Below are 57671 nucleotides of genomic sequence, written 5' to 3'. Positions count from 1 at the left end.
TTCCTTCAATTTTTCAAACTGGCAGGTAAAACTCAGCTTTCTATACACGATCGGCATAGCCGCCATCGTATGGCAGGGCAATCGTTACCTGCATTATACCCTCCGAAGCTATTTTGACTGGTACAACAAGCCGCTTCAAAAGATACTCGTATTGCTGTTCAGTATTATATTTTACACCATTCCTGTCAGCGTCTTGTTATTGGTAGGATGGTATAATTTTTTTGGTAATAGCCAAATTGACTGGAACGTAGTAGGACAGTCAACACTGATCATCCTGATTGCGGTTGTTTTTATTACACATGTTTATGAGACTGTTTTCCTCGTAAAGGAAACAGAAAGTGAAATGATAAAAAATGAACAGCTGGAAAGAACGAAAGCTGAGGCGGAACTGGAAGCTTTAAAAAATCAAATTGACCCGCATTTTATTTTTAATTCACTGAATACGCTTAGTCACCTGATAGAAGAAAAACCTGCCAAAGCAAAATTATTCAACGATAACCTGGCCGATGTCTATCGCTATATTTTACAAAACAAAGCCCGTGATCTTGTTTTATTGAAAGAAGAAGTCCTTTTCTTGCAAAATTATTTTTCATTACTAAAGATCCGTTTCGACAACGCGGTTCAAATGAAACTGGGTATTGAAGAAACGGCCATGCAACGTTATCTTGTTCCGCCGATATCATTGCAGGTGTTGGCAGAAAATGCAATTAAACATAACGAGTTTTCAGAAACGCAGCCATTGGTGTTTACTATTCAATTGCGAAATGATGAACTATGTGTAAGCAACCCTGTACGCAAAAAAACCTTACGAAAAACTTCTTCGAAAATTGGCTTGCAAAACCTGCAGGAAAGATATAAGCTCACAACCGGTAAAGAGATTATTGTAAGCGAAGAGGAAAACCTGTTTATCGTTATATTACCGGTATTAAAAATTTTATAACCAACTGAGTAAACAATGAAGGTCATAATCATTGAGGACGAAAAACCGGCTGCAGAAAAATTGATAAAAGCCATTCAAAAGATAGATCCTTCTATTGACGTTGTGGCTGTGCTGAACAGTGTACAGTCTTCTATAACCTGGTTGCAACAGAACCCTCAACCCGAATTGCTTTTTATGGATATTGAATTGGGCGATGGATCATCCTTTAAAATATTTGACGCAGTAAACATCAAAAGTCCGGTTATTTTCTGTACTGCTTATGATGAATACTGGCAGGAGGCGTTTGAACATAACAGCATTGATTATCTCTTAAAACCTGTAAAGCAGGAAAAACTGGAGATTGCCTTAAATAAGTATGATAAACTAAAGCAGCATTTTACTACCAACTTCCAACACCTTCAACAATGGCATCGCCACCCGGCAGATCATGGCTACAAAAAAAGATTTTTAGTAAAACGGGGTATGGATTATGTGAGTATAAAAACAGACGATATTGCTTACTTCTACGCTACGCACAAACTAGTTTGCATGGTGGATAATAAGAACCAGAAATACATACTGGACCAATCACTGTCAGAAATAGAAAAACAGTTGGACCCCACCTGTTTTTATCGCATCAACCGGAAATATTTTGTGAATCAAAATGCGATCAAAAAAATAAAGTCATATCCGAAGAGCAAACTTCAACTGGAGCTGGAACCCGCTATCAGTGACGAAATAATTATCAGCCAGGAAAACGTAGCAGCTTTTAAAGAATGGATGGGACAATAAAAAAGCCCGGGAGCTTTGTTTTACCATTGCACCCGGGCTTAGGAAACTACCATTAACCCTAAAAAAACTATCATTGCCTGTTGCCACCGCGACGCTGCATCATTGAAGGTTCAATTTCTTCTTTCCATTTTTTAAACTGGTCTTCCGACAATATTGCTTTCAACTCTTTGTCCCTTGCCCCGATCATGGGCTGCATTTTTTCCCGCATTGCCTGGAAATCTGGTCTTTCACCGCCACTTCTCATTTCTTCTCTTAACTTATCCTGTTGCCTGTAATAGTTCGCAAATATCGTATCAACTTTTGCCTGCTTGTCCACATCCAATTTAAATACACTGTCCATCTTTTCATGCACTGCTTTTACCCTTTCTTCAACAGTACGACGAAAGCCTCCCTGGGCATTGACTGAGATAGAAGTTGCTATTATAAGAGCCAGTACAAAAACATGTTTAAATTTCATACGTCTATTTTTATTTTTCAAACGAGTTTCGAATTATTTATCCTGTTTTTCTTTTTTATCTGTATCGCCGTGTCGTTGGGGACGACCCATTTTACTAAACATTCTTACGACCATCGAGTCATACTTAGGCTGCTGTTCGGGAGTGCATAAAGTCCGAACCCTTTTAAAATGACTAAACGTCTGCAAATCGAGGGCCTTCTGTCTTTGTGCTATAATATCGGCCGCCTTACTCACCAGGGAGTCGCTGGTTTCAGGATAACTCAATAACCTGAACAAACTGTCTTTAGCCCTGCGCATATCATCGAACATGGGCCTGAGGGTCTCCTTTTGCTTTTCCTTAAACGCTTTGTATTTCGTTATTTGCTCTTCATTAAAACCTACTTCTTTCTGCAGCATTTCCGCTACGCCCGTCCTATTCTTTGCTTGTTCTGCTGGTTTTGACGACTTCTTATCACTTAAAAAGTAAACCAGCATAGCAATATTGGTGATCAATAAAACACCAATAATGATCAGTAAGTTTCTATTGGTGGGTATACTCATGGCTGTAAAAGGGTTTCATAATCAAAACTGCTGCCGCTCGCAATCAATGATTCACTGTCCGTGGGTTGATCAGTTTGGGCGGAAAAAAAAGTCGCCGTATTTTCTTTTTGCTGGTTATTAAAAACCAGGAAAACATTTACCATCAAAATAAAACAAAGGCCCGCAATAGCTATGGCAGGCTTTCCCAAATAGCCGCCTAGTGCACCCCAAACCGATCTATCTTCCTCCTCCGCCAACCGTTTTTTAATTCGGGAAAAAAGCCAGGGTTGAGGCGTAGCCCGCTGAATACCATCCAGGCTGTTCAGCGCCTCTTCCACTCTTTTTTCTATGTCATTTCTTTGCTTCATATCTGTATAATTTGACGTTCATTGGTCAAAAAACCTTTGCTCTAGTTTTTGCTTTTATAATGCTCTTCCAGGCCTTTACGAAGATTGGTTTTGGCCCTGTGCATCAGGGACTCCACGGAGGAAAGGGTCGTTTTCATGATGTCACTCACCTCCTGGTAACTGAGCCCTTCCAGTTTGTGAAGCGTAAAAGCAATCCGCTGGTTTTCCGGAAGACGATTAATCACTTTAAAAAGTGCGGCGGCATCTTCTTTTTTATCCAGCATCACACCCGGGTGATTAAAATCGGGAGGATTAATCACCACCTCGCTGTCTTCCCCAAACAAGCTGCGTACAAATGCAAATCGTTTTTTTCTTTTTTTCCTTCTTTCATGATCCAGCGATTTGGTGACAGCGATCCGGTAAAGCCAGGTCGAAAATTTTGAATCTCCCTTAAAAGAACTGATCGATTGGTACACCTGTACAAAAACTTCCTGGGTTATATCTTCAGCGTCTTCAGCATTTTGAACAATGCCCAAAGCAGTATTATAAACCATACTTTCCCAGGTATCAACAATAATCTTAAAGGCAGCCTCATCCCCTTGTTTTAGCTGTTCTATAAGTGTCCACTCATTCATTACAAAGCCAAGCTATGGTTTACAGCGATATTACGGAAAAAATCCCTCAGGAGGACCACCTCTTCTTTGCATATTCATCCTGGTGCTCCGGCCCTTCCCAAAGTTTTTCAGGCTGTAGGTAAAGGTGAGCATAAAATATTGTTGTAACACCCGGCTTTGCGAATCCTCAATGTAGTTGGCTTCAACTGTTCTGCTGATGCTTTGATTTTGCTTTAACAGATCGAAAACGGACAGTTTCAATTCTGCAGCCCGGTTTTTCAGGAATTTCTTTCCTATACCGGCATTCCATAGCCAGTAGCTCTGATTAAAGCCATCCGACATACCCGTATAGGTTTGATTGCTGAGATCATTCTGTAAAAACCATCCAGTCTTTGTCAGGAAATTGGTTTGAATGCCCGCAGACTGGTTTATATATTTCGTGTTGGTAGAAACAGAACTTTTCGCGTTGTTAAAATTAGCGTTATAGGACAGGTTGAAATCAATATACTCGCTGATATTGCTGGATAAGCCAATACCCGCTGAGTATGTATAATTATCTGTCATCGATTTTACATTATTAATCAAGCCCGGAAGGTTCGAATAAGAGAACCCAGAGCTTAGGTTAAGATTGGATTTGATAAATTTAACCGGCTGACTAAATGTAAAAAAAGATCGGAAACTTTTATATCCGTCCATGTTTACAGGTTTGGTCAGTTGTGCTCCTTTTTTCAGAATACTGCCAGCTTGAATTACTGAATCCTGTTGAGCTATATAAGTGGCGTTGGTGATGTAATCTTGCTGTGCCTGTAAAAAGATGTTGGCGAAAAAGCTTTGACCTTTGATCGTGTTGGTAAAAGTATAACGGCCGGAGAGGAAATGATTGTACGATTGCTTCAGGTCAGGGTTACCTACACTTTTACGAAGCTCGTTAGTGTTATTCACTACATCCTGCAATTGAGTTACGCTGGGAAAATTAGTTCTGGCCCGATAGAAAATGCGGATATTACTTTTAGCTGCGATTTTTTTACTCCACATCAGGTTAGGCAAGATGGTAGTAAAAGATTGATCTACGTTTGTTACTGTTGGAAATATGCGGTCACTCTCCAGTTTGGAATATTGTAAGCTCAATCCCACGGCAAACTGGTTATCGCGGCTGTTTCCCAATCTATACGTTATTCCACCATTATGCGTGGTAGTTGTATTGTCAAACTTATTAGAAAGGGCTTCCTTGAAAGTTGTGTACTTGCCGCCCAGTTGATCATATTCAAAAGTCTGTTGGTCGGCGCTGTTTTTGGAAAATGAAGGTGAATAGTTAAATTGTAATTGACTTTTTGCACTCAATGGCTCCGTATAATTAAGGTTTCCCGAAAGAGTATAACCATTTGTGGGATTGTCGGTGAACTGATTTTGCAAAGAGTCTCTCACCCCTGCATCTTCAAAAAAGCGGTAATGAGCGGTGCTATAAGTTTCACCATCGTTTTTATTAAACGTGGTATTAATGCTGGCAGAAAAAGTTCGTCCCCTTTTCGGAAATGAGTGACGATAAAGAATATTATTCCGCAGGTTATAACCTTCTCGCTGTACACTTCTTTCACTGGTAGAAGTATTAAGCGTGTCATCCAGTCCATACAATGAATTTTCATAGGACGAGGATAACGATTTGTTCTTCTGAAAATTTAAACTCGGCGTAATCATGATAGAATTTGCCGAGTCTATTTTGTACTCCAGCCGCAAATTGATGCGATGGTTATAGTTTTTACTTTGTGATAAAGAGCTTTGGTTATTAAACAAAGACCTTCCATCATCGAGCTTCGTTTCCGTCCGGGTTAAATTATCATTTGCGTTATTGCTATTATTAAAGAAATAACTTCCGCTCACATCTACTTTTTTACCCCATTTGTCAGAATAGTTTAAGCCAATTGCATTGGTTTTACTGATACCGCTTTGCTGACCCACCTGGAAGTTTTCACTGCCCCCAAAACCGCCACCGCCCCGACCGCCGCGATTGCCGCCACCACCACGACCGCCAAAGTTTCCTCCACCACGATTCCCGCCGCCACTGCTTGTTACTCCCAGCAAATCCTGCGAGCCAAAATTTTGCTGATTGACGTTATTAAAATTGCCAACTAATGAAAGCCGGCGGTCGCCGCTAAAAGTGCTTACGTTTCCACCGCCTGCATAGCGGCCATCAGTACCTACACCTGTATACACACGGCCAAACTGGCCATTTTTAATACCCGACTTCGTCACTATATTCAAGGCCTTTACGGAATTACCGTCATCGATACCGGTGAATTGCGCCTGGTCACTGAGCCGGTCAAATACCTGGATTTTGTCCACGATATCAGAAGGCAGGTTACGCAGCGCCGCAGAGGCATCATCGCCAAAAAAATCCTTTCCGTCAATGGTGACTTTTTTTACCTGCTCCCCCTGGGCAGTAACAGTTCCGTCTTTATCAACAGTGATGCCTGGCATTTTTTTAATTAAATCTTCAGTGGTTGCATCAGGGTTCACTTTGAATTGACCGGCACTGAACTGGGTTGTATCTCCTTTTTGAATAACCGGAGCTGCTTTTGCAGTCACCGTAACGCCACCCAGCTGTACGGTTGACTTGGGAACAAAAATGGTTTTAAGATCCATATCACGGATAGAGTCATTGATGGAAACGATTTGTTTGTACTCTTCATAACCGATAAAACTCACATTCAGGAAAAAAGAGTCCAATGAAAGTCCCTGGAAAGCAAATACGCCTGTTGGATCGGAAACGGCTTTTTTCACCTGGCTGGAATCTTTTACAGGCGTCAATGTCAATGTGGCCCCTGCCAGTGGCTTATTGTCCACAAGATCCAGCAGTTTACCTTTAATACTCTGAGAATGAGCCGATGCCGAAAATCCTAATACAATTAATAAGAGTCGAATTTGCTTCATAAATAAATGTTACTCAACATAGGACGTTGAATCAGGTAATAACCTTCGTTTTTCCATTTTCACATTTTCGAACCCGCTTGTTTTAACATTCTCAGTATATTGCGTCTCTTAAAATTATTGGAAGAATTATGGAGTATAGTAAACTTGTAGCAGTAACCGGTTTGCCCGGCTTATATGAATTGGTAAATAGTAAGGCTGATGGGGCTATTGTACGCTCACTGGAAGACAACAGTACCAAATTTGCTTCATCACGCATACACAACTTTTCGCATCTTGAAAGCATCGAAGTTTATACAATACGTGAAAATGTAAACCTGGTAGAAATATTTCAGGCCATGGAAAAAGCAGGCGGTTCACTGCCCGATGGAAAGGATAATGCTGTAGTCAAAAAATATTTCGAGAAAACATATCCCGATCTGGATTTTGAAAGAGTATATGCCAGCGATCTGAAAAAGATGGTAAAATGGTTTGATATTCTGAAGAAAAAAAATGTTGAAATAAAACTGTCAGAAGTGCCGGAAGAGGAACCAGCGGTAGAAGAAGAAGTGGAAGCAGAAAAGCCGGCTAAGAAAGCAGCAAAAAAATCGGCTCCCGCAAAGGCTGAGAAAGAAGCAACAACAGAAACAAAGGAAAAGCCCGTAAAGAAAAAAGCAGCAGCAAAAAAAACCACGGAAGATAGTTCAGCTAAGAGTGCTAAGGAAGAAACTCCCAAAAAGAAGGCTGCTCCTAAGAAGAAATAACAAGTTTTTTTCATTGAGCTACCCTGAGCGATGATTGGGGTAGCTTTTATATTTAAAAAGCCAGGCTATGACTTACAGTGCTGACATAAAAAAAGTTTCCCGCCAGTTTTTACCTGAAAATTTTGTTTTAAAAGATTGGTCATCCATCGAACCGTTTTTTAAAGAATTATCAGAAAGAAATATTGAGACAGCCGATGCCCTGGAACAATGGCTAAAAGACGTGAATGAAGTGGAAGCCGCAGTCAGCGAAGATGCCTGCTGGCGACAAATAAAAATGACCTGTGATACAGAAAACAAAGAACTGGAACAGGCATTTACATTCTTCATGATGGAAATTCAACCGAAGATTCAGCCTTATGCAGATAAACTAAACAGGAAGCTGATTGCATCGCCCTTAACAACTGGCTTGGATCAGAAGAAATTTTTTACCTACCTGCGCAATGTTAAAAAGAATATTGATCTTTTCCGTGAGGCTAATATTCCCCTGCAAGCAGAAATGAATGTGGAAGCACAACGGTTTGGAATGATTGCCGGCAAAATGACGGTGGAGGTGAATGGGCAGGAATATACCTTGCAACAAGCCACCAAATTTTTGGAAGACCCTGACCGGAAAGTTCGTGAAGAGGTATATCGCAAAATCAGCGATAGAAGATTACAGGACAAAAAAGAACTCAACGACCTTTTTTCTACACTGGTTCAGAAAAGAAATCAAATTGCTTTAAATGCAGGTTTTCCGAATTATCGTGACTTCCGTTTTACAGAATTAGGCCGGTTCGATTACAAAAAAGAAGACTGTTACCAGTTTCATGAAGCGGTAAAACTGCATGTCATGCCGCTGGTGAACCAGATCTATGAAACCAAAAAAGAAAAATTGGGTCTTGATACACTCAAACCCTGGGATTTGGAAGCCGAACCAGCAGGCATAGAACCTTTGCGTCCCTTTAAAACTGGTGAAGAGCTTATTCAAAAAACAATAGCTTGTTTCAACCAGCTCCGGCCATTCTTTGGTGACTGCCTGCAAAAGATGAGAGCCATGGGTCATCTTGACCTGGAAAGCCGGAAAGGAAAAGCTCCCGGGGGTTACAACTGTCCGTTAGCAGAAACCGGAGCACCCTTTATTTTTATGAATGCGGCCGGACAGTTTGACGATGTTACTACGATGGTGCATGAAGGCGGACATGCGGTGCATTCATTTTTGTCTCATGACCTCGAGTTGAATGGATTTAAGGAATATCCTACCGAAATAGCCGAAGTAGCGAGCATGAGCATGGAGCTGTTCAGCATGAATCACTGGCAGGTGTATTTTGCTAATAAAGAAGAATTAAATCGTGCTAAAGAACAGCAATTGGAAAGAGTAATTACCATTTTTCCGTGGATAGCTACTATTGATAAATTTCAGCACTGGGTATATGAAAACCCCAATCACACGGACCAGGAGCGGGCCGACAACTGGCTTCGGATACTCAACGAGTTTTCATCGCCCGTGATTGATTTTTCAGGATTGGACGAATACCGAATTTATTCCTGGCAGCGCCAGTTGCACCTTTTCGAAGTGCCGTTCTATTATATTGAATATGGAATTGCCCAGTTAGGCGCTATCGGGATGTGGCAACAGTACAAACAAAATCCTGAGAAAGCCATTGACAATTATATCGCTGCTTTAGACCTGGGAGGAACCCGTACCTTACCGGAATTATTTAAGGCAGCAGGGCTGGAGTTTAATTTTTCGCCCCAGTACATTAGCGGATTGATGGCCTTTGTAAAAGAGGAATTAGATAATATTCAAGGGAAAAATTAAAAAATACCCCAAATGTGGTATGCCGTAAATTCGGAAATATCAAATACTCATATTACATTTGGATTCGAAAAAAGACAAACTCATTATAAAATAGCTACTAATCAGAGCCTTAACCTAAGTCCCCGTGTTTCTACACGGGGGCTTTTTTTAAAGACATATAAAAGCTCAGCAGTTTTTACAAATCCCTTCCACCACTACTTCAATATGTGAGGAAGTATATCCCTTCGGCAGTTTGATATCCGGCGTTACGATATCATCCAGGCAGTAAGTGTTCTTACAATTAGTACATACAAAATGAATATGATGATCATGATGATAACCTTCTGCACAATCATCTTTACACAAGGCGTAGCGAATGGAATTATCCGCAGTAGGAATAGTATGGATGATTCCTTTTTCAACAAAGGTTTGCAAGGTTCGATAAACCGTGACCCTGTCAAATTTTTCTCCTGCTTTCTTTTCAATATCGCCATGCGCCAAAGCTCCTTCCTGTTCCAGGAAAAGGTGGAGAATCTTTTCGCGGCTGGCCGTTACACTCAATTGGCTTCGTTTTAATATTTCTTTGATATTATGAGTCATAGGAAATATTACAGTTTTAAGGTTCTTTCAATCTCTTTTATCATGGCATTGATTTCACTTTGCTTCAGCCCATCGTACACCTTTTTTACTTCGCCATTTTTTACCAATGCCCAAAACTGTGTATGCAAAAAATCATCGTCAATATTCTTCAAATTATTAGCCGGATCATCGATGGTATAGCTAACACGGGCTGTAGTGTAAAGACTGTCTTTGCGGCCTGTCAGGAAAATCCATTTCGACGTGTTTACACCCAAAGAATCTGCATACCTTTTTAAAACCGGCACCGAATCTCTTTCCGGGTCGGATGTATGCGAAAGGATCAGGAAGTCCTTTTGATCTTTAAACTTTTCATACACTTTTTTCATGTTGGTATTCATCTCGGGGCAGATACCCGGGCAGGTTGTAAAAAAATACTCCGCTACATACACTTTTCCTTCCACGTCTTTATCGGTTACCGTTTTCCCATCCTGGTTTACAAATGCAAAAGGTTGAACAACGGAAATAGTATCATTCTTTTTGATCCAGGGCCTTACCACCAGGAAAAAAATAATGATCAATGCAACAAAGAAAATGGAATAACTCAGGGCTTTTTTCGACATATTATTTTAATAAGTTGCAAAGTTACCGATGATAAAATGATTTTTACTCAGCTTCGAAAGTGAGTGAAAGCGAGTGAAAAATTTGGACTTTCTTAATAAATCAATTTTGCAACAACGTTGCCTTTTCCTACTTTTGCCCACTTATGAAACCTGGAATCAATTGGGACGCTATAGGTATCACCATGTCAGTCGCCTGTGCTATTCATTGCGCCATCCTGCCCTTATTCTTCTCTTTTTTGCCTTTGTTCGGTGTTAATATTATACATAATCTGGCATTTGAGGCCGGGATGGTATTATTGGCTTTTGCAATTGGAGCTTATTCATTATACCATGGATTCAAGCGGCATCATCATAGCAAACTACCATTTATATTGTTCAGCGCCGGGATAGTATTATTAGCCCTGAAACTTTTTTTTATCCATTACGAAACATGGTTGCTCATTCCTGCGGTCATTCTCATAGTATCGGCACATCTCTTTAATTATCGTTTTTGCCGGGTGCACAATCATGCTCATGCTGACGATTGCAATCATTAATCCCCTAATAGAAATCTTTTGAACTGACTTAGGCTTCCAAAAATTTCATTCCCTTTTTTAGTTTATTTTCAATACTTATTCATTAAGTATGAAAAGATATTTATTCATTTTTCTTATTCTTCTTACAAATTTTTGTTTAGCTCAGTCAAAGCCTGCACGATCGGCAAATGAGGACGAAATACAAGTCCGCCAATTGTTGGCTGATCAAACCGAAACATGGAACCGTGGCGACATTGACAGTTTTATGAAGACTTATTGGGAAAGCGATTCGCTAATGTTTATTGGGAAAAACGGTGTTACCTATGGCTGGATCAATACGCTCAATAATTATAAGAAAAGCTACCCTGATACCACGGCAATGGGAAAATTGTCCTTTGACATAATTTCTGTAAAACGGCTTTCTTTTCAATATTTTCATGTGATCGGTAAATGGCATTTGCAACGCAGCATCGGTGACTTAAGCGGGCACTATACATTACTGCTGAAAAAAATCAAAGGCCGGTGGCTGATTGTTGCTGATCACAGTAGTTAAGTATCGTGATTGTCCCTCCGTCAAATATTTCTTGTTTTTATTGGGATTCCCGGAATTGCATTTCTATTTTTGAACTCCACCAACCCAACTACTCTTGAAACAATTCGCCACTCTTTTGTTTTCCTTTTCTTTATTGGTCCTGGCAACTTCTTGTCAAAAAGATCCTTCTGCAGACATCAGGCCGGAAGCAGCTTGCAAATTGATTAAAGCTTATTATTTTGATGAAACAGGTGCTATTGGAGATAGTCTTGTTTATACCTACACCGGTAATAAAATCACGAAAGGCGCTAATGCGGATGGTTACGTTACTTTCGATTACACAAATGACAGAATCACGAAAAGAACTATCTATGATGCCGGTTCTCCGGAGCTGGATACCTATGATGTTATTACCTACACCAGTGACGGCAAACTGAAGAACATAAAGAAATACTACAATTTTACCAACCAGACTATTCCAGCCGAACAATATGATTTTATTTATTCAGGAAACAAGTTGGAAAAATTAGACGTAAGTTATTATGACCCTATCATCAGTCAATATGAATTGTATGAAACAACCGCTTTTACTTATACGGGGGAAAATATAACCAGGTCAATAACCACGCAGGCGATTGGAGGCGGTTTAAAAGACACGTTTAGCTATGCACATGATGCCAATAAAAATTATTTTACAAAATCAAATGCATTCCTCCTTGACCTGATATTCTTTGAAGAAATAGCCGGAGAAGCCATTCCGCTATTTATGAGCAGTAATAATGTTATCAATATATTTGAAGGTGGCGATGAGTTTCCGTTAAGCTATAAACCAGATGATAAAGAAAACTTGTTTGAATGGTATTTCGAGGGTAACCTTGCTAGCCGGTATTTGTACGATTGTAAATAACCTCTTTTATAAAATTTGTAACCCTGGATCAATTGAGTTTTAATTCTAAACTATTTTCTCCAGGTTCGATAATAATAGCGCAACAAAAGAAAAAGGCTGGCGGCGAAACCAATATAAAAGAGAATCGAATAAAAGGTATTAGGATGATAAGCCAACCCAAAGTATAATCCTGCCGTTAAAACAGCCATCAGCCAGAAAAGCCCAAGAGCTATGGTATTCATGATTTTCTGGAAATATTTTTTTACTTCCGGGTCCCATCCTTGTTCCATACAAATAGTTTATATCAAATCATACGCTTTGATATCGTTGCTCAAAGCTAAAGTAATGCGTTGCTTTTATGGAATAAGAAGACTACGAAATTCGACCGAATCGCCTTTAAATACATTAAAGTCAACCTTGGAAACAATACCGTTTACACTACCACCATCATTATGTTGCCAAAAATTCCAGTCCCGGGTAATTCGGGGTTGTTGTTGTTCATAATAATGAGCCACCCATAAAGGATATTTATCAAAATCACTCCCAAGATTTTGCTTGTAAAAATCCACATTGGTATAAATCAATGGCCGCACTTTGTAGTAATTTTCGACAACATCCAGCCATTTCTTTACCTCCTTTTGAAGTTGTGCTTTCGAAACGCCATTCCGCTGTTCTACATCCAGCACAGGCGGAAGATCGCCTGGTTGCAATTCCACCCGCTTAATAAAATTTTCGGCCTGCAGTTTCCCATCCTTACTGGCAATGAAAAAATGATAGGCGCCGCGGACAATCTCGTTGTTTTTTGCTTTTCGCCAGTTCCGATGAAATTGCGGATCAACATTGCCAACCCCTTCTGTAGCCTTTATAAAAGCAAAACCCATTTGTATATTATCCACCTTCATTTCTTTTACTTCTTCCCATGCAATCACGTTTTGATATCGGGATACATCAATTCCATGTATAGCATACTCGGTTGGTATGCTAATTCCAAATTCGGGATAACGGGTAAACTTGGCTTTTCTATAGATAAGCCATTGAAACAATAACCAACCCCCTAAAGCAATAATGGCTAAAAAAGTAAGAGTGAGTATCCAATAAGCAAGTTTTGTTTTCTGGCGGGATGACATGGAGGTGCGATAGCTTTGCTAATAGTTAGCAAATATAAAACCTGGCGGCTTGGCAAACTGTTAATTTGTGCTACGAAACGACGCATTTATCAAAAACTGATTTTTGCACCAACTGTCATATAAAACAGCTTTTCTCCTCTTTCTGAAAGGTCGGGCCTGTTTTCAACCTGGATAAGGTTTTGCGGAATAACATACGCCGGTGTGGCCAACAACATTAACTTACCCATACTATAAATCACAGGGGCAGAAAATTCATAAGACAGGATCGAAAACTTTTTTACTTCTTCGGTGACAATGCGATCAGGACCGGGAAATAAAGGTGTATTATCCTTTTGCCTGTAGGTTTCTGTAAATTTTTGCGTGCCGGCATAGAGATATACTGATGGATCGACAATCAATATTCCTTTATTCAGTTCTTTTCTGAAAATATGATCGAGACCAGCTGTAGCGCCAAAGTCAATATTATTACTAAACTTAATATCGCCTCCTAAAGTAACATTCACAACTTTATTCAGCCAGGTATAATTGAAAGCTGTTTGCGCCTTTAATGCCGATTGCACTAACTGGCTATTGTCTTTGTAAATTGGTTTCATTAAATAAAGATGGGCAACCGATTTACCATTGTTGTACAAAAAGCCCGCAGTTGTTACGGCGCCGGCATATTCGAAGCCATTGCTTTTATTGAAAGTAAAAATGGGAGCGGCATTGACATAAAATTTGTTATTCAGCCATAACTCTGCCATAGGGAATACGCCGCTACTCTTAAGACTGTCTGTTCTGCCATAATAGTTGAGATTGCTGTTGTAGTAAGTTCCCATTTTAAAACTCAACTTACCACCGGTAGAGTCAGCCTGGGCATTGACCGTATTGGCACAAACGAAGAATGCTGCTACTACTACTAAAGTGTTTTGAAATAGGGCACGGATCATGGTTATTGATTTTAAGGACGCATGCCCGAAGGGCATGCGTCCTTTTGAAATGTTTAAAGTTTATTTGTTTCCTGCAGCGGCTTTACCTGTTGCACTAGCCTGCGCACTTACTTTTGCTCCTGCATCTGTGTTCTGCGAGGTAGCTGTTTCTTTCACCGTGTTTAATCCGGGTTTAATTTCTGAAGCAGCTTTTCCTTTAACTGATTTTACGGCATCAGCACTTGTCTTAGCTGTTTCGGCGACTGTATTGTCAGCCTTGTCAATCAGTTTTCCCCCTTGCATATTTGCATTGGTACCCGCCTTTACTGAACTGTTGCTATTAATGTAATTATCACTATTACCGGCTTGTACGGCCGTTGAAGAGGAAACATTGGCTTCAGCATTAACGGAACCTGCTTTTTTGGCTTCATTTTTTGCGCCTGTTGCTAAAGTCGCGGTCTGTTGTGTTTTATTGTTAACAGTTGAAGTAGTGTTAGCTCTCACTGTAGCAGCCTTTGAAAGACCTGCATTTACTGTAGTGGAGGTTACCTGGCTGGCAACTGTTGTTGCTTTTGCAGCTGCAGTTGTAGATGCTGTCGCATTGGCTGCAGCCTGTGTAGTTGAATTCAGGCCAAGATTCACTTGTGCAAAAGAAAAAATAGATACACCGGTTGCTACAAATGTTGTCAAAACTGTTTTTACTGTTTTCATGGTATGTTTCTTTTTGTTTTAAAAAAATCTCCCCTGTTCGCAGCAGTAACAATTTTTGCTGCGATCAATCTTTTGATCTTCGATTTTCAGTGGAGGTTATTGTTGTATACAGTTAAAGACCTGTTAAGCGATCACAGGTTTAAAAGGCGGGGAAAACAAAAAGAAAAAAATTAATTGCGGATGTACTTTACAAAGAAATGGCTATTGAAGCTTTCTGCTGCGGCCAATTGTTGTTCTACTGTGGGGAGTTTGGTAACATTTACCAGGCCCTTCATTCCCGCATAATCTCTTGCAGAGCTATAAGGATAATCCACAGCGGTGTCGACAAAACGGTCTCTTACAGGGTTGTCATGGATAAATGAAAACTGTTCAAGGAGTGTATCCATTTTCCTGCAATCAAAAAAAACAGGATTGCTGGAACTTTGCCATACATGGAATTTCTTCAACAGCCCCAGCATATTTCCGAAGTTTTCAAATCGCTTCAGCATCCAGTCTTTTCTTGCTGTTGGCTCAGTATCGATGGCTTCCAGGATCTTGGTTGTGGTAAAAGACTTAAATTCTTTCTCGATTTCCGCCACTACGTAGCCTTCTTTGGCTTGTACAAGCAGGTGAAGATGATTGGTCATGAGGCACCAGGCGTGAACCACCAGTCCTTTGTTATCAATAAAATGATTGAGGGTATGCACTATCACTTGCTTGTATACCGGGCGGATAAAAACATCTACCCAATCCACGGTATTAAAAGTGATAAAATAGCAGGCATGTTTGCCTTGTGTGTGCTCGGTACCCATGTTTCACATTTTATAGCTTCTCACCTGAAACTTTTCGGCTTTCATCTACCAAATGCTGTTCCAAATATTTAAAAATGTGTATAACTAGGCGATTTTAAACCTCATCCAGCTGGTTTTTACTTGATTTTTCCTTTTGTCGACGATTGAGAATACGTTTTAGGGGTTATTTCTTTCGTCTGCTTAAATTATCTGGTCTACCTGCGAAGAGGACAATTCAGTCTAAAATCAAAATTATCAGGCTATAGCGAGGGTAGCTTTACATCAGGCAAACATCATTAACCAACACCCTTTTCCTGATGTCAGTTGGCTTATTTGCCCAGGTAAACACCGCCAAAAAACAAAGGCAAACCCAAAGCTCCCGCCTGGATATCAGAAATGGGTCATTGGGTAGTGGAACTAATCTCAACTCACCCAGGAATCATGTGATAAGTTTTTATATCAATGATAATATCCTGATGTACAAGGAAACGTTGAAAGATGTAAAGCTAAGCTCCGAAAAAAGAGCCGTGAAAATGAAATTGAAAAAGCGCTGGAGTCATCCGTAACCACCGGTATCAAAAAATAAAAATTCTTTTGATAGCAGTGATCAGTCATTTGTAAAAGCAGTTCTTTTGTTTTCTAAGCTAGCCCCGTTCCTGGTTAATGAAGATGTTGGGACAAAAAATAGAACACGGATCCTTCGACTAGTTCGGGACACAGATTGGAAAGATTTACAACGATACTATCTGTGTAAATCCCTTTGATCCGTGAAATCCGTGTTCTTCTCTAAAGGCTTTATGAAATTGCTGTGATCAGTCCTCTGATAATAGCTCCCGTTTTTACAGCTTCAAATACCTTTGATTCACTGCTGCCATGTTGTAACACCGACTGCTCATGTGATGATACGCACATTTCACAACCATTGATAGAAGAAATGACCAGGCTGGCCAGTTCAAAAAACTCCTTGCCTGTCACCGGGTTCATCATAATACTCATTTTAATTCCCGCCGGCTGGTTGTTATAAAAATCTTTGCCCAGGAAATGACGGAAGCGGTAAAATACATTGTTCGTATTCATCAGCGAGGTGCAAGCGACCATCTCTGCGATCTCAGCTTCGGTAGCTCCCTCTTCTTTTGCCAGGCTGGTAAAGCTTTTTTGTAACAGTTTTGATTTTTCGTTGACCGCCACTGCCAGCGACAGCAAAAGAGCTTCTTTACGACTAAGGTGCTGTGTATTGTTTATGGCATTACTGACATTGATCTTTAAATCTTTTATAAAACGGGATTCTGCATGCAACAGTGCCTGCATATTTGCAGAAGGAGCATAATCCTGTATCTGCAGGTCTTCCAGCAGATTGGCAAATGTTTCATTTTGTATTAATGTATCACTCATGATCTTACATTTAAAGCAAAGGCAGGTCAATTCCTGCCTTTAGTTTCTATATTGAAAAAATCAATTAAGGCTTAATTGCGTACTCAGTGTTTCCTCGCCCTTTTTCCAATTGCAGGGGCATAGCTCATCTGTTTGAAGAGCGTCCAGTACACGAATCACTTCCTGTACATTGCGTCCCACGCTCAGGTCATTGATGCTTACCCAGCGTACGATTCCGTGTGGATCGATAATATAAGTGGCCCGGTAAGCGATTTTTTCTTCGTTGTCCAGGATGCCCAGCTCTTCTGCCAGAGATTTAGATGTGTCAGCTAACATCGGGAATTTTAAATTCCGCAAATCATCATGATTCTTTCTCCATGCTGCATGTACAAATTCTGAATCGGTAGAAGCGCCAATCAAAACGGCATCACGATCAGAAAATTCCCCGGCTTTTTTATTGAATTCAGCAATTTCGGTTGGGCAGACAAACGTAAAGTCTTTTGGCCACCAGAACATCACCATCCACTTACCCTCTTTTGTTGCATACTCATTGGTAAGATCAATAAACTCCTTTCCTTTTTCGATGGAGACCACTGCCTTCTTCTTAAATGCAGGAAACTGGCTTCCCACGGATAATACCCTGTTGCTCATAAATTATAATTGTTTTTAAATAAATAATCGTTTGGGGGCAATGCAGACCGTAACGGCCTTCGTTAGAAGGGTGCAAATATAGGATTGAGAGAATATAGAGAATGATAATATTAATCTATGACCGATAGATTTTCTCTATATCATAATTGGCGATAATACAATTATATTTTTAGGAAAAATGTCCTATTCCACGATTCTCAATTTCGCATAGTTCAGCATAATTTTCTTTTCCCCATTATGCTCAAACTTAACCGTGGCAATCGGGTTATGCGCGGCTCCTTCCATTTTAATGACTTCACCAAAACCAAATTTTTGATGCTCTACTTTTTGACCCACCTGCAAATTAGAAGTATCACTGGCCACAAAATCCAAAGAAGGTTTATGCTCCACCACTTTTTGATAAGCCGATTTAGGTCCCAGGTAAGCCGGTGTTTCTTCTTTTCGCTTCGCAGGTGGGGGGCCATATCTTTTTTCAGCTTGCTGGGCAGGTGAAACACCCCAGCCATTATTCATTCTTTCGTACCCGCTCGCCGTACCCCATTTGCTACCACCCTGGTTTTTTACACCGCCTCCGGCAAAGCTGCGATCAAGATATTTTTCCGGCAACTCATCAATAAAACGGCTGGGCTCATTTTGTACCAATGAGCCAAATTTATATCGTGTATTGGCGTAGGTAATCCACAGCCGGCTTTTAGCCCTTGTAATTACTACATAAAATAATCGTCTTTCTTCCTCCAGCTCCTCCCTTGTATTTATACTCATGGCATTGGGAAAAAGCATTTCCTCCAGGCCTGCCGCAAATACACAACTAAACTCAAGGCCTTTGGCGGCATGAATGGTCATAAGTTTCACCGTATCTGCATCCGGGTCTTTATTGTCTGCATCGGTTAATAAAGTGATTTGTTGCAAATAAGCGGCAAGACCTTTATCGACCAACTCACCTTCTTCATTGTCTGGGCTCTCGGTCCATTCTTTAATACTATTCAATAATTCCTGGATATGTTCATATCGCTGCACCCCCTCGGTGCTTTTATCATTGAAAAGTTCTTTAACAATATTCGTTTGCTTGCCAACATGAAATGCTACTTCATAGGCATTTTTGGTTTGCAACATGCTGGTAAAGCTTTTTATCATGGTTACAAACTCTTCTATGGATTCCAGTGTGCCTGACCTGAAGCCAAACTTCGCTGCATTGTCCAACACGTCCCACATGGAAATATTATTTTCATTGGCTAGCAAAATCGCCTTATCAACGGTTGTTTTGCCAATGCCTCTTGCCGGATAGTTGATAATTCTCTTAAGTGCTTCTTCATCTTTTGTATTCACCAGCAACCGCAGGTAAGCCACCATATCTTTTATTTCCTTACGCTGGTAAAAACTAAGACCCCCGTAAATGGTATACGCAATACCCATCCGGCGAAGACTTTCTTCAAAAGAGCGGCTCTGGGCGTTGGTACGGTAAAGCACCGCAAAGTCTTTATTGCTGTAATGATTGCGAAGCTTTTGTTCCTGGATTGTATCGGCTACAAACTTTCCCTCTTCATTATCTGTTGCCGTACGAACTAATTTTATTTTTTCACCTTCTTTATTTTCGGTGAATAAGACCTTTTCAATCTGGCTCTTGTTATTACTGATCACTTCGTTGGCGACATGTAAAATACTTTGTGTACTTCGATAGTTCTGTTCCAACTTCACCACTTTCACTTCATCATAATCTTTTTGAAACTGAAGAATATTCTGGATCGTAGCACCGCGGAAACTATAAATGCTTTGCGCATCATCACCCACCACGCAGACATTTTCATGCATAGCGCCTAATAATTTCACCACTTCATACTGCGCCGGATTAGTATCCTGGTATTCATCAATAAGTATGTATTTGAACTTGTGCTGGTATTTACTAAGGCTGTCAGGAAAATTTTTAAGCAACTCATAAAACTTCAGCAACAGATCGTCAAAATCCATGGCGCCGTTTTTAAAACAGCGTTTTACATAAGCTGCATAGATCTGAGCGATGGCAGGACGATTGCCACGCATATCTTCCTGTTGTAAATAATAATCAGTAGCATACTCAGCCGGACCTACCAATGCATTTTTAGCAGCAGAAATCCGGTTATAAACTGTAGCAGGTTTATAATGTTTATCGTCGAGGTTCAGCTCATTGATTACCGTCTTTACCACACTCTTGGCATCATCCGTATCGTAAATGGTAAAGCTATTGGGATAACCCAGCCGATGAGCTTCACTACGCAATATCCTGGCAAATACACTGTGAAAGGTGCCGATGTATAGATTTCTCGCTTCGTTATTACCAAGAATTTTTTCAACCCTTTCTTTCATTTCCTTAGCGGCCTTGTTGGTAAAGGTCAGCGCCAGGATATTGAAAGCATCTACATGGTGCTGCGCCATAAGGTGGGCAATGCGGGTGGTCAATACTTTTGTTTTTCCACTGCCGGCACCCGCTATGATCATAATTGGGCCGTCTTTATGTAGTACGGCTTCTTTCTGCCGCTCGTTCAATCCTTTTAGATAATCTTGCATAATATTATAATACACCCCGAGGCTCACCTGCGGGTTGCATGGGCGCAATTTACGACGCTATGATGGGAGGGAGGGGCTTGTTTGTAAATAAATATTCCTTCTCGATTATTGCTGCCTATAAGCCATTAGCTTTTAACCCTTCTTTTACTTTGCAGGTATTTGTTGTGAATGATTTCACTCATGGGCTTTGCATACACTTTACTTTCTACCCATGAAATAATATCGAGATAAGCAAAGGCCCTTGTTTCAAAACGGCTTTTTTCAAGGTGTTTGATCTTTTGTAAAAACACCTCCAGCTCGGGTTTTAATTTTTTGGCAGGTATATTATGAAATGAATGACGCAGGAAGCGAAACATTTCTTCCTCCACTACCGTCAGGTTCTGCATTTTTGCCATAAACCGATACACGGATTTCGTCAAAGACTCCATGATCTCGTAGTTGCCCAATTCATAATGCGCTAATAAATGTTGCAGCCGTGCGTAGCATTGCAAATCGGTCCGAAGTTCGCCTGTTTCATAAATGATTTTTTGGAGATAATCGATACAAGTGCTGTAATCACCACTTCCGAAATATAAAGTCGCTATTTTATAATTCAACACCATGATACGATGACGATCCAGGAAAAGCGCATTTTCTTCCAGCTTTTCTTCGATATCCGGCACCGCTTTCAAGCCTTCTTTAAAAGTGCCCATCATAAAGTGCTGATTGATTTTGGCGGTGCTGATATACACAAAGGCCTGTATCCTGAAGTTGTCATGTTCCTTCACCCGGTCGGTTTCAGCAAAAGCTTCAAACTCTTTTAAAACAACATCGAATTGCTTGTAGTTACGAAGGTCAAAATGCGCATTTAATAAGTAATGCAGGCCCTTGATATAATGACTTGTTTCAACCCTTATCATCAAAGGCTGGGAACGGAACAGGTCCACCCATTTTTGTGCATAGCGATAGTATTGTAAAAAATCCTGTCGAATAAATGCATACCAGCAATAGCATTGAAATAAATACAGCTTTTCATAAAATCCGTCGAGCCGTTCTATGCCAGGGGGCAGATTTTCCTGCATGAATTTTTTTACGCCGGCTTCATCCCTTTCATTACGAGCATGGCCATGCAATGTAAACCAGCTCAGCAGTTGTAATGACAGGTTGCTCAGCCGTGCCATAACATCGATATGCCGGCTGACTTCGTTAGCTTCCTTTGCCAGCACCTCAGCCCTGCTTTTTATACTGTGTGTAATATGCAGGTTCTCTATTCTTTTTTCAAGTGCTACCGCCTGTGCAAGAAAATAGAATTTTTGATTTGTTTTAGCCAGTTCTTTAGCTCTCTCCAGTATTTTCAGGCTTTGCTGAAACAGGCCTTTTTTATAAAGAATATGAGCATAGTCGAACTGTTCATTTAATTGCAAATCAATGCTATCAGCGCTTTTTAATAGTCGAAGACTGGCGAGTATTTCCTTATAAAGATGGGTTTTGAGATTATATAACTGCCTTTTCTCAGTTCCGGGTAGTCTTTTCAATAACACTTTCTCGTCATATGCCTCCAATTTGTCGATGGCATCAAAGAGACGGACGATTTTTAGGTCTTCGTTTGCGGAGCTGCGCTTGATATAGAGCTTAAAATGTCTCTTTTCTGCCTTTTCAAGAGACTTTATTAATTGAAATAATATATCGTGGGAACGGTTGGACATCGGGCAGAAATTTTCATGGAATAAGCCATCAGTAAGGTTTTGATTACTTTTTGAGCCCGTTTGACATGAGCAAAACTGCGTTAACTTGTTTTGAACGGTCGCAAAAGCCGGGCTACATTTGTGTTGTTGTTACAGGATTCATACAGCAAGCAGTCGTTAGAGAGGCAAAAGTTCGTTAGAGGTCAAAATTAGGAAGCAGAACCTGTAAAAACAAACCGCTACAAGGCGGCTACAAAGATCTACTTCGAAAATTTTTCATATGGCAAGCAATCGTTAGAGGTCAGTCCGTTTCTACGGAAGGGCCTTTTTTGTTTTAAAGGCCCGCTAAAATAGGTGATTATTGGATTGCGTGTTAAAATTTCTTAAACTTTTTTTGATCTTTTTGGTTTTCAGCCTGTTTTGCTACACTGGTTACTGGATTTCGCCAAGTCCATACATCTTTATCTTTGCATTTTCAACCCCACGTGCAGCATATCGAGTTTTTTCATATCGATCATTTTGATGACAACTATCACCGCATTCCCCCGCCTGCTGGTTTGTCGCATTTTATCGATTTTTTTTGGGAAACCCGTTTTGATGGATTGTGGGATCAATATCCCGGAGGCTTTTCTGACGCCCAGTTTCCCAATCTTGGCTACACCTATATCATCAACCTGGGAACCCCTTTTGTAATGCAGGTGGGCGAAAAAAAAATTCCCATGAAAACACATGGTTTTCTGCCCAGATATAATGCAATCGAATGTTTTCATAAGCCCGGGAATCATCTGTTCGGTATCAAGTTTAGAATATCACCGGTGATCTTTCAGAAAAAGGTCGACTTTTCCGAATACAAGGATTATATCTTTCCCCTGAGTTACTTATTGGATCAATCAATCATCGACCAGGTAAAAAAAGCAGGATCGTTTGATGATCGGATTAATATTCTCTCCAAATACTTTCTTTCCTTATTGGCAGATCATGAAGGTTCATTGCACCCCGTTGCTATTGTAAGCAAAATTTTAAATGAGTGTTTTCAAACCAACCAGTTTACGATCTCAATAGAAAAGCTGGCAGAAAAACACAGAATATCGACCCGTACATTACAACGTTATTTTGAAATCTGCACCGGCATTAGTGGCAAACAAGCGCTGCAGGTGATGCGAATAAGAAAAGCAACAGCACATTTGGCTAATTCACCAGCAACCTTTCATTATTCCTTGTATGGATATTACGACCACAGCCATTTCTTTAAACACCTGAGACAGTTTTTGCAGGAAAACACATTAAAAAACAAGGAGCCTCACCTTCAACTATTGGAAAACCTGCATAAAAAAGAGGGCCGGTAAGAATACCAGCCCGAACATTAACATGAGAAAACTAAAAAATTTATATTTCGGTTCATGTACTGTCAACTTTATTGAATTCTAGTTTCCAGCTCTTTGCCTTTCTTCTTCTGATCCGGTAGTTCTTCTGCGTGCCGCCTGGATTTTGTTACTACCAAACCGGTAAGTAAAACTTAGTGTTGCTACACGACTCTCACGGTAAGCATGCCATTTTTCAATATATACGCCCGGATAAGTAATAGTAGCCCTTGGGCGGTTGGTCCAAAAGATATCTGTAACATTCAATCGAACGGTTCCTTTATTTTTCAGCACTGTTTTTTGTACACCACTTGATAAACCCCATTGCGGCTTTGACACCATAAATCCATATTGTCCGCCTGAATTGAAACTGGCATTCAGCTCAGCACCCCACCCTTTTTTAAACGTAAAACTGTTGTTGGTGCTCACATCAAAAGCAGGCCTGCCATTATTTAATGTGGTGCCTGCAAGATTTCCATTAAAATGATTGTAGTAGAGATTACCGTTGTTGATCATATTCCACCATTTCGTGATACGCACCGGAGCCGCTACGGTTAATCCAAAATAATCAGACGATTCAAGATTGATGGGGATTTGAATGGTCACATTTTCGTCGGAAGGAATGTTAGGAAATACATCTTTGAACCTGGCAATAGCGATATTTTGGTTATTTTTTGTGTGGCTATAGCCCAATGTAAAATTCAGACTCTTCAACGTATAGTTTAATTCATAGGACCAGGTGAGTTGGGGTAATAAACCCGGGCTGCCAGTGGCGTAGGTCGTTACATCGATAAGAAATAAAAACGGATTGAGCTGCGAATAACCGGGCCGGTCAATGCGCCGGCTAACTGATACACCTACTGTTTGATCCTCTTTTATATGATAATTGATAAAGGCACTCGGAAACAATTGGAAATAACTGGAATCAAACTTTATGTTGCCTTTGACCTGGTGAGTCTTAATATTTGTTTGTTCGCCGCGGAGCCCTACCTGCCAGTCAAATTTTTTATACGCTTTACTAAAATTGATATACGCTGCATTGTTGTTTTCCTCATAAAAGAAATGGTTGGTCTTATTGATATCATTTTCGGGGACGCCGGAACTTACATCAAAAAATTTAGCCTCATTATCACTCGATACAAAACTGATTTTACCACCGGTCTCTATCCTGGCTTTGTTTTTTAAGGGATGCACATAATCCACTTTTCCTGTTTTCAATTTTAGCTTTCCATCCTGGTCGCCATCCAGCCGGTAATCATCCTGCAAGGGTGTTCCATCCGTTTTATAGTATTTCGTGGCATTATAGGAAAGGGAGTTGAAATTAAACTCTCCGTAGTCGAGGTCAGCTGTAAGTTCCCTTCCGGTACTATCAAAACTGTGCTTGAAGTTGACATTGGCTACTATATTGTTGAAATGATCGTTGTTTCCTGCTCTTGTTTGGAAGGTTGAAACAGGTTGTCCTGCCTCATCAATCACCGTTGCATTATTATCGGTAGTACGTCTGAAATGATTAAAGTTTGTGTTGACGACAAAACCAATAATTGTTTTTTTGTTCGGGAAAAAATCAGCGCCAAGACGGGCTACATTTGAATTAAATGGAAAGCGGGCAAAATTGTCTTTCAGATCCCTCCCTTTAAAAATGCCATTTTCATAAAAATTACGGTCGAGGTATAAATGGTTAAGGCCTTTGCGATAGCCATAATTATAATTGCCAAACAGGTTGAGCTTTTTATTGCGATAGTTGAATGTTGCGCCGGCATTAGCTTTCGGATATACTCCCTGGCCATAACCAGCCGTCAATGTTCCATTGATACCGAATCGCTGATCTTTTTTCATTCTTATATCAATGATACCAGAGTTACCAGCCGCATCATATTTCGCGGAAGGATTGGTGATGATTTCGATTCGCTCAATCGCATTGGAAGGAAGTCCACGCAGATAATTGGCAAGGTCTGCACCAGTCATGGGAGAAGGCTTTCCATCGATCATAATAATAACGCCCTGCTTACCTCTCAAACCAAAAATATCATTTTGATCCACACTTACACCGGGCGAACGTTCCAGCACATCCATCGCTGAGCTTCCTGCATTTACAATGCTGTTCTCCACATTTACAATCAACCTGTCATTTAGCTTTTGAATAAATGGTTTCTTGCCGGTGACCGTAACAGCGCCCAACTGAGTTGCCTGTGGTGAAAGAGATATTTTCATTGAGTTTATATCGGTGTTGCTTTCGCCTAATTCAAGCGGGGCGTATTGTACACCATAATTCACCATGCTTGTTCTTACGAGGTACGAACCAACCAAGATTTTTTCAAACCCGGCAATTCCTTTATTATCGGTGAGTGCCGCTTTAACCAGGGAAGAATCTTTCGCCTTCAGCAACTCCACAGTAACATTTTCGAGTGGTAATTCCTTTTCATTGGTTATGGACACTATTATCTTGTCCGGATTGATGGATTGAGCATTAGCAGCAACAGATAAAACAAAACAGAAAATACTAAGCAGTCTCGGACCCATGTGTTGGAAATATTTGTCCAAAGATTAGCTTAAAACGAATTTTTTCGTAGTTAATTGGTACGGGGAGTAAAATAGGCAAGACGAATGGGTTAGAGCAAGGTTAATGTTGTCGGTTTTTTACATCGGCTGATGCGCAGTAAAGAACCGGAGCTTGACCTGGAAGAAGTCAGGCTAAATGAAACGGTTAGTTGATTGAAATAGCAACATTTCTTAATCGTTTCACCCTGTCCGACCAAATCACATTATAAAAATAAAGAGCTGCCACATTTAGCGGCAGCTCTTCAGTATTGCTCATTTTTACCTTTTAGCTTTTAGGAGTCTCTAATAATTTAAAGAACTGATCAAGCATTGGGAGAATAACAATTCTGGTTCTGCGGTTAGAAGCCCTTCCTTCTTTGGTATCATTATCAGAAACAGGTTTGTATTCACCCCGACCGGCAGCCGCCATCTTCGCAGGATCAAGACCATATTGTTTTTGCAGGATCCTTACAACCGATGTTGCACGTTTTACACTCAGATCCCAGTTGTCCAGCACATAACCACCACCCTTGTATTCTACATTATCAGTGTGACCTTCCACCATGAATTCGATATCAGGCTGATTTTTCAAAACAGTGGCAACTTTTCCCAATACGACTTTCGCCTGTGGTGTTACATCAAACTTAGCTGTTTTGAAAAGAAGTTTATCCGAGATATCGATATATACGACGCCCTTATCCACTTTGATATTGATATCCTCATCAGCCATATTGCCGATAGCGCCTTTCAGGTTCATCACCAGCGCCATGTTTAATGAATCTTTACGGGCCATTTGCTGTTGCAATGTCTGAATATAGCTATCCTTAGCACCTATATTCTCCATTGATTTTTTGATACTCTCTGCCTGTGAGCTGGTAATAACAGAAAGATCTTCGAGTTGCTTTAATGCCTGTGTGTTGTTTTGCTTTAACAGCTCAATTTGTTTATTGAGATTGGCGATATCATTTTCGAGTCCACTTTTTTGACGTTGCAGGTTTGCTTTTTCATCATTGCAGGTTGTAAGAGCTGTTTGAGACTGGTTGTATTGCGTTTGCAAAGCGGCATAGTCAGCCTGTGATTTTTTAAATTTTTTACTGCTGACGCAGGAAAAAAGAAATACAGCAGCAAAGGCTGGAAGTACAACTTGTTTTACATTCATAATGGACTTGTTTTAAATGAATAAAAATTTATTTAATTCCGAATTCAAGGATATTGTCAATGACGTTTTCAAAGGAGAGCAAAGATAACAGAACACAAAAGTTCATTTATTGAAACTTTGTTAATATCGTATTCCAAAAACATGCCTGTTTCGGGACAAAAGTAATGATCCTTAAAAATCTATGTTGATTATACGTTGAAACATCAGTCTTCAAACGAAAACATACGTAGTCATCAGTTCACACGTTAAATTTTGCTTTTTACCGAAAATTAGTCGTTGCATAAAAATTTTCTTTCAACTTTGCGGCTTCACAAGAAAAAAATATATGGCAAAAGATCGTAAAGCAGCGGTTGGATTTATTTTCATTACTCTTTTGATTGATGTAATGGGATGGGGTTTGATCATTCCCGTGATGCCTGATCTGATTGCCCAGTTAAAAAATATTTCCATCAATGAAGCCAGCCCATATGGCGCCTGGTTATTATCTGTGTATGCAATTACCCAATTTTTATTTGCACCGGTAATCGGCAACTTAAGTGATAAATATGGCAGGCGACCTGTTTTATTATCGTCTTTATTAGGCTTTGGCATCGATTATCTTTTCCTGGCACTGGCGCCTACGTATGGATGGTTGTTTGTAGGTCGCATTATCGCCGGCATTACAGGCGCCAGCTTTACCACCGCCTCTGCCTATATCGCTGATGTAAGCACACAGGAAACAAGAGCCAAAAACTTTGGAATGATCGGCGCTGCTTTCGGTTTAGGTTTCGTTATCGGTCCTGCGTTGGGTGGGCTGCTGGCGGGCTTTGGTATCCGGGCTCCTTTTTATGCCGCAGCAGTGCTTTGCCTGTTAAATGCATTGTATGGCTATTTTGTATTACCTGAATCATTAAGTAAAGAACACCGCCGTGAGTTTCATTGGAAGAGAGCCAACCCGCTTGGCTCCCTGCAATTATTAAAAAGATATCCTGCTATTGGCGGATTAGCTCTCTCATTTTTCCTGATCTATCTCGCTGCCCAGGCTGTACAGGGTAACTGGAATTTTTTTACCATCTATCGTTTTCACTGGAGCGAAAAAATGGTCGGTCTTTCATTAGCTGTGGTAGGCCTATTAGTCGGTGGCGTGCAGGGTGGACTTACCAGGGTGATCAATCCCAAACTGGGCAATGAAAAAAGTATTTACCTCGGCCTGCTTTTGTATACACTGGGCCTTGTATTGTTTGCCTTTGCCACCGAAGGATGGATGATGTTTGCATTCTTAGTTCCTTATTGCCTGGGTGGTATCGCCGGCCCCGCATTACAATCGATATTGGCGGGTCATGTGCCACCCAATGAGCAAGGCGAATTACAAGGGACATTAACAAGCCTGATGAGTCTTACCACTATTATCGGCCCACCACTGATGAATTACCTTTTTTATTTTTTCACCAAAGAAAACGCCCCGGTTCATTTTCCGGGAGTGTCGTTCCTGTTGGCAGCCGTGTTTATGCTTGTCAGTGTGCTGATCGCTTATTATGTTTTGCAAAAAGAAAAGACCGAAATGACCGCGAAAGCAGCCTGATCGTCAGACGGACTTCTTTAGCAATTCAACATTTTTCTTTTCACTGCCGATAAAGATTTTATCGCCGATGATTACCACGGGACGTTTAAGAAATGTATACTCTTCGAGAATATAATTGCGATAATCTTTTTCGGTAAGCGGCTTATCTTTCAACCCAAGCTCCTTGTATTTTAAGGCACGGCGGCTAAAAAGTGCCTCATAACTCCCGGCCATTTTCTTCATTTCTTCCAGTTGTTTGGCGGTAATCTTATCCGTTTTGATGTCCTGCATTGCGAAACCCTTTGCTGAATTAATGCCCGTTTCTTTCATAATGGCAGCACAAGTGCTGCAGGTGCCTAAGTAGTATATCTTTTTCATTCCTGGAAAATCGTTTTTTAAAAATCTGGCAAATATGCGCTTTTGGCTCAAATAATGACTTGTTAAGAAGCCGATGTTTCGCAGCTTTTTAAACAAGGGCGAAGAATTATTGTTATTTTTGCGTCTCAAATTGTGAGTTTTATGATTAAGACAGGCAGCCCCATTATCAGCATTTATACTGAAATGACCCCTAACCCGGAAACCATGAAGTTTGTAGCCAACAAACTTTTATACCCGGGCAAAAGCATTGATTTTCCGGATATTGAAAGTGCAAAACCATCTCCGCTGGCAACAGAACTGTTTGGTTTTCCTTTTGTTAAGGCAGTGTTTATAGCCAGCAATTTTGTAACGCTGACCAAAACCAGCGACACGGAAGACTGGCAGGATGTGATCCCCTCGATCCGCCAATTTTTGAAAGAATACCTGGAAGAAGGAAAGCCTGTAGTGAATGAAGAAGAAGTGGCCGCGATGAAAACGGAAAGTAGCAATGCCGTAGCTGCCGATGATGATGATGTGGTTAAGCGTATCAAAGAATTATTGGATAATTATGTTCGCCCCGCGGTAGAAATGGATGGTGGTGCTATCCAATTCAAAAGCTACGAAGACGGTACCGTGAACCTGGCCATGCAGGGAAGTTGCAGTGGATGCCCCTCTTCCATGATCACACTGAAAGCCGGTATTGAAGGAATGATGAAGAGAATGATACCGGAAGTGAAAGAGGTAGTGGCAGAGTCAGAATAAGTCTGAACCAGGACCTGTCTGCCTGCCGGCAGATTTTTTAAGACTAATGAGCTTATTAAGATAAAAAAGCGGCTTGTGCCGCTTTTTTCATTTGCCATTTATCCCAATCATCTTATGCCTCACAGTTCAGACACCTTCCAGTTTACATTTCTTTCCGCCAGGTAATTGATCACAAAATCAAAACAGTCTTTGTGTTTACCAATCAACTCAGGAGGAAAGACACCTTTTTCTGTAAATAAATTTTTCGTGATAAGATTGACTGCGGCCGTGCAGGTATAGCCCGTCGTCCTGGCCATGGACGAAGTTTTACTGGCAGGATCATATTGATCAAATAGATTATACTCCACTGTTTTTTCCTGCCCGTCTTTTTGACCCTTTACAATCACTTTCATAATCGTAAATTCTTCCTCTTCGGGTCCCAGCTTCCATTCGTTGATCAGCAGCTTTGAGGTAAACTCCAGCGGGGAAATCGCAGTGTCTTTTATAGAAATAGGAGTCGTATCAAAAAGGCCTGCTTGTTGTAACGCAATGATCAGATCGATATGTCCCGGATAGCGCAATGTTTTTTCTTTCATCTCGGGAATATGTTTCATCGTGTAAATAAGCGAACGAAGCCCGTCAGTATTGAATGCTTCCAGTTGGCCCACTTCTTCAAACCACATCAGCTCCCGTTCACTCAGCGCCGGTTTAATAACAATATTGCCAGCCTCTACTAATCTTGCCGGCCGGGTATACTCTTCGATTACATCAATGGGGGAAAAAGGTGCTTTGTACTGGAAAGGTGGCTTTTTGTCTTTGGGCAATCCGCCCACATAGCATTCAAAATGAGTGACCGTCATTTCTTCGTTATACCTGCCAATAATAAAATTGCTCATACCAGGCGCCACGCCGCAATCGGTAATAACCGTTACATTTTTCTCCTTTGCCAATTTATCCAGTTGCAGCACATCTTCAGGGAAGAATGAAATATCGACAACATTTTTTCCGGCATTGATCACGGCTTCCAGTGCTTTATAACCCATAAACCCCGGAACCGCCGTTACTGCCAAATCAAATGATCGCAGAAGATCCGGGTAAGTCTTAAAGTCCGAAAGATCAGCAATAAAAGTTTCTATTTTATCATTCCTGCTTTTTAGCTGCGAAAGATTTTCAGCACTAAAATCAAAGGAAGTAACCTCATAGTCATTAGCTAAATCCTGTGCAATGGCCCGGCCAACCATACCCGCTCCTAATACAGCAATCGTCATGGGAGGAAAGTTTTGTGGATCAAATTTAAACGAAGAAAAGCTATGAGCCGTGCGCTGTGAGCCACGAGCAAGGTTTTATTAGTTTCCGATGGTGTCTCGCAGCTCGTAGCTAAAAGCTCGCAGCTTCTTTCTTACCTCTCCTGCCTTGCAATATTTTATAAAAGGAGCGGCTTCTTATTTCGTCAATGGTGAGACCGGTAGCGGTTGCTTCCTGTTCGGAAATTGCTCCACAATTCATGGCCTTTAAAAAAAAATTCAATAAACCCTGGCCCGTGGCGGCATCATCAAAAATATCCCCGGTGAGGGTAGATATAGCTGCTCTTTCAATAAATGTTTTTAACCGGAATACCGCATCGTTGTAACTGCTCAGGAAAAAATTATAGGTAGCCGCATAGCGCATGGGAAGTTGTGCCGGGTTCAGGTCCCAGCCCTGGTAAAAACCATTGATAAGTGAGTGCATGGTATGACTATAACCGATTCGCCAGGCATTGTGCACCGATTCAACATTTTCTTTGATCTTTTCTTTTGATAATTTTTCACCGCGATTAGGAGCAACAGGTATCACGTTCGTAGCACCATCGGATAAAAATATACCGGTGCCACCCAATGCTACTTTTGTCATGTGGTGAGCAAAATCACAAACAGGATGTGCCATAGTTTGATACCTGGCGGTGATGCCGCAGGAAGCCGTATAGTCGTAAGTACCAAAATGTGCGGCGATACATCTTCCTTCGCTGGCTTTGATGATTCTCATCAGCGGGTTTCTTCCTTCTTCATCCATGATGATCTGGGTAGCTTCCACCATTGTTTCCATTTTCAGTGAGCCCGATGGTAAATGATTTTTTGTTTCGATGATTTCAAACAGTCTTACCAGGGCCGTGACCTGTTCGGGAATCGTCACCTTGGGAAGCATAACCACGAAATTATCCGGCAGCTTTCCTTTTGTCTTTTCCAACAGCGTTGCCAGGAAAATATCCAGCGTTTTTACACCCCGGTATTTCAGATCTTCCGTAAAAGGCTTTATCCGGATGCCGATAAATGGAGAGATTGTTTTTTTCTTCATGCCGGTAGCCAGCTCATTTGCCGCAGCTACTGCCGTAGCATCCTCTTCGTCATCAGACCGGTTGCCAAATCCATCTTCAAAGTCGATGCGAAAATCTTCAACGGCTTCTGTTTGTAACTTATGAATGATCTTTTTATAAACGGAATAGGGAAGCCATGCCGGGTGATTTTTTCTTTTCTTTTCACTCATCTTATCAAGGTCTTTCACCAATCGTTCAACCTTCTTCTCTGAAGACGGCAGGTGAACAAATCCTTCCAAATGCAGCACATCGGCCAATACCACGAAGTTGGGCGCATAGGTTTGCAAACTTTTCAGGGCAATCTCGCCCATTTTTACGCAGGTGTCAGATTTGAAAAGGTTGGCGCCTCCATAAACAGTGTGTACGGGCTGACGGTCAGGCTTGTCGCCCGGATAGGTTTGCTGAAACCTGAGATTGGCAACTTTTAAGCTGCCGAGTATGCTTTCTATGTCTGCTTCGTTGATGGAAAGATTCATGACATTAATTTAAGGATTCGGCTGCGGTACTTGTATTATGCAGATGACTTTTGTGTTAAATATTTTTGAACCACCAAGACACAAGGACACAGAGATATACAAAGTTTAGTTACTCCGTGCCCTTTGTGACGTCGTGCCTTCGTGGTTCAATTATTCTGCGTATTAGATTTCACCCGACAGTTTCGTGTTCGTTGTATCTGTTGTGTTACTAAGAGCCTCTATAGGTACTATAGCCAAATGGATTTAATAATAATGGAATATGGTAATGTTCATCCGTAGTAATATCAAAGATGATCTCTACATAAGGATAGAATGTTGTTACCTGGTTTTTGTCAAAATAGTCTTTCGTTTCAAATCTCAGTTTATAAATTTCATGTTGTAACAAAATACCTTTTTCCAAAAGATCTGTAACTCTTCCATCGGCGTCAGAAATGCCCCGGGCTATTTCATCCCATTCGTCATTCTGACCAATATAAAGGATGACAGTGATACCCTGTGCCGGGCGGCCCTTACTGGTATCAAGTATATGTGTGGTGACCTGGCTCATAAACCCCTCCGAGCCTCCCCTAACAGGAAGGATTAACGATTATTCCAATATTTTTTCGATCCTAAGTTTAGTGATCTTGTTTTGCTCATCCGCTGCTATTTCAATTTCTACCTCGGGACTGTTTTGTAAACGTGTTTGTAACATACCCAGCATTTCATTTGCAGACTTTCCTGCAGCACATACGATAAAAATATAACCGAACTTCTCTTCATACTGCTGGTTCGCCTCTTTTAATTGCTGCAGCGTTTCTGATGAAGCGGTTTTTATTGCTCCCTGTTCACCGGCAGCCCATGTGGCTGTGGAAGCAAATTTTTCTTCCAGCGATTCTATGTCGCCGATCTTCGGGTGTTGTGCAAAAGCTTCTTTCCAGTCTTTTTCACTGCATTTGAACCATTGCTCTTCGGCGTCTTCTAATAGTTCTACCATATCATCTGCGGGGAAAAATGGCAGCATTTTTTCAACCCATGCCTGTGAGCCGCAGCATTTCATCAACTCGTCGCGGAGTTGCTGTTTGGGTAAGAGGTTCAATTCATGTAAGGTCATAGCACAATCAATTTACTGTACGTTGAAGGGTGCGACGCAACCGAAGCTGATAGTAGTACTGCTGCTGGCTACATCACATTACACTTTTGTCGGAAACCGGTTTACATTCTTGTAGTAGATATAAACCGCCGGTTCTTTTCCCATTGCCGTAAACCACTGCTGGCAATACGGCGCCATCCAGATCGAGTCTCCTTTTTTCACCGGGTACCATTGATGATCCAGCATATAAATACCTTGTCCCCGTAAGTACAACAAACCATGTTCCATAATATGCGTTTCAACCATTGGCAAATGACCACCCGGGTCATAGGTAAAAATATTTACCGCCATGTCAAAGGAAAGATTGTCCGGCAGCAACACCTGTAAACGCAAAGCCTTATCACCCAAATAAGCCGGGGCAGGCACTTCAGCAGCGTTGCCGAAAATGATTCCGGGGACATCATAGCCTTCCAGCTTTTCATATACCTTGTGAAAACTTAATAGCTGCGTTCCTTCTTTTATATTTTCCAGTTTATATGCTTTACCAATGGGTACATAAATGAATTGACCACTGGTCATCATTTTTATTTTTCCACTGACCGTTGCCTTTAACTTACCGCTGATGATATAAAAGAATAATTGTGATTCTTTCGTGGCACCAATAAGCTTACAGTCCTTCCCCGCTGTTACCAGGGTTTGGCAGAGACCAGCTCCCATTGCTTCATTGATGATCACATTTACCGTACAACCAGTCCAGCCGGGCACTGTGCTATTGATATAACCATCGGGTGCGATGATCGCATGATTTGGTTTAACGACCGTACGGGTTAATGCAGATATTTCCATGCAAAAAAATAATGTTACAAGTTATTGCTCCTTATTAATTGTTGTATAAAGTTATCGGAAACTTCAATGGCTGCCGCTATATCTTCCGGCTCTACATTTTCAAGCGGGTTATGACTAATGCCTTTAAAGCATTTGACAAATAGCATCGACACAGGTGCTACCGTGGAAATGGTTACGGCGTCATGACCGGCACCGCTTACCAATGTCACCAACTCCTGCCCGGACTTATTAATTGATTGAGCCAGCATCCGGCTCATTGATGTATCGCAAATAACAGGCTTGTTGTATTGAATCAGATTCCACTCCAGCACACAGTTTCTTTTTTGACAAATTTCCTCTGCCAACTTTTGAATAGCAGCGTAAGAAGATACCAGCAGTTCTTCATTATCACTACGAAGATCAAGACTCACGATCACTTCGCCGGGTATAACATTACTGGCCGGATGAATGATGTGAAGCTTGCCAACGGTAGCCACCAGGTTGGCATACTGCTTTGCAAAACTTTCCACTGCCAGTACAAATTCGGCGGCACAGGCAAGACCATCTTTTCGCAGGGTCATTGGTACTGTACCCGCATGACCGTTTTCACCATTGAAAATGATGCCAGCTCTATACTGACCGGCAATGCCAGTAACAACGGCAACGGGAATATTTTTTTCATACAAAACAGGACCCTGTTCGATATGTATTTCGTAATAACCCAGCCATTGCTCTTTTGGAATGACATCGTTAGCCAGCTCATTGACATTCCCGCCATTTGCTTCAATGACATCTGCTAATTGTTGTCCTGCTTCATCTTTTATTTGTAACAGATGATTATCGAAACAACCGGCAACGGCTTTACTGCCCAGGTAGGTAGTATGAAATCGACAGCCTTCTTCATCACAAAAACCGATCAGTTCAATATGAAAGGGAAGTGTCGTCTTTGATTGAACAAGTCTTTCAAGAATATCAAGACCCGCTATCACCCCGAGTGGGCCGTCGAATTTGCCGGCATTGATCACGGTATCTATATGCGAAGCGATGACAAAGGTTTTGGCATTGGGATCATTAGATAAAAGTTTGCCGCGGATATTACCGATATTATCTACTCTTGTTGATAACCCGGCTTCCTTCATCCATTGTTCCACTTTATTCCTTGCCTCCAAAAAAGCCGGTGTGCCATACGTGCGGGCAATAAAACCTTCATCCTCGCTGATAGCAGCCAGTTCATCGATTCGCAGTAAAATTTTTTTTGCTCTTTGTAAATAATTCATGAGCCAAATTATTTTTGGAGCACAAAGGACACGGCGTTGTGTCCTTGTGTTAATCCTTGTGGCCGTTATGTTCCTTATTTTTTTAATAGCATGCTCCCTTTACCAAAAACAAATTCACCCTTATCAAAAACTTTTTCACCGGCTAACCAGGTTTGCGCTACCACGCCAAACAACTCTTCTCCAAGATAAGGTGTCAGCTTATGCCGGTGATGGATCATTTCTTCTTTTACAATAAAACTTTTCTCCGGGTTCCAGGCTACCAGGTCAGCATCATAACCTTTTTCAATTTTTCCTTTGCGTTGTTGCAGACCGGGCAGTACAGCCGGCTTTTCACAAAGCCATTTGGCTAGGTCGGTGATGTTGCAATCGTGTTTTCTAGCTGCTGTCCATAAGGCCGGTAATGCAAACTGTATGGAAGAAATGCCACCCCATGCTTTCATAAAATCGGCGGTTGTTAATTCCTTCATACCGGACGGCGCCGGTGAGTGATCGGTAGCCACAAAATCAATGATACCTTCCTTCAATGACTGCCATAGTTTTTCATTATTCTCTTTCTCTCTTATGGGCGGTGCGCATTTGAACACTGTTTGTCCATCTTTAATTTCTTCGGCGCTGAAGTATAAATAATGCTGGCCCGTTTCAACTGTTAACGGCAATCCCTGCCTGCCGGCAGGCAGGCTTTTTTCTTTTGCTTTAACGATTTGCTCAATAGAATCGGCCGATGACAGGTGAACAATATGAGTGCGGCAGTTAAACTCTTCACACAACCGGATCATTAATGCAATGGCATCGTCTTCCCATTTTTTAGGTCGTGATGAAAGATAGTTTTGGTAGAGGCGAGTGGGGAGTGGGGGCTGGGAAATGGGGGTTGACAATTCGCAATGGACCAGTAATGGCAAATCATATTTTGCGATAATTGGCATTGCCTTTCTCAAATCTTCTTCTGTTACATTGGGAAATTCATCAATACCGGAATGGGTGAGAAATGCCTTAAATCCCAGTACTCCTTTTTCTATCAATGGTTCTATCTCCTTTTCATTGCCGGGAATGATGCCTCCCCAAAAACCGCAGTTGCAATGAAGTTTATTTAGTCTGACCGTCTCGGTCTGACCATTTCCGGTCGTCGCCTTTATCTTTTCTTCAAACGCTTTTACCGTTGTTGTCACCGGTGATGAATTCAACGGCATATCGACCAATGTCGTTATACCGCCTGCAATCGCCGCCTTAGTAGCTGTATCAAAACCCTCCCACTCTGTTCTTCCCGGTTCATTGATATGAACATGCGGGTCAACAAGGCCGGGCATCAAAACATTATCACCCGCATCAATTATTGCGAAATCTTTTCCCGGCAACTCATCCGTCACCTCTTCGATCTTTCCATTATTGATGCAAACAAACGCTTTTCGTATCCCATGCGGGGTAACGACACGGTTACTGACTATTGCCGTTCGAAGCATATTTGAAAATTTATTGGAACACTAAGTTCACCACGTTGTGTCCTGTGTGCCCCTGCTTTCCTAAAAATAATCAAAACAATGTTTTACTTTAGGATGAGTTTCACGAAGCTTATATGACCATAAAATAATTTGGCCCGGATGAACGCAAATAAACATAGATAACATTGTTATGAGATATCCATCTGTGTAAATCAGTGTCCATCTGTGGCAAAAAAAATGCCTGTAATCCTCCTCATATTATTCTCCCTTATCCTGGTGATGCTCATCATCACTACTTATCATATCCGTGTCGTATTAAAAAAAAATGAAGCACTGGAAAATGAGCAGGAAAAAACCAGCCGGGTGCAGGCATGGATCTATGCCGCCATTGTACTGACCATCGTCGCCATCATTACCAGTATTTATTTTGTTGTCAAAGGAACACCCTGGGAAGCTCATTTGATGGAATGGCTGAACATTGTGGTGCGGGTAATGCATATCACTTTCGGCATCGCCTGGATCGGCGCCTCGTTTTATTTTGTGTTTTTAGAAAATGCATTGAACCGAACCGAAAACATCCGGGACGAGCTGGCCGGTAATCTCTGGGCCGTACACGGCGGCGGGTTTTATTATTTGGAAAAATACAAGGTAGCACCCAAGACTATTCCCAAACATTTGCACTGGTTCAAGTATGAAGCCTACTTCACCTGGCTCTCCGGTATTGGACTGCTTTTCATTGTTTACTATTTCAATGCATCAGCTATGCTGATCGATCCGGCGGTAATGAAGTTAACCACGCTAGAAGGCATTGCTATCGGCATAGGTTCATTTATCGCAGCCTGGTGTATGTATGATTTGCTTTGTAAATCGCCCCTTCGCAAAAAGCCAATTTTGTTTGCCATTATTGGTACTCTCATATTAATAGCCTTTGCCTGGTTCTATAGCCAGGTTTTTAGTGGCCGTGCGGCTTTTATTCATTTTGGTGCCATGATCGGCAGCATCATGGTGGCGAATGTTTTTTTTGTGATCATCCCGGCACAAAAAGCCATGGTCAACGCTGCTAAACAAGGTCAATTGCCCGATGCGCAAAAGGGAAAGAATGCCTTGTTCCGTTCTATCCACAACAATTATTTTACGCTGCCGGTGTTATTTGTGATGGTCAGCAATCATTTTCCCGGGACGTTCAGCCACACTTATCAATGGATCGTGCTGGCCGCTATCTCTATTGGTAGTGCCGGCATCAAGCATTGGCTCAATCTGCGGGAGCAGGGCCAATTAAGTGTATGGGTAATGCCGGGCTCTGTATTGATATTGCTGGCCGTTGTCTTTGCCACGGCGCCAAAAGCTTCCACGACGAAATGCAGCGAGATCAGTTTTGCCACCGCCAATGCCATCATTCAACAGCGTTGTGTCAGTTGTCATTCCTCTATGCCAACCGATGATGTTTACAAAGTAGCACCTAATGGAGTTAAATATGATACCCCGCAGGAAATAGTTGCCAAAAAAGAATTGATACTGCAGCGGGTGGTATTTACCAAATCAATGCCTCAAAACAATAAAACCAATATGACCCCAGAGGAGCGGGAAATGATCCGGTGCTGGATTGAAGGAGGAGCTAACCCCCAAACCCCCTAAAGGGGGCTTAATACATAACTAGTACTTCTCCCACTGGCACCCTCTTTTATTAAAACATTTTTCTCTATCAAATCCTGTATATCCCGCAGGGCGGTATCATGTGATGCCTTTGTTATTTTGGCCCATTTGGAAGTTGTCAGTTTGCCTTCAAAACCATCCAATATTTTATTGAGCATTAAAACCTGCCTGGTATTAAAAATGGTTGTTGAATGTTGCTTCCAGAAAGCGGCTTTTTTTAATACCGTTGAAAGTATGTCGTCCGAGGCATTCAATGCGCGGCTGAGGCATTGCAGAAACCATTCGAGCCAGGCTGTTATATCAAGGTCACCCTTTTGCGTTTGCTCCAGGATGTCATAGTATGCATTTCTTTCTTTCCGTATTTGTGCACTCATGCTATAAAATCGCTGTGGAGTTCTGTCCGCACGGGCCAGCAACATATCGGCGATAGCTCTTGCCATGCGTCCATTACCATCATCAAAGGGATGAATAGTCACAAACCATAAATGTGCAATAGCAGCCTTTATAACTGCATCAACTTCTTCGTTTGCGTTAAACCATTTAAGGAATTTTTGCATTTCATCCGCTAACAATTCAGCGGCTGGTGCTTCAAAATGTACTTTCTCTCTTCCCAGGGGTCCTGAAACTACCTGCATAGGATCATGAGGTGGATTATCTCTCCAGGCACCAGTTATTATTTTATGCATACCGCTTCTGCCGGTTGGAAAAAGAGCAGCATGCCATCCAAAGAGGCGCTCTTGTGTGAGTGGATCTTTAAAATGTTGGGTGGCATCCAGTATCATTTCTACCACTCCGTCTATATGCCTGTCTACCGGAACCAGTCCTGCTATATCTATTCCCAGCTTTTTGGCGATAGAAGAACGAACCTGGTTGGCATCTAGAAGTTCCCCTTCAATTTCACTGGATTTTAAAACATCCAGCGTTAGGGTTTGTAAGTTTGCTTCCTCCTGCAGTCCAAATCCCAATCGCTCCATTTGACCCAATAGTTTCCCCTGTTGATGCCTCACCTGTGTCAACAATGGATTTAGTTTGGTGCCGTCCCAGGTAAAAAAGGGCCAGTTGGCTAAATGATAAATATAAACCGTCATTCTACGCAAAATATGCGTCGAATATAGGCAATATTTTACGCATTTATTTATAATCTACGCAAAATGTGCGTCAAATAAGCCAATCATTCGACGCACAAGGATTTGTGCTTTACAAATTTTGTATCCTAACTATTTGCATCTCCTTATTTTATCCGTCCTGTTGTTTGCTAACTTTAATCAACAAACTCCTCTCATGAAATACGCCTCACTCCTTATTTTTCTTTTTGGATTTTTTATTATTGCTAAGACCCAATCCACCCAAAAGCCACCCTTACATGGCAAAAACTGGATGGCCATAACCGGCAAACCTTTGGCAGCACAGGCCGGGGCGATGATTTTTCAACAAGGAGGGAATGCCGTTGATGCGGCCTGTGCCATGCTGGCCGCTACCTGTACCATGTGGGATGTGCTGAGCTGGGGCGGTGAAACACAGGCCCTGATCTACAATCCTAAAACAAAAAAAGTCATAGCGATCAATGCACTGGGTTTTGCGCCTTCGGGAGCTACGGCTGAATTTTTCAAAGGCAAGGGTTACAATTTTCCACCCGAATACGGTCCGTTGGCCGCAGTTACTCCCGGCACACCCGGCGGGCTTTGTCATATGCTGGCCGAATATGGCACCATGAGCCTGCAACAGGTGCTGGTACCCGCCATGCAACTGGCAGCCGGCTACCCTATTGATGCGCAGACTGCGAACAGTATTGAAAGAGGAAAAGAAAGGATCAAAGAATGGCCTTATAGCAAAAAAGTATTGCTGACGCATTTGGGTGAAAAAAGAGAAGCGCCGGAAGCAGGGGAGATTTTTGTACAAAAAGAGCTGTTGCAGACACTCACTAAAATGGTAGAAGCCGAGCAACAGGCACTGAAACAAAAGAAAAGCCGCAGGCAGGCTATCATGGCGGCCTATGACCGTTTTTATAAAGGAGATATTGCCAAAGAACTGGTAAGAGGTTGCCGGGAACAGGGCGGGCTGTTTACTATGGAAGACCTGGCCAGGTGGAAGCCTATTGAAGAAGAGCCCATGAAAGTAAATTATCGTGGCATTGATGTTTACAAACTGCAGCAATGGACACAGGGCCCTTCGATGTTACAGGCATTAAACATCCTGGAAAATTTTGATCTCAAAAAAATGGGATACAACAGCACTCAATATATCCATACCGTTTACCAGGCGATGAACCTGGCTTTTGCCGACCGGGATTTTTATTATGGCGATCCCTATTTTCCACCAGTAGAGCCAATACAAGGGTTATTAAATAAAGATTATGCAAAACAGCGGGCAGTCCTTATCAACCCGGAAAAAAATGACGCTGTCGCCGGACCCGGCGATCCTTATCCGTTTGAAGGAAAGACCAACCCCTACCTCGAGCTCTTAAAGAAAAGAGGCTTTGATATGACACCGCCAACCCAGCGCAAAAATTTTATGCCGGCCCATGATACAACTGATCATGCTGCTATAAACATTACTGAAGAATATATGGAGCGTCTCTGGCGGGGTACCACCAGTGTAGAAGCGGCAGATAAAGATGGCTGGGTCGTATCTATCACACCCAGCGGCGGCTGGCTGCCTGCCTGCATTGCCGGCAATACCGGTGTAGGTCTAAGTCAACGGATGCAAAGTTTTGTACTGGATGCTGAATTAAATCCCTTCAACGTAGTGGGGCCAGGCAAGCGGCCAAGGGTAACATTAACTCCGGGGATGGCGCTGAAAGATGGCAAGCCCTTTTTATCCTTTGCCGTGCAGGGCGGTGACACGCAGGACCAAAACCTGTTGCAATTTTTCCTGAACATGGTGGAGTTTGGGATGACGGTACAGCAAGCCGTTGAAGCGGCCAATATCAACAGCAACCAGCTTTGGCTATCACTGGGCGGTACTAAAACAGAAGACCGGAAACCTCAACCCGGCAGTATACTACTCAATAACAGCACTCCTGAAAAAGTGCGGGAAGAATTAAAGAAAATGGGCTATACCTTCAGCTTTGGCAACCGCACCAGCGGCCCGATTAATGCCATTTACTTCGACTGGAAACACGGAACGCTTTGGGGTGGCTCCAGCAATCATGGTGAAGATTACGGAATAGGCTGGTAAGCTGTTACTTTCTGAATATAGCCTGAAAATGATGTTCCCGATTGCAGGTATTAAACTTAATTCCATTTAGAGTCTAACTCACAGGACTTGTATTCCTGGTACACCGGAGCAAAAACTAAACAAGCACCGGCGTTTATTCACTTAATAATATAGGGGTTAATTATTGCTGAGTAGATTTTCAACTACACAAACAATACAGCGAACTCTATTTTTTAGACTCACCAACCGACTCATCTTTGCCCTGCAATCAAAACGATATCCCGGTGCAAACCCGGTTTTCATATTCTTGATTAAGGTTTAAAGGTTGATGATCCAACGGGGCTGTAAGGCCCCGTTTTTTATTGTAACATTGCCATTGATGTAATGCCTCGTGTTTGCAACAGCAGGCTTATCTTTTCTTCCAGTTCCTTCACCCGTTGAGTCATTTTCTTGACTTCATCGAAAATTTTTCCTTTGCTAATAGCACTCCTGATGTAAAGTTTCTCCAGTATTATTTCATGACGTATTTGGCTAATTTGCTGTTCAACATTGTTCATACCAATAGATTTTAAGTTAAAAATTTTAAAGGCTTACCAGTGTTATGAAGAGGGGAATTGTGGACAAACTTGTCTCACCCAGGATAGCTTAGCAGGCGATTTTGTAGGAGGTAACTAAAAAAACCCGGACTGAAAAATATAATTAATAGCCGATTACTTCATCATAGTTATTAAGTAATTTAAGTCAGGACAATACAGCTTCTGCCATTGCAGTAAACCTGGTCATCGGTCTGGCATAATAATAGAAGATAATAAGCCGTGTGGATGGTACTCTGCAAAAGAGAATGCGTTAACAACCCAACAGCCTTGTATCACTAAAAAAATTCCCACCATGCTTTTTCCTATCGGCGATGACAACAGGGACCGGCACAGAACGCCTTATATCACCTGGCTGTTAATTGCACTCAACGTATTTGTGTTTGTGTACTGGCAGGGGCTGGGTAGCAATATCGGCTTCACCTTTGCTTATTCAACCGTGCCGGCAGAAATCCTGGGGGGTGAGGATATTGTGACCGGCGCCAAAATTATCGAGGACCCGATCACCGGTAAACCTATCAGCATGCCGGGCCTGCAGCCTACACCCATCCCGGTTTATTTAACGCTGCTTACTTCCATGTTTATGCATGGTGGCATTGCCCATATTGCCGGCAACATGCTTTTCCTGTGGATTTTTGGCGACAACCTGGAAAATGTGATGGGGCACAAAAAATATTTATTCTTTTATCTTATCTGTGGCGTGCTGGCTGGCCTGGCGCATGTGCTGAGCTCTGCCTGGCTTAATCAGAGTACTCTTGTTCCAAGTCTTGGCGCTTCCGGTGCTATCTCGGGAGTAATGGGTGGCTATATATTGATGTTTCCCCGCCGCCGGGTGCATGTATGGTTTTTGTTCAGCATCCTGTCACTACCCGCTTTTATAGTAGTAGGTCTTTGGTTTGTGTTCCAGGTGATCAATGGCATGGGCATGCTGGGTGGTGAAGAAGCTGCCGGCGGTGTGGCTTATGCAGCGCATATTGGTGGTTTTATTGCGGGTCTTTTGCTGGTTAAGTTTTTTGTCGGCAAACCGGCACCTGCTCCCACCAAAACAAGATCTTCCTGGTGAGATTTTAGAACGTATTTTAGAACGCAGATATGTTACGATAGTGATGATTGTCGCTGAATTTACCTTAGTAAACGTGAGTTTTGGGTCTTCCCCTCATCCGCCGCGGCGGATGATTCGTGGGGTAAAAGTATCAAGAGAAAGGCACGAGGCGTTCCTTCGGAACGCTTGGTGCATTTTATCTATGAGCCGTTACCCATGATTTGTTCCTACGGAACAATTTAGCAAACTGATTATCTGTGAAAAAAATCCAAAACTCACGTTAGTAAATCATCATAATCAGCGTTATCAGCGTTCTGCATTTGCCAACAAAACCTTTTACTGCCCTTATACCTGTTTACCTTGTGATTCACTTTCCGGTGGAAGAGAGGACCTTAACGCCGGATATAATCTCTTTTTGGCAAGCCACTGTAAAACCGACGCTTTGACTTTCGGCCATTGCGCATCCATTTTCGTTTTCACCCATTTGGAAATGATTTCAAAAACAATAAAACCGATCACCAGCGACACGATCCATTCCAGGTTGCTATAGGTTTTTTTATCCAGCATGGTTTTATGCGAGGTGAGTCCCCATAAATTTTTGATGCTGCGGGTGGCAAAATAATGCGATACCAGCCGGGTAGAAGCCATACCGATGGCAAAGCCTAAAAAGTTGCCGAGAAAATTGTTGTAGAGGTATTGAACAAACTTTTGCAAAAGGTTTTTCATAAATGGATTTAAGTGACTTTATAATGCCAGGTCCTTTCGGGGTTTAAGATACCACAATAGCAAGATAGGGCACAATAGTAAAAACACATAGGGTGTATGGCAAATCGTGGATTAACCACAGAGGTTCACAGAGTTTATCACAGGGGACACAGAGGATTTCTATGTATCCGATGGCCATGGAAAAACTGTGCTGTATAAATGCTTGAAGGTTTACAAATTGCCTTCCGGGATCTTTCCTTTTTGCAAGTCTTTTACCTGTTCCGGGCTGAAAGGAGCATCGAATAATTCGGGTGAAACATGACAGCAGCGGAACAGCTCACCGATAAAATGCATCCGCTCCGGCAGGCTGGCCCAGTCTTCGGCGCCGCTTTCCAGCAGGCTGCCCGGGGTGGGATCGGTTTGTTGCAACAATGCCAGCAGGTCGGCATTGCAAAGCTGTTTCAATATGTCAGGGTAAGAAAGCGAAAGGTCAAGCCCCAATCTTAACCGCCTGTCCTGTGGAATGGTGAGTGTCATCAGGTGCAGCGTCAAAGTACGACGAAGATGGTATTGCACACGTTGCAGCAATGATTCAACGGCCTCGTCGAGCAAACCGGTTTGCCGCAACAACTGTTTCATCCACCCCATGAAGCGGGAGCGGAAGCTGATGCCGGCCCGCAGTTCTTCCAGCAATTGGGTTTTTAGTTCCTGTGCATCAAAGCCGGCATTGAGTGCTTCGGCAATTTCCGGTTGCAGGCGGGTTTGTTCATGAAAACCGATTTGCAGGTTGGCCAGCAGGTTGAGTTCTGTTTTTTGCTGCGGGTCGGTTTCAAACAAGGCAAGATAATAACAGCGGAAAGCCCGGCGCAAATAATCCTGTCCTTCGGGTGCTGGTCCCGGCAGTAGCGATTCGCAAAAGCGATCGATATGTGCGGGATCGTAGCTGGTATCATTAAAACATTCGCTCATGAAGCGGGCAAATTCCCGGGCTATTTCTTCAAATACTTTTTTATTGCCGCGGCTCACCGCCTCGCTGGCCGTATTGGCTGCGGAGGATAACACGATTCCAAAGGCCGATTGACGAAGCTGGTCCAGCCGTTGTTTGGCCCCGGCTTGTTTTGCCAGTTCCGCCACGAGTGAAAGAGCGGCTTCGATCTCCGGCTCTTTTTGCAGCAGGGCTGCCAGTGACTGTTTCAAATCTTGTTCGCGGATGGTTTGGCCGGCCTGTTTGGACGCCCAGGTGGCAAAGCTGCACCAGTTGGACACGGGACCCATACGTTGAGCAAAGGCTGTGGACAGTTCTGAATAGCATTGGGTGATTGTGAGGTTACGCAAAACCGGTTCAGCCAGTGATGCAATGCGATCTGTTTCTGCTGTTGTTGCGGCATTAGGAAAAGACATGACCGGGAGATGATTTTTTGAAGAAGCAGTTGGTTGATTGTTTCTGCAAGTTAATTATAACGTAAGGAAAATTTCTATCCGTGAAGCAGGGCCCGGCTTTACTAAATACATAAGATACAATTGGCCAATTGCTTTACATAGGAAACCCATGTTGTTCGTTCGTTCTTATCCTGTCAGGCGGTAATACGCTGAATATGTAAAAGAACTTTGCCTGGTCTCAAAGTAAGCAAAGGCTTCATTTCCGGTATTTGTCCTGTTGAGCTAATCCGGAACTTCTTTAAAAACGAAAAAATAAAAAATGACATTTCAACCACTGCAAAATTATTACCGATACACATTCTCGGTCCTGCCCCGAATGGAAAATAATTTTTTGATTTCGCAACTTTGGTATCAGTAATAAATCGTTCGGGTTTAAATTTCAGTTCTTCATCCCAAAGACTTTTATCCCTGTGCAACCCAAAAAAGAAAGGTATGATAATGGTATTTTTAGGAAATGAGAATTCTTCAAACGCATCGTCTTCTATTGCAACCCGTTCTGTCATCCATGCCGCAGGGTACAAACGCATGGCTTCGTCTATTGTTGCTTTAAGATATTCATTATTCAAACATTCATAGATAGTGCTTTCGTCAAATGAAGCCGTCAGTTTCTGAAGGACTTCTTTATTGGCAGAAAGCAAGTATAACAGCCACGAAAGGGTGTTTGCTGTAGTTTCATGTCCTGCAAAAATAAGAATCACGACTTCATCTACGATCTGTTCACTAGTCATCGCTTCGCCTGTATCTTCATATTTACTTTTTAAAAGCATATCTAACAAATCAGTATAACTTTCATCGCTTGCTTTTCGTTCATTAATTATTCCTGTGATAATTTCTCTTAACCTTTTGGCCTTTTTAAGTTGACTATTTTTTGTCCCTGTAAATGGGTAAAAAAACCTTCGGAATGGTTGGTTTATATCTGTGATCAGGAAGTCCTGGAGTTCTGTAAAAATCTGGCTAAGTTCTTCCATTATCCGGGAAGATAACTTTATGTCAAACAGTGATTGTATTAAAACATTAAAAGAAAGCTGCTGAACCAGTGGATAAATGTCAACGCTTTCACCCGTTGGAAATTTTAAGAGAAAATCATCAATGGACCTGATAATTATACCATACAGGCCCTGCAGCTTCTCCCGGTGAAATGCTGGTTGTATTAACCGTCTTTGTCTTAGCCAGTAATCTCCATTTGAAAAAAGAAGCCCCTTGCCAAAAAGTTCAACCGCCCGTTCTGTAGATAATTCAGATTTCTTATAGTTTCTGTGATTTTCTTTTAAAATGTAATTAATGAAGTTTGGATTTTGTGTTAGAATGATCTTCCTGTTGGTACGCAATGCTGCTGAATAAGTGCCTGAAAAGGCGTCCATACTTTTTGAAATAAATTTTACCGGGTTATTTAGAAACTCGTTTGAGTGTAGCATCGTCTGAAATAAGGAATATCCAACAGGCAGGTTGTACTTTTTCTTTTTGATACCCATTTTCAAATTTAATTATTGTGTCCAGACTGTGTATAATAATTTGTCACTTTACAAATCGCAGGGCATTCGTGGCATGATGCACAACACGTCGATTGATGTTAGATGCAACATATACAAAATTGCACCATTGGAAAATTAAGCAGTTGATGTTATATATTTTGGTTTGTCATTAGGGCAATCCCCCTGCAAGTAAAGTGTGGTAGGAAACCATCAGCTTAGAAACTGCGAAGTCGGAGGCTTCAGAGCGGACTGTGTATTTCAGAAAGTCTTTTTGCAAGACTGCAATTGCTGGTTTTGCCAGCCTCTTTGAGGCTGCTGCGGAGATACACCCGATAGCTATCGGGGCTCTCCGTATTACTTGTTCCGACACTTCGGAAACCATTTCAGCGTTTTTTATTTATTCAACATTCTCAGGACAACGGGGGTAGCTGTATGATTTTTTTTCTATTCATCTATTTAATCTTGTCTGAAAAAAATTCTCTGATGTCATTTACCAGCAAGGCAGGAACTTCCATTGCCGGAAAATGGCAACCTTTATCATAAAAAGTCCATCTGTCTGGTTCACCCATGAATGAAGTCAATTTTTTCAATAAAGATTCATCTTCTTTTTTTCCAAAACAAGCTATTGCCGATTGAACTTTTGGAGGAGTCCATTGATTGGCTTCCTGTGAATGATCGCTGCCCCAATTGAAAGCCATACTCATATTTTCGGCAAGAATCTCTGCACTTGATGCACCTGATTGATTGAACCAGTATAGTGAAACATTCGTCAGGATCTGGTCTATATCAATCGCATCTTCCGGTAAATGTTTATCCTCGTCTGACCACTCTTTATATTTTTCAAGTACCCAGGCCAATTGTGCGATCGGGCTATCTGATAATGCAATGCCAATGGTATGTGGTCTTGTTGATTGTATTTCTAAATACGCTGTTCCATCTTTTTTGTATTGTTTCATTCGTTCTAAACGCATGTTTTCTTCATTTGTAAAAAATGAATGATCTGAAGGAAACATTCCAAGCCCTGCAACTGCAAAAAAATCTGAATTGATATGTGTTCCAATTAAGTTATATGCCGCAACGCCTGACATGATACCAACAATGCCGGCACCCATATCGCCACCATGAACGGCAAACTTCTCATAACCCAGTTCCTTCATCAATGTTGCGAATGCAGTTGCAATCCTGATCATATTCCACCCTTTGTCTTTTACCGGCGTTGAAAAACCAAAACCGGGAATAGAAGGAATAACCAAATCAAAAGCAATTTGGTCTTCAGTTTGTGGATTGGTAAGTGGTTCGATCAGCTTGATAAAATCTGCAAATGAACCCGGCCAGCCATGAATAAGCATCAGAGGTGTGGCATTTGGTTTAGTTGATTTAATATGTAAATAATGGATAGTTTGCCCGTCAATTTCCGTGATGAATTGCGGATATTGATTGAGGATGACCTCTTGCTTTTTCCAATCAAATTTGTTTAGCCAATAGTCTGCTGCTTTTTTTAAATACTCCACCGGCACCCCTTTCTCCCAGTTATTATCAATTGTTGAATTAACCCACCGGGCATTAGCAAGTCTTTGACGGAGGTATTCAATATCTCTGTCTTGAATTTGAATTGTGAACTTTTGCATGATTGTAGAATTTTAATCGTTTGTTGAAACAAAATTCGTAGTCACACAATTCTGAAACGATAACAATTGTTAAGAAATGCTATCGCCTGTTTCTAATTCTGCTTAAAGAAACAGAAGTAATACCCAAAAAAGAGGCTATATAATGCTGCGGTACTCTTTGAAGGATTTTTGGGTATTGCTCTAATAGCTCTTTATATCGTTCTTCCGGGCTGTTTTTTATCCTGGACAGAAAGAGTTTTTCGATGTATAAAAGTCGTTGAATAGTTTGTTCTTCGATGTCTTGTTTAATTAAGGGCGAATTTTCAATGATTGTAAAATAGTCTGCTTTAGTAAGTGAATGTACGATAGATGATTCCAGGCTTTCAATTGAATAAAGGCTTGGTTGATTATACCGGAAACTTTCGGCAGATGAAATAGCCTCACCCTCAAAGAAAAATTGAAAGGTAATATCTGTACCATCATTATTGAAAGAGAGCCGAAAGCAACCTTTTTCAATGAAGTAAATTTTTTTAGCGATTTCTCCTTCTTTCAGTAAAATTGTTTTTGCCGAAACCTCTTCCCGTTTGAATAAGTGGCTGAATTTTTCCCATTCTAACTGTATGCCTGTTGTTTGGCTACTCATTAATTTCTAAAGATGGTTTTTTTACAAAAGTAGATTTGTCAAAATATAGCGGGTAACACGCTGATTGCTTTTATTACCTGTAATATATAAAAAATTGCACCGTTGAAAATTAAGTTGATGTTATACATTTGGATTGTCGTTAAGACAATCCACCCTGCAATAAAGTATGATTTGAATCCATCAGCATATAAACTGCGAAGTCGGCTTCAGAGCGGACTGAGTATTTCAGAAAATATTTTTGCAGGATTGTAATTGCTGGTTTTGACAGCGTCTTTAAGACTGCTGCGGAGATACACAGAATCTATCGGGTCTCCGCACTACTTGTTCCGACACTTCGGAAACCATGCAGCTTTTTTATTTATTCAACATTCTCAGGACAACGGGGGGAGTATCGTAGAACTACTAATCTGATATAGTTTTCATACACTGGTCATACAGCATCTATACTCCATCCATACAGTATCCATACACTGTGAACGCTTTTAGTACGCCTTTGAGTGGGCTTTGACTGGGCTTTGAGTGGGAGTAACGGGGAAGTGGGGGTGGCTAGTGGGGAGTGGCATGTAGGGTGCGTGAGGGCGGGTCTGAAAAAACTTTACAGGCTGGCAGGTTCATTCGTGATTGTACCGGGAAAGGCCGTGATGATCTTACCGCCGGCATCGGTGAGAATGGTAATGAGACTAGCGGGTTGACCATTTTTGTCAAAGCCGATGGGTTGTTCTGTCCGTATGACCCGCTGGAAATTGGATGAACCATTGACAGGCGTAACCGGTAATGAATGAGCTTCGCGGATGTGGTGCAATATTTCTGCTACAGGAATATGAAACTTGCCGGTGTGCGGATAGCGGGGGATTTTGTAGTAATGCCTTTCCAGGATATGGGCCAGGGAGGTGATGCAGAGGTAATAGTTTTTGCGAAGGAGTTTCTTTTTATCGGGCAGCGGTAGCTGCCTTAGTATTTCTTTGACCATATCATCTACCCATACCTGGGTGTCTGCCATCAGGAAAATGAGTTTGAGCCATTCGGCTTCGTTGAAATGTAACTGGTGTTTTGTATAGTTGAGATTGGTATCCATGGCTGGCAGTAGCTGCTATTTTTCGTTGTTTTGTTCAGCGGTTGTTTTGTCTAATACGGATTGACGGTCCTTCCATTTACGGCGGGGCCTGTGTGGTTCGGGTTGAATGCGTACTTCAATGAGATGAGCGGACTCGATGAGCTTATTGAGATGGATGTAAATGAGCAGCGTACTTTGGGAATTGTCGAATTCATCGAACGGGATATCGGACAGCGCATGATACAGTAAGTCTTTAATGACTTTTTTCCATCGATCTATGTTGAGGTAACGGGTAAATTTTTCCAGTGCTTTGTAAGGATCAAGAAATTCCTTTTTGCTGAGGTGACGCGGGAAAAAATCCCAGGGTGTATCAGCTAAATGACAACCACAGTAGCTATCGTAAGCTGTAAGCGACCAGCAATTGCTGCTGACGGCTTTATCGAGTATTACTTCGGGACGGTGATCGAAGGTGTTGATGATGGTATATACCGCTTCGATCAGTTCATCGATCTTTTCCGAGAAATAGAGCACATCACAAGGCGGGGTGCCTTGCCAAATCTTACCTGAATCGGCGGTTTTGATGAGCCGTTTTAACAATGAGCGGGTATTGACGAAATCGTAGCAATCAAAGAAAGCGTGGATGGTTTGGTAAGGAGGAGTCATAGTTTAAGGTTTGAGGTTTATGGGGGAGGCAATTTTGTTATACTTATTGTATAAGAGAAATACTGCCTGATAAAACAGCCTGGTGTACTCGTAAAAGAAAATAATGTTGTGCCGGTCTTTGACATTTTGTACTTCCATCTCCTCATTGGTGAGGGTGCCGACTGTGAGCATCCATAATTCTTTGTTGATACCAGTCATATCGAAGAAGCTGAAATACTCATTAATAATATCCCAGGCAGCTTGTTTTGTCTTTGCGTCTTTAAGCTGTTGCTCAAGTTTGATGAGGAATGGAGGTAATGCACTCATGTGGAAAATCTCCTTAGGAATTATAAATATACGTCATATAAGCATATTAATACAAGTTTATAGGATTATTTTCTCCCTTATTAGGAGAATTTCCAACCGAACGTAATTCTAATAAGTCTTTATTTTTCAGGACTAAGAATTGGATTATGGCTAAGAAAGTCGTTGAAAAAAAGATTTTTAATAGAATTAAAGCAGTTATTGCGGAAAAAGGAAAGACCAATAATTGGTTAGCCGATCAATTAGGTATGAATCCAAATACGGTTTCAAAATGGTGTACAAATCAAATGCAGCCTACCGTCGAAACCTTGTTTGCTATAGCAAGGGAACTTGATGTTGATGTGCGGGAGTTGTTGGTGAAGTCGAAGTAAATTTCAGCGAAAATTTATGGTGGTAAAAATTAGTTTCTAATTGGGTTTAAAATAAATGGCATTTGGATGATTACTCTATAGGATAAGGTTTAATATTTATTTATTTATTTCTTTCTTATTACTTTTTGGAACTGCAATTGCATCCTTTGGACAAAAGGCCATTAACCTGAAGACGTCAGTAAACATGTAGGCCATAGTGTAAAAGTGTTCGGAATAGCCCGACATTTATTAATAATGGTGGCACCTATCCAAACCAATTACTTGCCATAGTTATATGGGGTGATTTAAGGAAGATGTGAAAGGATTGAGCTATATAAGGGGATGGAGTAGATTGTAGCTAATAAAAGGAAACGGCTTACAATTAAATGATAACCATTTCAGATTTCATTTTAAAAAGAAGGTCAGCCAAAATTCTAGCCTCCTTGTCGCTTTTATCGTTTAAAATCACCTCACTTATCTTTTTATTCAAGCGCAGCAAAAAATAATTAGAAATTTCATAAAACGGAAACCTATAGTCTAACATATCGCAGAATGCAGCTGCTGTTAGTTCAACTAAAGTGTTTTTATAGGATTTTATCACAGCTATATTAACGCCTTGGCTAATCATCCTTTTATCATTTTCCACTTCTGACATTTCCGTTGGAAGACTTCCAAATCCAACTGAATGAATAATATTTGAAAATCTAAACGTCGCCTTTAAAAAAAGACTAGAATAACATGAAAGACAAAATAAATATTTATTTCCAAAGATTTTGATGTTGGCTCGATCGATTAGTTTCTTTCTGGGGAAATGAGGGCCCTCAGCACCAAATAAACAGTCGTCTTCACCATGGCCCATGAACAAAACTATAGATTCGTCAGGTAGATTTTCTATAAAATCTATAGAAGATGAGTGGGATTTTTCATCGGGATAAATTTTAGTAAGTTGAATACTTTCTGGACCAAACCTAGATCTTATAATTTCTGGTATTCTAACCAAGAATTGAGTGGTTTCGTCTTGTGGATAAATAATATGTAACATGCTCATTCTTTATTTAGCTCCACTAGATGAGCAATTGTATACTCAATGATATTTTTTTGAAAATTAACTCCGTGATGACTCTGAATTTCTATCTCACCCGCAATTTCTCCAAGTTTCTTTCCCTTAAAGGGGGGATATACACTTCTAAACTCTAATGAAGAAAATTTCTCTAGCTCAGAAATTATTAATTCACTTACATCTTTCTCTTCATTTGCCAAAGTCCTAATGATAGCATCAGCCAAGTTTCTCCTATCAAGAAAATCTTCAATTTTTAACCGAATTAATCTCGTTAACTCTTCAACCGTGTTTGTCATCTGAATAAACTTTTCCTGCTCTGATGAGTAAAGGACAAATCTCGCTCTCCGAATTCTTCTTTTTCTACTTTCTGATTCATTTTTTAACCATTTAATGACTTTGAATCCATCTAATGGGTCCTTTGCATAGTTAAAGTCGCACGCAACTAGATCAAAGCGATGGTTAATATACTTTTCATTAATCTCTCCTTTAATTTTTTCAAAGTCTAATTTGTGCTTTGATTCGTTTGATTGCTCTTGCGAATAGTACTTCTCATTTCTTAAATCTATGTGTTTAAAATTGAAAGTAATTCCTTGTTTTTTTAAAGAGCCAATTACTTTATCAGTGATCTCAGTCACATCCTCATCAGCGATAAATAGGCAAGTTTTTAAGCTCATTTATATTGGTTTTTTTAAAATTATCTCAAACGCTGCTCCGGCTAAATCTTCTCCATTTCCAATGAATTTAATTCTACCATACATATCTTTTAGAAGCTCTCTTGTATAATAGAGACCTATACCAGAGCCACTCACTTTACTAGGGGGGATGTCATTGACCCCGAGTTCAAAAATTCTCTCGGGATTGTCTAAAAATCTTTCTGATAATCCAATGCCGTTGTCAGAGATAATTATACTTAGGGTATTTGAATCAATATTTTTGAATGATATTTTCGCTTTATTAGCTCCCCATTTTAGTGAATTCGAAATCACATTATCAATAATTATTGACAAATTAAGAATACTAACAATCTTAATTAATTTGGCTTCATTTTCGACAAATTCAAAAGAGATTCTAGGACTATAAGTATCGCTATAAACGCTTAAATATTGAATGAAGTACTGAACTATATCAACGCTTCGCTTTTCAATATCTTCTTTAAAGTTAGACCGCGTAGCAATTTCTGACATCTTCAATGACTTTTCCGCATTAAGTCGAATATTTCCCAGCTTCTTAAGTACCTCTTTTTCATCATACATTGAAGAAGTAATTCCCGAAATCAAGTTATCAATACCGTCTCGAATATCAATACTATTTATTTTAATAGTGTGAATTAAGCCATCCGCATCATCACTTAAAGTACGGCGAGTTGCGAGTAAGTATACATTTTTTTGCCTCTCTATTTCTAATTCCGCTTCAAGTCGCTTTCTTTCCTCCTCCTCTTTTATAGCTCTTTCTTCAGCTAGCTGCTTTTCAATACTTAATTTTTCAGCAGTCTGCTTAAATGAAATATAACTTTGATTAAAGTCAGTATATAGCTTTTTTGTTGTGTTTATTGCATAGAGAGTCTTTTCATTAGTGGTATTTTGCGATATATTGTCAAGGGTACCAATTATATTTTCTAATGATGCCTTGTTTTCTTCTATTCTTTTAAGTTGCTGAGAGATGTCAGCAGATTGAAGGTTTCCAATGTCATCCAAAAGCTTTCGAATATTTTCTCTAGCTTTATCTTCTTCCTCTTTAGCGAGTTCCAAAATCAAATCCTCATTAATGTATAAGTCAATTATATTTTCTCGCTTGACATCAATAATGTTTTGAATTATTGAAAATATTCTCTGCTTTTTTTGTGATTCTGTTTCATAATAAGTTTCGAATTTCTGAGCTTCAACCAATGGCAAGGAATCAACTTTAGACTCAAAGTCTTTAATTACTTTAGCTCTTTTTTTTGAGAGAGTTTCATTTTCTTCTAGATCTTCTTCTCCAGTGACCTTGTCCCAATTTAATCCTTGGACAACATACTTTTCTAGACGCTTAAATGTATAATAAAAGTAGCCGTCTTTTTTGTTTTTCTTAATGTCAGTACTTTGTGTCAACTCTTGAAAATATTCATCGTTAACAACACCTTCCCGGCTAGAAATTATTTTGAAATTGTTATTAGAATCTTTAATCTCGATGCGCCCTACCAATTCCCGGGTAGATAAAAACCTACTGTGACCTTGCCCTCGTCTAATTTCTAATCCTAACCAGTCATTTTCTACCTCACCATAAGGAGGAATCATAAATCCGTTAATAAATAAAAAAACAGAACCGAAATCAACTGAGCGAATACCTGTTTGTTTAGCAAAGTAAATCTTCGAATAAGTATTTAGATAATAGAGGATAATTCGAATGTTTTTTAATAGTTTGAACTGCGAATTCCTTTCTTCTAACATAAAAATTACTCTTCCCTTATCATTTATTGATGTAAAAATCTTTTCGCCGGTGCCGTCAATAAATGATTCAATGTTTGTTGCAGTGAACTCAAGTTTATCAAAGATTTTATTCTTAACGAATCCGGACACAGCCCTGTTATCTTTTGAAAATTCGGCTGCATCCAAGTTTATCGTAAATGAAGTGTTTTGAAAGCTTTGATTCGGATTAATTAATTTTTCCAGATAATTCCTGAGTTTTAATAATTTATCTACATTCCAATATTCTTTCTTCTTCTTGACTTCCTTATATGCCCATTGACTTCGAAGCTTTGAGATCTCTAGGATAACCCCTTGTTTAAATGGCTTGTGTTTAGCAAGTGTTTCAAATTCTGATTCCGGTATTTCATTAAGGAGAACTTTAATTTTTTGTATTTCTAATTTTTCCTTTTGCTGTTCGCTCAAGTCATCCCTTGTTTCAGTTTCGAAATCGTTCCAATTTATTTTAAGATGAAAGTATTTTTTATCGTTCGTTGTTCTAGTATATAGATCTAAATATTGGCCAAGCCGATCACATGAAAATCGACCAACCCCTTTGTTACCAGCCAAGACCCTGTTATTATCTTCTTTTCTATTCTTTTTTTCTGAATAGGCAATATTCAACCATTTATTCTCAATGTCTTCACCATTCATCCCCTTCCCAAAATCTCGGATTAGTATTTTAGATGATCTTTGGCCGTATTCAATATTTGTTTGATCGTCGTTATTTTTTAGGTTTTTAAATTGCACATCTACAGTTGGAGAACCTGCGTCGTATGAGTTTTTTACAAGCTCAAGTATGGCAATATTATCGTCATTGATAAGATCTTTACCAATTATGCTTTTAAGAAGAACGTTTGTTTTAAAATTAAGAAGCTTCTCTTTTGTTTTCATTAACTTACGAGTTGCAATAAAATCAACCCACTTTGTTCACCAAATAATGGAGGTATGGCATTTCCAATTTGTGTATATCTTGGAACTTCCCTAACTCTTAATTTTCCGCCAGTCGTATATTTTCCTTTAAATTCATACCAATCCGGGAATGATTGTAATCTTGCATATTCCCTGACCGTTAAAATTCGAGGTTCACAATAATGAATGTAATCATCGGGTAGACTTGTAATAGTTGGAGATTTTTCGTTTTTATCTAAGGGTATTATGGTATGTTTATTTATTTCAAACCGCTTACGAATTGTGGCATCAATATCCTTATTTTTCCTGCTATTGTGTTTTAAGATAAACTCAAATTTTTCAATTATTGTTTGCGAATGCCTGGGAAACCTGTGACTATCGGCAATCTTGCTATTTGTCCCTTCACGCATATACTGTTGATATGAACTGAAAGGCTTTGCATAAATCCCTGCTTGGAATCTACTTGTATCAGGCGAAGTTTCCGTGCCATTTTTTTCAAGTAGATCTGAAATAGCATCGCCTAAAGTTGTATCGACTGATAAATTTTTCGATCTTAAAAATGAAACACTGTTTTCTTTTAGTGCGCTGAAAAACCTTTTTGCAGTTTCTTTAGAAGAGTTGAAAGTATCTTTACGAATTCCCACCAATATAAACCTTGTTCTTTTTTGCGGAATACCATATTCTGCAAAATTGACGAGTTCTCCTTTTACATGATAATTCGCACGATCGAGCGCATTTTCGACGTAGTTTGAATATTTCCTTCCCTTTTCCTTGTTTTTCTTGAATTCGAGAGTAAATCCTTTAACATTCTCAAAAAAAATTAATTTGGGCTGTACAAGCTTAATAAACTTAATGTAAGATTTAATCAAATTATTTCTTTGATCATTTTCTTTCCTCCGTCCCGCTGTTGAAAAGCCCTGGCAAGGTGGTCCTCCTGCAACTAGATCAACTTTTCCTTGCAAATCGATTAATTCAGATTTAAATCTTTTTACGACTACATTTATATCAATAGGAACTGGCTCATCATTTATATCGGTAAGCCAAATTGGCCATTCAAAGTGTCTTTTTTTGTCAATCAAGTTATGCTTCAAGGTTTTGAATGCATCTTCGCTTTTCTCAATTGCAAATAAGCCCTTCCAACCTGCGTTATGCAGGCCTAAAGAAAGCCCTCCACAGCCAGCGAATAGGTCTATGTAAACTGGTTTTGACAACATTATTGGGGGCAAGTTATTGAAATATAGGAAGTTTTCAAATAGTCCCCAAAATTGCCAGGGTAAGTTATTGAGTTCGGAGCGTTGAAAAATAAAGGCAATGCTTGCTAAGAGGACAAACAATACATTGGGGTTTCCTTGCTTTGCAAATAAGGGCGGCAAAATCTAAAATGGCCCAGTTCATTTTCTTGGTGTCAACGTGGTTGACAATTTTACGGGAAAGAGACTGCAAATATGGATCATGCCGTATATCAGAAAGCTTTCGAGGG

56 protein-coding genes (2 of these 56 cut by a window edge) are annotated in these 57671 nt (G+C 40.8%); 15 read left to right on the top strand and 41 right to left on the bottom strand.

Features of this window, described 5'->3' with window-relative positions; genetic code table 11:
• Together ACFEL9_RS15405 and ACFEL9_RS15400 are read left to right on the top strand one after the other, a co-directional pair.
• Positions 1 to 940: the 3' portion of a sensor histidine kinase gene (locus tag ACFEL9_RS15405; RefSeq protein ID WP_385891765.1), read on the top strand. It extends 119 nt beyond the left edge of the window; only the last 940 of its 1059 coding nucleotides appear in the window; its start codon lies off the left edge, out of view; the stop codon is at positions 938 to 940.
• Positions 941 to 955: 15 nt separating this feature from the next.
• Positions 956 to 1711: a LytR/AlgR family response regulator transcription factor gene (locus tag ACFEL9_RS15400; RefSeq protein ID WP_385891762.1), complete on the top strand. Its 756-nt coding sequence runs from the start codon at positions 956 to 958 to the stop codon at positions 1709 to 1711.
• Between the two features lie 70 nt (positions 1712 to 1781).
• On the opposite strand, the gene ACFEL9_RS15395 is transcribed toward ACFEL9_RS15400, so the two are convergent.
• Genes ACFEL9_RS15395 through ACFEL9_RS15375 form a run of 5 tightly spaced genes read right to left on the bottom strand, consistent with a single transcriptional unit; the run spans position 1782 to position 6576 of the window.
• Complete coding sequence (locus tag ACFEL9_RS15395) at positions 1782 to 2168, bottom strand: DUF4890 domain-containing protein (protein WP_385891759.1); 387 nt, start codon at positions 2166 to 2168, stop codon at positions 1782 to 1784.
• Positions 2169 to 2201: 33 nt separating this feature from the next.
• Positions 2202 to 2708 (bottom strand): hypothetical protein, encoded by a 507-nt coding sequence (locus tag ACFEL9_RS15390; protein WP_385891756.1) that lies wholly within the window; start codon positions 2706 to 2708, stop codon positions 2202 to 2204.
• Positions 2705 to 3055 (bottom strand): hypothetical protein, encoded by a 351-nt coding sequence (locus tag ACFEL9_RS15385; RefSeq protein WP_385891754.1) that lies wholly within the window; start codon positions 3053 to 3055, stop codon positions 2705 to 2707. The genes ACFEL9_RS15390 and ACFEL9_RS15385 overlap by 4 nt, the downstream gene beginning before the upstream one ends.
• 41 nt (positions 3056 to 3096) lie before the next feature.
• Positions 3097 to 3669, bottom strand: a complete 573-nt coding sequence (locus tag ACFEL9_RS15380; RefSeq protein WP_385891752.1) for an RNA polymerase sigma factor — start codon at positions 3667 to 3669, stop codon at positions 3097 to 3099.
• 30 nt (positions 3670 to 3699) lie between these two features.
• Positions 3700 to 6576, bottom strand: a complete 2877-nt coding sequence (locus tag ACFEL9_RS15375) for an outer membrane beta-barrel protein (RefSeq protein WP_385891749.1) — start codon at positions 6574 to 6576, stop codon at positions 3700 to 3702.
• 128 nt (positions 6577 to 6704) lie between these two features.
• On the opposite strand from ACFEL9_RS15375, the gene ACFEL9_RS15370 reads away from it, so the two are divergent.
• A complete protein-coding gene (locus ACFEL9_RS15370; protein WP_385891746.1) occupies positions 6705 to 7316 on the top strand; it encodes a DUF5606 family protein in 612 nt (203 codons plus the stop codon).
• Positions 7317 to 7383: 67 nt separating this feature from the next.
• Positions 7384 to 9114 carry a M3 family oligoendopeptidase gene (locus tag ACFEL9_RS15365; RefSeq protein WP_385891743.1) on the top strand — a complete coding sequence of 577 codons (1731 nt, stop codon included), beginning with the start codon at positions 7384 to 7386 and terminating at the stop codon, positions 9112 to 9114.
• Between the two features lie 165 nt (positions 9115 to 9279).
• Here ACFEL9_RS15365 and ACFEL9_RS15360 read toward each other — a convergent pair whose 3' ends face one another.
• Together ACFEL9_RS15360 and ACFEL9_RS15355 are read right to left on the bottom strand one after the other, a co-directional pair.
• Positions 9280 to 9693 carry a Fur family transcriptional regulator gene (locus ACFEL9_RS15360; protein ID WP_385891740.1) on the bottom strand — a complete coding sequence of 138 codons (414 nt, stop codon included), beginning with the start codon at positions 9691 to 9693 and terminating at the stop codon, positions 9280 to 9282.
• 8 nt (positions 9694 to 9701) lie between these two features.
• A complete protein-coding gene (locus ACFEL9_RS15355) occupies positions 9702 to 10292 on the bottom strand; it encodes an SCO family protein (protein WP_385891737.1) in 591 nt (196 codons plus the stop codon).
• Between the two features lie 143 nt (positions 10293 to 10435).
• Between ACFEL9_RS15355 and ACFEL9_RS15350 the strand changes: the two genes are divergently transcribed.
• The 3 genes from ACFEL9_RS15350 (at position 10436) to ACFEL9_RS15340 (ending at position 12246) form a co-directional block, all read left to right on the top strand.
• Positions 10436 to 10828 carry a MerC domain-containing protein gene (locus ACFEL9_RS15350; protein WP_385891734.1) on the top strand — a complete coding sequence of 131 codons (393 nt, stop codon included), beginning with the start codon at positions 10436 to 10438 and terminating at the stop codon, positions 10826 to 10828.
• A gap of 88 nt (positions 10829 to 10916) precedes the next feature.
• The gene (locus ACFEL9_RS15345; protein WP_385891731.1) at positions 10917 to 11360 is read left to right on the top strand and encodes a YybH family protein; all 444 of its coding nucleotides are present in this window, start codon (positions 10917 to 10919) and stop codon (positions 11358 to 11360) included.
• A gap of 94 nt (positions 11361 to 11454) precedes the next feature.
• Positions 11455 to 12246, top strand: coding sequence for a hypothetical protein (locus ACFEL9_RS15340; protein ID WP_385891728.1), 792 nt, complete (start codon positions 11455 to 11457; stop codon positions 12244 to 12246).
• A 50-nt stretch (positions 12247 to 12296) separates the two neighbouring features.
• Here the strand turns inward: ACFEL9_RS15340 and ACFEL9_RS15335 are convergent, their stop codons facing one another.
• From ACFEL9_RS15335 to ACFEL9_RS15315, 5 genes are all read right to left on the bottom strand, one after another.
• On the bottom strand, positions 12297 to 12515 hold the full coding sequence (locus tag ACFEL9_RS15335; RefSeq protein WP_385891727.1) for a hypothetical protein: 219 nt from the start codon (positions 12513 to 12515) through the stop codon (positions 12297 to 12299).
• A gap of 66 nt (positions 12516 to 12581) precedes the next feature.
• On the bottom strand, positions 12582 to 13352 hold the full coding sequence (locus ACFEL9_RS15330; RefSeq protein ID WP_385891724.1) for a glycoside hydrolase family 25 protein: 771 nt from the start codon (positions 13350 to 13352) through the stop codon (positions 12582 to 12584).
• A gap of 89 nt (positions 13353 to 13441) precedes the next feature.
• Positions 13442 to 14281: a hypothetical protein gene (locus ACFEL9_RS15325; RefSeq protein WP_385891722.1), complete on the bottom strand. Its 840-nt coding sequence runs from the start codon at positions 14279 to 14281 to the stop codon at positions 13442 to 13444.
• Between the two features lie 60 nt (positions 14282 to 14341).
• Positions 14342 to 14971: a hypothetical protein gene (locus tag ACFEL9_RS15320; protein WP_385891719.1), complete on the bottom strand. Its 630-nt coding sequence runs from the start codon at positions 14969 to 14971 to the stop codon at positions 14342 to 14344.
• A 170-nt stretch (positions 14972 to 15141) separates the two neighbouring features.
• Complete coding sequence (locus ACFEL9_RS15315) at positions 15142 to 15762, bottom strand: transposase (protein WP_385891716.1); 621 nt, start codon at positions 15760 to 15762, stop codon at positions 15142 to 15144.
• 296 nt (positions 15763 to 16058) lie between these two features.
• Here ACFEL9_RS15315 and ACFEL9_RS15310 point away from each other — a divergent pair, with 296 nt between their 5' ends.
• Positions 16059 to 16307, top strand: a complete 249-nt coding sequence (locus tag ACFEL9_RS15310; protein ID WP_385891714.1) for a hypothetical protein — start codon at positions 16059 to 16061, stop codon at positions 16305 to 16307.
• A gap of 229 nt (positions 16308 to 16536) precedes the next feature.
• Here ACFEL9_RS15310 and ACFEL9_RS15305 read toward each other — a convergent pair whose 3' ends face one another.
• The 4 genes from ACFEL9_RS15305 to ACFEL9_RS15290 all read right to left on the bottom strand — a co-directional run bounded on the left by ACFEL9_RS15305 (position 16537) and on the right by ACFEL9_RS15290 (position 21989).
• Positions 16537 to 17133, bottom strand: a complete 597-nt coding sequence (locus ACFEL9_RS15305; RefSeq protein WP_385891711.1) for a carboxymuconolactone decarboxylase family protein — start codon at positions 17131 to 17133, stop codon at positions 16537 to 16539.
• Positions 17134 to 17193: 60 nt separating this feature from the next.
• A complete protein-coding gene (locus tag ACFEL9_RS15300; RefSeq protein ID WP_385891709.1) occupies positions 17194 to 17763 on the bottom strand; it encodes a peroxiredoxin in 570 nt (189 codons plus the stop codon).
• 183 nt (positions 17764 to 17946) lie between these two features.
• Positions 17947 to 20304, bottom strand: a complete 2358-nt coding sequence (locus ACFEL9_RS15295; protein WP_385891707.1) for an ATP-dependent helicase — start codon at positions 20302 to 20304, stop codon at positions 17947 to 17949.
• A 125-nt stretch (positions 20305 to 20429) separates the two neighbouring features.
• Positions 20430 to 21989 carry a hypothetical protein gene (locus ACFEL9_RS15290; protein WP_385891705.1) on the bottom strand — a complete coding sequence of 520 codons (1560 nt, stop codon included), beginning with the start codon at positions 21987 to 21989 and terminating at the stop codon, positions 20430 to 20432.
• Positions 21990 to 22435: 446 nt separating this feature from the next.
• Here ACFEL9_RS15290 and ACFEL9_RS15285 point away from each other — a divergent pair, with 446 nt between their 5' ends.
• A complete protein-coding gene (locus tag ACFEL9_RS15285) occupies positions 22436 to 23314 on the top strand; it encodes a helix-turn-helix domain-containing protein (RefSeq protein ID WP_385891703.1) in 879 nt (292 codons plus the stop codon).
• Positions 23315 to 23392: 78 nt separating this feature from the next.
• Here the strand turns inward: ACFEL9_RS15285 and ACFEL9_RS15280 are convergent, their stop codons facing one another.
• Together ACFEL9_RS15280 and ACFEL9_RS15275 are read right to left on the bottom strand one after the other, a co-directional pair.
• On the bottom strand, positions 23393 to 25849 hold the full coding sequence (locus tag ACFEL9_RS15280) for an outer membrane beta-barrel protein (RefSeq protein WP_385891701.1): 2457 nt from the start codon (positions 25847 to 25849) through the stop codon (positions 23393 to 23395).
• Between the two features lie 304 nt (positions 25850 to 26153).
• Positions 26154 to 27026, bottom strand: coding sequence for an OmpA family protein (locus ACFEL9_RS15275; RefSeq protein WP_385891699.1), 873 nt, complete (start codon positions 27024 to 27026; stop codon positions 26154 to 26156).
• Positions 27027 to 27351: 325 nt separating this feature from the next.
• Here ACFEL9_RS15275 and ACFEL9_RS15270 point away from each other — a divergent pair, with 325 nt between their 5' ends.
• Positions 27352 to 28587, top strand: coding sequence for a TCR/Tet family MFS transporter (locus tag ACFEL9_RS15270; protein WP_385891697.1), 1236 nt, complete (start codon positions 27352 to 27354; stop codon positions 28585 to 28587).
• A gap of 3 nt (positions 28588 to 28590) precedes the next feature.
• Here the strand turns inward: ACFEL9_RS15270 and ACFEL9_RS15265 are convergent, their stop codons facing one another.
• On the bottom strand, positions 28591 to 28944 hold the full coding sequence (locus tag ACFEL9_RS15265; protein WP_385891695.1) for an arsenate reductase family protein: 354 nt from the start codon (positions 28942 to 28944) through the stop codon (positions 28591 to 28593).
• A gap of 141 nt (positions 28945 to 29085) precedes the next feature.
• On the opposite strand from ACFEL9_RS15265, the gene ACFEL9_RS15260 reads away from it, so the two are divergent.
• Positions 29086 to 29685: a NifU family protein gene (locus ACFEL9_RS15260; protein WP_385891692.1), complete on the top strand. Its 600-nt coding sequence runs from the start codon at positions 29086 to 29088 to the stop codon at positions 29683 to 29685.
• Between the two features lie 119 nt (positions 29686 to 29804).
• Here the strand turns inward: ACFEL9_RS15260 and ACFEL9_RS15255 are convergent, their stop codons facing one another.
• The 7 genes from ACFEL9_RS15255 to allB form a co-directional block, all read right to left on the bottom strand.
• Positions 29805 to 30932, bottom strand: a complete 1128-nt coding sequence (locus ACFEL9_RS15255; RefSeq protein WP_385891689.1) for a saccharopine dehydrogenase family protein — start codon at positions 30930 to 30932, stop codon at positions 29805 to 29807.
• Between the two features lie 109 nt (positions 30933 to 31041).
• Positions 31042 to 32490 carry a DUF6986 family protein gene (locus ACFEL9_RS15250; protein WP_385891686.1) on the bottom strand — a complete coding sequence of 483 codons (1449 nt, stop codon included), beginning with the start codon at positions 32488 to 32490 and terminating at the stop codon, positions 31042 to 31044.
• Between the two features lie 208 nt (positions 32491 to 32698).
• Positions 32699 to 33037: a hydroxyisourate hydrolase gene (uraH, locus tag ACFEL9_RS15245; RefSeq protein WP_385891684.1), complete on the bottom strand. Its 339-nt coding sequence runs from the start codon at positions 33035 to 33037 to the stop codon at positions 32699 to 32701.
• Positions 33038 to 33076: 39 nt separating this feature from the next.
• Positions 33077 to 33580, bottom strand: a complete 504-nt coding sequence (gene uraD, locus ACFEL9_RS15240) for a 2-oxo-4-hydroxy-4-carboxy-5-ureidoimidazoline decarboxylase (protein WP_385891682.1) — start codon at positions 33578 to 33580, stop codon at positions 33077 to 33079.
• A gap of 78 nt (positions 33581 to 33658) precedes the next feature.
• On the bottom strand, positions 33659 to 34405 hold the full coding sequence (gene allE, locus ACFEL9_RS15235) for a (S)-ureidoglycine aminohydrolase (protein WP_385891679.1): 747 nt from the start codon (positions 34403 to 34405) through the stop codon (positions 33659 to 33661).
• 14 nt (positions 34406 to 34419) lie between these two features.
• Complete coding sequence (locus ACFEL9_RS15230) at positions 34420 to 35661, bottom strand: M20 family metallo-hydrolase (RefSeq protein WP_385891677.1); 1242 nt, start codon at positions 35659 to 35661, stop codon at positions 34420 to 34422.
• Positions 35662 to 35735: 74 nt separating this feature from the next.
• Entirely contained in the window at positions 35736 to 37118 is a 1383-nt protein-coding gene (allB, locus tag ACFEL9_RS15225; protein ID WP_385891674.1) for an allantoinase AllB, read from the bottom strand.
• Positions 37119 to 37334: 216 nt separating this feature from the next.
• On the opposite strand from allB, the gene ACFEL9_RS15220 reads away from it, so the two are divergent.
• A complete protein-coding gene (locus ACFEL9_RS15220; RefSeq protein WP_385891671.1) occupies positions 37335 to 38732 on the top strand; it encodes a urate hydroxylase PuuD in 1398 nt (465 codons plus the stop codon).
• Here ACFEL9_RS15220 and ACFEL9_RS15215 read toward each other — a convergent pair.
• Positions 38729 to 39838 (bottom strand): Fic family protein, encoded by a 1110-nt coding sequence (locus ACFEL9_RS15215; protein ID WP_385891669.1) that lies wholly within the window; start codon positions 39836 to 39838, stop codon positions 38729 to 38731. The genes ACFEL9_RS15220 and ACFEL9_RS15215 overlap by 4 nt on opposite strands.
• 193 nt (positions 39839 to 40031) lie before the next feature.
• Here ACFEL9_RS15215 and ACFEL9_RS15210 point away from each other — a divergent pair, with 193 nt between their 5' ends.
• Positions 40032 to 41927 (top strand): gamma-glutamyltransferase family protein, encoded by a 1896-nt coding sequence (locus ACFEL9_RS15210; protein WP_385891666.1) that lies wholly within the window; start codon positions 40032 to 40034, stop codon positions 41925 to 41927.
• A gap of 338 nt (positions 41928 to 42265) precedes the next feature.
• Here ACFEL9_RS15210 and ACFEL9_RS15205 read toward each other — a convergent pair whose 3' ends face one another.
• Entirely contained in the window at positions 42266 to 42463 is a 198-nt protein-coding gene (locus ACFEL9_RS15205; RefSeq protein WP_385891664.1) for a hypothetical protein, read from the bottom strand.
• A 331-nt stretch (positions 42464 to 42794) separates the two neighbouring features.
• On the opposite strand from ACFEL9_RS15205, the gene ACFEL9_RS15200 reads away from it, so the two are divergent.
• Positions 42795 to 43562 (top strand): rhomboid family intramembrane serine protease, encoded by a 768-nt coding sequence (locus ACFEL9_RS15200; protein ID WP_385891661.1) that lies wholly within the window; start codon positions 42795 to 42797, stop codon positions 43560 to 43562.
• Between the two features lie 324 nt (positions 43563 to 43886).
• On the opposite strand, the gene ACFEL9_RS15195 is transcribed toward ACFEL9_RS15200, so the two are convergent.
• From ACFEL9_RS15195 to ACFEL9_RS15160, 8 genes are all read right to left on the bottom strand, one after another.
• Positions 43887 to 44267, bottom strand: a complete 381-nt coding sequence (locus tag ACFEL9_RS15195) for a hypothetical protein (protein ID WP_385891658.1) — start codon at positions 44265 to 44267, stop codon at positions 43887 to 43889.
• Positions 44268 to 44477: 210 nt separating this feature from the next.
• Positions 44478 to 45647 (bottom strand): hypothetical protein, encoded by a 1170-nt coding sequence (locus ACFEL9_RS15190; protein ID WP_385891655.1) that lies wholly within the window; start codon positions 45645 to 45647, stop codon positions 44478 to 44480.
• Between the two features lie 173 nt (positions 45648 to 45820).
• The gene (locus tag ACFEL9_RS15185) at positions 45821 to 47158 is read right to left on the bottom strand and encodes a cytochrome P450 (RefSeq protein ID WP_385891653.1); all 1338 of its coding nucleotides are present in this window, start codon (positions 47156 to 47158) and stop codon (positions 45821 to 45823) included.
• A gap of 452 nt (positions 47159 to 47610) precedes the next feature.
• Positions 47611 to 48786 carry an epoxide hydrolase family protein gene (locus ACFEL9_RS15180; protein ID WP_385891650.1) on the bottom strand — a complete coding sequence of 392 codons (1176 nt, stop codon included), beginning with the start codon at positions 48784 to 48786 and terminating at the stop codon, positions 47611 to 47613.
• Positions 48787 to 48865: 79 nt separating this feature from the next.
• Complete coding sequence (locus ACFEL9_RS15175; RefSeq protein ID WP_385891648.1) at positions 48866 to 49408, bottom strand: Crp/Fnr family transcriptional regulator; 543 nt, start codon at positions 49406 to 49408, stop codon at positions 48866 to 48868.
• A 595-nt stretch (positions 49409 to 50003) separates the two neighbouring features.
• Positions 50004 to 50483, bottom strand: coding sequence for a hypothetical protein (locus ACFEL9_RS15170; RefSeq protein WP_385891646.1), 480 nt, complete (start codon positions 50481 to 50483; stop codon positions 50004 to 50006).
• Between the two features lie 15 nt (positions 50484 to 50498).
• Positions 50499 to 51125 (bottom strand): hypothetical protein, encoded by a 627-nt coding sequence (locus ACFEL9_RS15165; RefSeq protein WP_385891644.1) that lies wholly within the window; start codon positions 51123 to 51125, stop codon positions 50499 to 50501.
• Positions 51126 to 51128: 3 nt separating this feature from the next.
• The gene (locus tag ACFEL9_RS15160) at positions 51129 to 51431 is read right to left on the bottom strand and encodes a hypothetical protein (RefSeq protein WP_385891641.1); all 303 of its coding nucleotides are present in this window, start codon (positions 51429 to 51431) and stop codon (positions 51129 to 51131) included.
• A gap of 146 nt (positions 51432 to 51577) precedes the next feature.
• Here ACFEL9_RS15160 and ACFEL9_RS15155 point away from each other — a divergent pair, with 146 nt between their 5' ends.
• Positions 51578 to 51799, top strand: a complete 222-nt coding sequence (locus ACFEL9_RS15155; protein ID WP_385891638.1) for a helix-turn-helix domain-containing protein — start codon at positions 51578 to 51580, stop codon at positions 51797 to 51799.
• A gap of 361 nt (positions 51800 to 52160) precedes the next feature.
• Here the strand turns inward: ACFEL9_RS15155 and ACFEL9_RS15150 are convergent, their stop codons facing one another.
• From ACFEL9_RS15150 to ACFEL9_RS15130, 5 genes are all read right to left on the bottom strand, one after another.
• The gene (locus tag ACFEL9_RS15150) at positions 52161 to 52820 is read right to left on the bottom strand and encodes a hypothetical protein (RefSeq protein ID WP_385891635.1); all 660 of its coding nucleotides are present in this window, start codon (positions 52818 to 52820) and stop codon (positions 52161 to 52163) included.
• Positions 52821 to 52822: 2 nt separating this feature from the next.
• Positions 52823 to 53512, bottom strand: a complete 690-nt coding sequence (locus ACFEL9_RS15145; RefSeq protein WP_385891633.1) for a hypothetical protein — start codon at positions 53510 to 53512, stop codon at positions 52823 to 52825.
• Positions 53513 to 56173: an ATP-binding protein gene (locus tag ACFEL9_RS15140; RefSeq protein ID WP_385891632.1), complete on the bottom strand. Its 2661-nt coding sequence runs from the start codon at positions 56171 to 56173 to the stop codon at positions 53513 to 53515. It abuts the gene before it with no gap.
• A complete protein-coding gene (locus ACFEL9_RS15135) occupies positions 56173 to 57405 on the bottom strand; it encodes a DNA cytosine methyltransferase (RefSeq protein WP_385891631.1) in 1233 nt (410 codons plus the stop codon). The genes ACFEL9_RS15140 and ACFEL9_RS15135 overlap by 1 nt, the downstream gene beginning before the upstream one ends.
• 64 nt (positions 57406 to 57469) lie before the next feature.
• Positions 57470 to 57671 carry the 3' portion of an iron-sulfur binding domain-containing protein gene (locus ACFEL9_RS15130; RefSeq protein ID WP_385891628.1) on the bottom strand. The gene runs 461 nt beyond the window's last position, so 202 of the gene's 663 nt are visible here — the last part of the coding sequence; the start codon falls outside the window, past its right edge — the gene reads right to left on this strand; the stop codon is at positions 57470 to 57472.

The organism is Terrimonas alba, assembly GCF_042434975.1.
Lineage (GTDB): Bacteria > Bacteroidota > Bacteroidia > Chitinophagales > Chitinophagaceae > Terrimonas_B > Terrimonas_B alba.
The sequence above is the reverse complement of the archived record's forward strand: the minus strand, read 5'-3'. Positions and strand labels throughout refer to the sequence as shown.

Coding starts and splice junctions, on each gene's coding strand:
- ACFEL9_RS15400 (WP_385891762.1), top strand. CDS start 956: ATGAAGGTCATAATCATTGAGGACGAAAAACCGGCTGCAGAAAAATTG.
- ACFEL9_RS15395 (WP_385891759.1), bottom strand. CDS start 2,168: ATGAAATTTAAACATGTTTTTGTACTGGCTCTTATAATAGCAACTTCT.
- ACFEL9_RS15390 (WP_385891756.1), bottom strand. CDS start 2,708: ATGAGTATACCCACCAATAGAAACTTACTGATCATTATTGGTGTTTTA.
- ACFEL9_RS15385 (WP_385891754.1), bottom strand. CDS start 3,055: ATGAAGCAAAGAAATGACATAGAAAAAAGAGTGGAAGAGGCGCTGAAC.
- ACFEL9_RS15380 (WP_385891752.1), bottom strand. CDS start 3,669: ATGAATGAGTGGACACTTATAGAACAGCTAAAACAAGGGGATGAGGCT.
- ACFEL9_RS15375 (WP_385891749.1), bottom strand. CDS start 6,576: ATGAAGCAAATTCGACTCTTATTAATTGTATTAGGATTTTCGGCATCG.
- ACFEL9_RS15370 (WP_385891746.1), top strand. CDS start 6,705: ATGGAGTATAGTAAACTTGTAGCAGTAACCGGTTTGCCCGGCTTATAT.
- ACFEL9_RS15365 (WP_385891743.1), top strand. CDS start 7,384: ATGACTTACAGTGCTGACATAAAAAAAGTTTCCCGCCAGTTTTTACCT.
- ACFEL9_RS15360 (WP_385891740.1), bottom strand. CDS start 9,693: ATGACTCATAATATCAAAGAAATATTAAAACGAAGCCAATTGAGTGTA.
- ACFEL9_RS15355 (WP_385891737.1), bottom strand. CDS start 10,292: ATGTCGAAAAAAGCCCTGAGTTATTCCATTTTCTTTGTTGCATTGATC.
- ACFEL9_RS15350 (WP_385891734.1), top strand. CDS start 10,436: ATGAAACCTGGAATCAATTGGGACGCTATAGGTATCACCATGTCAGTC.
- ACFEL9_RS15345 (WP_385891731.1), top strand. CDS start 10,917: ATGAAAAGATATTTATTCATTTTTCTTATTCTTCTTACAAATTTTTGT.
- ACFEL9_RS15335 (WP_385891727.1), bottom strand. CDS start 12,515: ATGGAACAAGGATGGGACCCGGAAGTAAAAAAATATTTCCAGAAAATC.
- ACFEL9_RS15330 (WP_385891724.1), bottom strand. CDS start 13,352: ATGTCATCCCGCCAGAAAACAAAACTTGCTTATTGGATACTCACTCTT.
- ACFEL9_RS15325 (WP_385891722.1), bottom strand. CDS start 14,281: ATGATCCGTGCCCTATTTCAAAACACTTTAGTAGTAGTAGCAGCATTC.
- ACFEL9_RS15320 (WP_385891719.1), bottom strand. CDS start 14,971: ATGAAAACAGTAAAAACAGTTTTGACAACATTTGTAGCAACCGGTGTA.
- ACFEL9_RS15315 (WP_385891716.1), bottom strand. CDS start 15,762: ATGGGTACCGAGCACACACAAGGCAAACATGCCTGCTATTTTATCACT.
- ACFEL9_RS15310 (WP_385891714.1), top strand. CDS start 16,059: ATGTCAGTTGGCTTATTTGCCCAGGTAAACACCGCCAAAAAACAAAGG.
- ACFEL9_RS15305 (WP_385891711.1), bottom strand. CDS start 17,133: ATGAGTGATACATTAATACAAAATGAAACATTTGCCAATCTGCTGGAA.
- ACFEL9_RS15300 (WP_385891709.1), bottom strand. CDS start 17,763: ATGAGCAACAGGGTATTATCCGTGGGAAGCCAGTTTCCTGCATTTAAG.
- ACFEL9_RS15295 (WP_385891707.1), bottom strand. CDS start 20,304: ATGCAAGATTATCTAAAAGGATTGAACGAGCGGCAGAAAGAAGCCGTA.
- ACFEL9_RS15290 (WP_385891705.1), bottom strand. CDS start 21,989: ATGTCCAACCGTTCCCACGATATATTATTTCAATTAATAAAGTCTCTT.
- ACFEL9_RS15280 (WP_385891701.1), bottom strand. CDS start 25,849: ATGGGTCCGAGACTGCTTAGTATTTTCTGTTTTGTTTTATCTGTTGCT.
- ACFEL9_RS15275 (WP_385891699.1), bottom strand. CDS start 27,026: ATGAATGTAAAACAAGTTGTACTTCCAGCCTTTGCTGCTGTATTTCTT.
- ACFEL9_RS15270 (WP_385891697.1), top strand. CDS start 27,352: ATGGCAAAAGATCGTAAAGCAGCGGTTGGATTTATTTTCATTACTCTT.
- ACFEL9_RS15265 (WP_385891695.1), bottom strand. CDS start 28,944: ATGAAAAAGATATACTACTTAGGCACCTGCAGCACTTGTGCTGCCATT.
- ACFEL9_RS15260 (WP_385891692.1), top strand. CDS start 29,086: ATGATTAAGACAGGCAGCCCCATTATCAGCATTTATACTGAAATGACC.
- ACFEL9_RS15255 (WP_385891689.1), bottom strand. CDS start 30,932: ATGACGATTGCTGTATTAGGAGCGGGTATGGTTGGCCGGGCCATTGCA.
- ACFEL9_RS15250 (WP_385891686.1), bottom strand. CDS start 32,490: ATGAATCTTTCCATCAACGAAGCAGACATAGAAAGCATACTCGGCAGC.
- uraH (WP_385891684.1), bottom strand. CDS start 33,037: ATGAGCCAGGTCACCACACATATACTTGATACCAGTAAGGGCCGCCCG.
- uraD (WP_385891682.1), bottom strand. CDS start 33,580: ATGACCTTACATGAATTGAACCTCTTACCCAAACAGCAACTCCGCGAC.
- allE (WP_385891679.1), bottom strand. CDS start 34,405: ATGGAAATATCTGCATTAACCCGTACGGTCGTTAAACCAAATCATGCG.
- ACFEL9_RS15230 (WP_385891677.1), bottom strand. CDS start 35,661: ATGAATTATTTACAAAGAGCAAAAAAAATTTTACTGCGAATCGATGAA.
- allB (WP_385891674.1), bottom strand. CDS start 37,118: ATGCTTCGAACGGCAATAGTCAGTAACCGTGTCGTTACCCCGCATGGG.
- ACFEL9_RS15220 (WP_385891671.1), top strand. CDS start 37,335: ATGCCTGTAATCCTCCTCATATTATTCTCCCTTATCCTGGTGATGCTC.
- ACFEL9_RS15215 (WP_385891669.1), bottom strand. CDS start 39,838: ATGACGGTTTATATTTATCATTTAGCCAACTGGCCCTTTTTTACCTGG.
- ACFEL9_RS15210 (WP_385891666.1), top strand. CDS start 40,032: ATGAAATACGCCTCACTCCTTATTTTTCTTTTTGGATTTTTTATTATT.
- ACFEL9_RS15205 (WP_385891664.1), bottom strand. CDS start 42,463: ATGAACAATGTTGAACAGCAAATTAGCCAAATACGTCATGAAATAATA.
- ACFEL9_RS15200 (WP_385891661.1), top strand. CDS start 42,795: ATGCTTTTTCCTATCGGCGATGACAACAGGGACCGGCACAGAACGCCT.
- ACFEL9_RS15195 (WP_385891658.1), bottom strand. CDS start 44,267: ATGAAAAACCTTTTGCAAAAGTTTGTTCAATACCTCTACAACAATTTT.
- ACFEL9_RS15190 (WP_385891655.1), bottom strand. CDS start 45,647: ATGTCTTTTCCTAATGCCGCAACAACAGCAGAAACAGATCGCATTGCA.
- ACFEL9_RS15185 (WP_385891653.1), bottom strand. CDS start 47,158: ATGGGTATCAAAAAGAAAAAGTACAACCTGCCTGTTGGATATTCCTTA.
- ACFEL9_RS15180 (WP_385891650.1), bottom strand. CDS start 48,786: ATGCAAAAGTTCACAATTCAAATTCAAGACAGAGATATTGAATACCTC.
- ACFEL9_RS15175 (WP_385891648.1), bottom strand. CDS start 49,408: ATGAGTAGCCAAACAACAGGCATACAGTTAGAATGGGAAAAATTCAGC.
- ACFEL9_RS15170 (WP_385891646.1), bottom strand. CDS start 50,483: ATGGATACCAATCTCAACTATACAAAACACCAGTTACATTTCAACGAA.
- ACFEL9_RS15165 (WP_385891644.1), bottom strand. CDS start 51,125: ATGACTCCTCCTTACCAAACCATCCACGCTTTCTTTGATTGCTACGAT.
- ACFEL9_RS15160 (WP_385891641.1), bottom strand. CDS start 51,431: ATGAGTGCATTACCTCCATTCCTCATCAAACTTGAGCAACAGCTTAAA.
- ACFEL9_RS15155 (WP_385891638.1), top strand. CDS start 51,578: ATGGCTAAGAAAGTCGTTGAAAAAAAGATTTTTAATAGAATTAAAGCA.
- ACFEL9_RS15150 (WP_385891635.1), bottom strand. CDS start 52,820: ATGTTACATATTATTTATCCACAAGACGAAACCACTCAATTCTTGGTT.
- ACFEL9_RS15145 (WP_385891633.1), bottom strand. CDS start 53,512: ATGAGCTTAAAAACTTGCCTATTTATCGCTGATGAGGATGTGACTGAG.
- ACFEL9_RS15140 (WP_385891632.1), bottom strand. CDS start 56,173: ATGAAAACAAAAGAGAAGCTTCTTAATTTTAAAACAAACGTTCTTCTT.
- ACFEL9_RS15135 (WP_385891631.1), bottom strand. CDS start 57,405: ATGTTGTCAAAACCAGTTTACATAGACCTATTCGCTGGCTGTGGAGGG.